The organism is Cupriavidus sp. LA-1 (assembly GCF_055385985.1).
In genome coordinates this window covers 1,007,645-1,064,172 of record NZ_AP031388.1, presented here as the reverse complement: position 1 = coordinate 1,064,172, position 56,528 = coordinate 1,007,645, and the positions used below count along the sequence as shown (strand labels likewise).

Below are 56,528 nucleotides of genomic sequence, written 5' to 3'. Positions count from 1 at the left end.
GCGGGCATCCAAGGCATCGCCCGGTACCCCGCTGTCCTGGGCGCGCTTAGCCCGCTGCATGCCCTCGGTTTCGTTACGCAGCACGGGTTCGCCTCGTTCGCGGTGCTTGGGGCGGTGTTGCTCGCGTTCACCGGTGCCGAAGCGCTCTACGCAGACATGGGGCATTTCGGCAGCGCCCCGATTCGCCTGGCCTGGTTCGGCCTGGTATTCCCGGCGCTGGCGCTCAACTACCTGGGGCAGGGTGCGCTGATCATTGTCAATGCAAAGGCAATCGAAAACCCCTTTTACCTGCTCTTTCCGTCGTGGGCCCTGTATCCGATGGTTGCCCTTGCAACCGCCGCAACCGTGATCGCGTCTCAGGCGACGATTTCGGGTGCCTACTCGCTGACGAAGCAGGGAATCCAGCTGGGTTATCTGCCACGCATGAACGTGGTGCACACCTCAGAGCGAGCGATCGGTCAGATCTACATACCGACGCTCAACGGGATCTTGCTGGTCGCGGTCCTGGCTGCCGTGCTCGGGTTCGGATCTTCGTCCAATCTCGCTTCGGCATACGGTGTCGCGGTCACCGGAACGATGTTGGCTACAACGCTTCTCACCTTCTTTGTGATCCACTACGGTTGGCGCTACAACCTGCTGCTAAGCCTGTTCGCAACCGGCTTCTTTATCGCGGTGGATATGGCTTTCGTCTCCTCCAGCCTGTTGAAGGTTGCCGAAGGTGGCTGGTTCCCGCTCGTTGTCGGGGCCGCGATGTTCGTCGTGATGCTGACATGGGTTCGCGGCCGGAAAGCCCTGCTGGAGCGGCTCCAGAGCACCGACGTACCGCTTAAGTCGTTCCTGGATTCGCTGTTTCTCTCACCACCGCCGCGTGTGCCGGGCACGGCGGTGTTCCTTACCCCGACACCGGATGTGGTGCCGCATGCGTTGATGCATAACCTCAACCACAACAGGGTGCTGCACGAGCGCGTCGTGTTTCTTACCGTGAAGATGAAGGATGTGCCATCGGTGCCGGTAACCGATTGCGCGGCCGTCGAAGCGCTCGGACACGCCTGCTACCGGATCACGCTGCGCTTCGGCTTCATGAACCGGCCCGATGTTGCGCAGGCGCTCGCTGCGCTGCCTCCGGCGGCTGGCCTGGCGTTTGACATCATGGATACCTCGTTCTTCCTGAGCCGCGAGACCATCGTCCCTGTGGCCAGCGTCCCCAGTGGCATGGCGTCATGGCGCGAACGCCTGTTTGCCACGATGACCAGGAACGCTGGCAATGCTGCCGATTACTTCAACATTCCGGCAAATCGCGCGATCGAGATTGGCACGCAGGTCCAGTTATAGATCTTTTCGTAACCAGAGAATTATCGGGCACACGCCTGCACCGGGCGTGGACGCCCGCTTCCGAAAACGGTGAAAGGGGCACTCGCAATTCAACCGCTGCCCTTACAGCGGCGCGGGCGATCGGACCAAAAAAATGGTCTCGTGCTCCGACATGGATTCTCCCGCTTCAGAATAGTTGCCGCCATTCGGGGAATACGATCACCGCTCTGCTCGCCCACGGCTCATGCCGGCACTCACCTGTCGCCAAGCCGCTACAATCGAATCGGCGGATTGATCGATGTCTTGCTGGGTCGTCGCCCAGGAAATGACGGAGAAGCGCATCACGAGGCGGTCGTGCCAGACGGCCTCACCAAGGTAGCAGACACCCGCGGCCTGAATGCTTTCGACGACGGCCTTTGTCAGTTGATCGCGGCGCTCAGGCGATTCCCCGCTACCGAACTGCACAACAAACTGGTTCAGTTCTACTTGATTAAGGATCTCCACGCCAGGCTCGGACGTAAGTCGTTCCGCCATGCGCCGGGCCAAACGACAGTGTTGCTCGATCATCGCCGCGATGCCGCTCCGCCCGAGTGCGCGGATCAGGGCCCAGGTCGCGAACCCACGCGCGCGTCTCGACAGTTCGGGCACATAGTGGAACGGTTCCCGACATGCTTCGCCGCCGGGGGGAAGGTAGCTTGCTTCAAACGCCATGGCCTGCCGATGGGCTTGTGCGTCCCGGACGATTGCGTAACCACAGTCGTGCGGGACTTGCAGCCACTTGTGACCATCGACCGCCCACGAATCCGCATACTCGGCGCCGGCCGTCAAATGGATCAACGCGGGGCTCACTCGTGCCCACAAACCAAAGGCACCATCGATGTGAAGCCATCCGCCGTGGCTATGTACGACGTCCGCGATCTCGTTGATTGGGTCGAACGCGCCGGTGTTGATCTGGCCTGCTTGCGCGATCACGATAAGCGGCCCCTCACAAGACGCCAACGCGCTGGACAGCGCGGCGACCCGCATGCGCCCCGCGTCATCCGTGGGGATACGAATGACACGATTGTGACCAAGCCCAAGGTAGCGCAAAGCGGTAAAGATAGTGGCATGCGCATCGTCGCCGATACATACGTTGATCGCGGGCGCGCCAAACAGACCGTCAGCATCAGCATTCCAACCCTCCTGGCGTAATACCTTACCTCTCGCTGCGGCGAGACACACGAAACTTGCCATGGTCGCGCCGGTGGTGAAGCCAATTGAGCAGTCCGCCGGTAACGACAGGAGGTCAAGCAGCCATCGCGCAGCGACTTGCTCGGTCACTGCGTTGGCGGGAGACCCGAGGTAGCTCCCGCCGTTTTGTCCCCATATGCTCGTCAGCCAGTCGGCTGCAACGCCGACCGGGTGGGAGCCGCCCGTCACCTTGGCGAAGGAGCGTGGTCCCGCCGCCCCCATAAGGCCCGCGTCTGCCCCCTCGGCTAGCTGCCGGATGACTTCGTGGGCAACCATTCCGTCTTCAGGTGTCGCTCCGTCCAGCGCCGCCCACAATTCATCGAAGCTGGCAGTCGCGCCCGGCCTTCGGCTCGCACGTGAGTCGTGGAATGCCAACGCCAAGGCACTTGCCTGCTCGAGCGCCACGCGGTATTCGTCAGACATGACAGCCCCTGTCGGAAAGATTCTTCATTTATAGACGTAGAAGAGGGCCATCCGCGCTTAGGTGTCGTCTCCTGCCGCAAAGATCTCGCGCAGCCATTGCGCAAAGACCCGAACCCGCGACGAGAGCTGGCGATTCTGCGAATACAGGACAGAGACAGGCATCGGCGGGCACGGGAAGTCCGGCAGGACAATTCTCAAGCGACCCGACGCCAGTTCCGCTGCCACCCGGTAGCGGGGCACCTGCACCAGCCCCAGCCCGGCTACCGCCGCTCCGGTGTAGAGATCGGCGCCGGTTACCGAAACGACCGCGGGGAGCTGAACCGGCGTCACCTGGCCGTTCATGGTGAATTCGAGCGGGATTGCGTTGCCGGTCGCGCTGGAGACATAGTTCACCGCCCGATGCGCCGCCAGTGCCAGCAAGTCGGCGGGCTCGCCAAATTTCGCGAGATAGCCGGGGCTGGCGACGGTCACCTGCTCCAGCAGGGCGATCTGCCTGCCTACCATCGATGAGTCCTGCAGCGTGCCTGCGCGCAAGACACAATCGACGCCTTCGCGCACCAGGTCCACCAGGCGGTCGTCTTCGCCGATCTGCAGTTCGATCTGCGGGTACTGGGCCAGGAAATCCGGCAGCGCCGGCACTACGAAATGGCGGGCCAGCGTCCCTTGCAGATTCACACGTAGCAGCCCTTTGGGCGCCGTGTTCCGGAACGACCCCTCGGCTTCTTCCAGATCGGCGATCAGCCGCACGCAGCGGCGGTAGTACGCCTCGCCGTCATGTGTCAGCCGCACCGTGCGGGTGGTGCGCTCCAGCAGCCGCGTGCCGAGCCGCTGTTCCAGCCGTTTGATCAGGTTGGTGACGGTCGCACGAGGTATCTGCAAGTCGTCGGACGCCTGCGTAAAGCTCTGCCGCTCGGCAATACGCACGAAGGCCTGCATTTCCTGGAAGCGATCCATCAGGCACTCTCTTGGGATCTATTGTTAAAGCGAACGGAAATATGTTACCAGCTTGATTGCAATTATCTTTTGAACGGAATGATCCACCATTCGTTTCACCACCAACCCCAAGTGAGGAAACGATCATGAATCAAGCCAACAACGCCGAAGTCGCCATCGTGACCGGTGCATCGCGCGGTATCGGCGCCGCTGTCGCGCAGCGGTTGGCACAGGACGGCTTCGCCGTGGCGGTCAACTACGCTTCAAGCCCCGCCCAGGCGGATGCGCTCGTCGCCAGCCTGCAGGCGGGTGGCGCCAGGGCCATCGCCGTCAAGGCCGATGTCTCGGACGCCGGTGAAGTGCGGCGCATGTTCGAAATCGTCGAACAGCAACTCGGCAAGGTCGATGTGCTGGTGAACAACGCCGGCGTGCTGAAGACGGTGCCCCTGGCCGACACCAGCGACGCGCTCTTTGAACAGACCTTCGGCATCAATGTGCGCGGCACCTTCAACACGCTGCGCGAAGCCGCCGCGCGCCTCAACGACGGCGGGCGCATCGTCAATTTCTCCAGCACCACGCTGGCCCTGAATATGCCCGGCTATGCGGTCTACAACGCGACCAAGGCAGCGGTCGAGTCGTTCACGCACGTGTTCGCCAAGGAATTGCGCGGCCGCAACATCACTGTGAACGCGGTGGCGCCGGGGCCGATCGCAACGTCGCTGTTCCTCGATGGCAAGACTGCAGAACAGATCCAGGCGTTCGCAAAGATGCCGCCGCTGCAGCGCCTGGGCCAGCCCGACGACATTGCCGGCGTGGTGTCGTTCCTCGCCGGCCCGGATGCGGGCTGGGTGAACGGCCAGATCCTGCGTGCCAATGGCGGCGTCGCCTGACCGGGCGCACCCTCCAATCCCTCCATCGTCACTGAACAGGAGTTCGATCATGCAACAAGTTGTCCTGGTAACTGGCGCCGGCAGCGGCATTGGCAAGCTGTCCGCACAAACGCTGGCCCTGGCTGGCCACGTGGTGTACGCATCGATGCGCGACATCGATGGCCGCAACAAAGGCCGCGCGGACGAAGTCCGGCAATGGGCCGCCGAACGCGGCGTGACCCTGCACCCGCTTGAGCTCGATGTGCTGTCGCAGGAATCGGCCGACGCCGCGGCTGCGGCGATTGTCCGCGAGCACGGCCGCATCGACGTGGTGATGCAGAACGCCGGCCATCTGGTGGTGGGGCCCACCGAAGCGTTCACGCCCGAGGAAATGATGCGGGTCTTCGATACCAACCTGTTCGGCGCGCAACGCGTGAACCGCGCGGTGCTGCCGTACATGAGGGAGCGTGAGGCTGGCCTGATGCTGTGGATCAGCAGCACCACAACCAAGGGCGGTTTCCCGCCGTTCATGGGCCCGTATGGCGCGGCCAAGGCGGCAATGGATTCCCTCGCGGTCACGCTGGCCTACGAGATCGCGCGCTTCGGCATCGAGACTTCGATCGTGGTCCCCGGCGCGTTCACCAGGGGCACGTCGCATTTTCCTACCGCGGGCAAGCCGGCCGATGCAGCAAGGGCCGCAACTTACAGCCGCTATGACGGCGTCATGGACCAGATCGGCGAACGCCTGACCGCGTTGACGCCCGACGACGCCGACCCGCAGGCCGTGGCCGACGAGATCGTGCGGATCGTGGGCATGTCGCCGGGGTCCCGCCCCATGCGCGCGTTGATCGATTTCGTCGGTGATGGAGCCCGGGAAGTCCTGGAAGTGTCTGAGCGCGTACGGATCGACTTCGCCAGGCGGATCGGCATGGGCGACCTGCTCGACGCCAGGGTCAGCCGGTAGGCAAATGCAGCGCGGGCCTGTCAGGGCCCGTGCCTGCCTTCTGGAGATGACCATGAAGCGATGGATCTGCCTTGCGTCCGCAGCATTGCTGCCGGCGCTGATCAGCGCATGCGATGCGCAGCCAACGCGGCGCGACGATGCCGCCGCCACACAGGGGAAACCCATGAAAGCCTCGATCACCTACCTGCACCTGTTGCGCAAGACACCGTTCTTCACCAGCTTGTCGACGCCGCAGTTGCGCTTGACGGTCAGCCACTCGCGCGAGTGGGAGGCCGAAGCCGGTACCGTCATCGCGCAATGCCAGGATGACCCTGTCACCTCCCCGGATCTCTGGATTTTGCTTGACGGAGGATGGCGGCTCGAGCATGACGGCCACAGTTACCCGGCAGGCCATGCGGACGCAGGAAAGTGGTTCAGCGCGCGTCAGGTGACCGGAGGTTGCCGCCTGGTCACCACGGAACACAGTTACGTCATGCAGATCACGCGCGCCGATTTCGACGACATGCTTGCGCAGGGCTTTGCTTTTGACCAGCACCTGGCCGAGGGCTATCGCTACTATCGCGAGATCTTTGCCGACGTACCAGCCGCGACAAGGCCTGGCAGCAGCCGGGATCGTGACCAGGCCGGACTGGATGCGCGATAGCCTTGGGAAGGGCGAGGGAACACCGTGGGGCAGATCGGGGGGCGATTTTGCCTGCGCCCCCCGATCCCGCTCCCGGCGTCCCGGTCTCCGGTTACCTGTACCCGAACGGGCCGACGAGGTTGATCGCCTTGGTCTCGATATAGCTGAGCATTTCCTCGATACCTTCCTCACGGCCCACTCCGAAACTCTTGTAGCCGCCATACGGCATGCCCTTGTGCCGCCGCCCTCGCACGGCCGATTCCAAACTTCGCGGCCGGCCGAACCGTTTCGGCCGTTCGATAGCATTGGATTGGGCGGTCGGCCTGGCCTATTGTCGCCAGCCGCGATGTACTGCGGCAGATCCAACGCGCGGTGTGATTGCCAATTTACTTGGCGTCCCGCAAGGCTTTCTCCCAAGTAGGGGCATCCTCGGCGAGTTCGCGATAGCAATCGAGATTCGCCAGTTGTCGGCCACTTGCGATGTCAACTAGCCTGCACGCCATGTTGAAGTGCAACGATCCAGTCTCATAGGCGACCTGTTTTCCGTTTTCCCAAAACATCCATCTCCACACAAATGGATCTCCTTGGATTCGACGGATAACATGCCTCCGCTGGGCGATAACCAAGGTGGCGGGGTAGCTCTGACCGCCCGCCAAGGGATAGCTCACTGTCCAACCTTCAAGGCCCTTCGGCCCCGCCCGATGCGCTGATTCGACGGGATTGTCTGCCCGCGATGCCTGAGCCAATGCAGCGCCCGCCAACAGGAGCATGCCGATCATGGCCAGCCTTCTGCCTGTGCATTGCATGATTGATGAGAGCGGTTTGGGGTAGCTCAGTCTAGCTGACGTTCAGTCGGTGGACGCAACTAGAGGGATTCCGGACCGGCCGCTTCTGGCCGGACTGGGACCTTCGTCGAAGGGAGACCAGCAGTTACCTGCCGGAATGAGCCGCCAAGTATGGCCGGCCTGTTAGATCATGAGCGGCGTCTAAACCATCCCGTGAGCGACATGCGGTCGCGCGTCGCAGGCAATACTTCGTGCAGCATGTCGGCGGATAGAAACACTGCGATCCGGCTGCCGACTGGCAAGATGTCCTGCGTGCCCAAGCCCTCTGGATGTAGCCGTAATGCACCGCCGTGCTCAGGCAGCCAGTCCGCATTCAGATAGACGATGACGGACACCGTGCGGCTATCGTCATCGCGAAATTGATCGCGGTGTCGCAGATACGAAGCGCCCGGGGCGTAGTATGCGAAGTGGCTTTCGTATTCTTCGAGTCCCAGAAAGAGCCCGCGATTCAACGCAATACGTAGCTTTTCCATGATCGCCAGATACCGGTCGCGGGCTTCGGACTGGCCCGCCTCCAACCACTGAATCCGGTCGCCGCGCACATGGCGCTGCAGCGAACGCGCCGCGCCATGGCCGACACGCGCCATCGTGAGCGTCGCGGCCGCCGCAAGCGCTGCACATTCCGACGCCAGCGCGAGCGTCAAATCCGGTGGAAGAAAATTGTCCTGTTCCGACCAGCCATGGTCATGAATGGCATCCACGATACGTCGATGATATTCATCTCCGGGGGCTTCGAAACGCGCGGGGGGGTGTGATCGGGTCACTGCCTGTTCCTTCGAACGAAGGTGCTGGGTGGAAATTCGAACGGGCATCCGAGGCGGGTATCGGCAAGGGGGGGCTGATCTGAACGAAGGATAGTAACACCGACTTCTTACGGGTCCTGTGGCCGGCTCTCCGTGTGGTCGCCGCATGGGTCCGGCAGTTGGGTCTCGCACCGGTTAGCGCTTATGCCCGCCCGGGCCACGCAGCCATTGCGGCGTCGGCTAGAGCGGCCAGCTTCTTGCGGCTGGCTCCGTCACGTGCCTGGGTGGACATGCCCTGAAGGATGGCAAGATAAAAGCTCGCCAGCGCGGCGCCGTCCGTGTGCACAGGGAGTTCGCCGTCACCGATGCCGCGCTCGATTCGCTCGCGCAGGGCATTTTCCACCAAGCCGCGCAAGGCGATCACGGCTTCCTGCACCTCGCCTTCGGCGGGTGAGCCGACCGCCGCGCTCATCAGCATGCAGCCGCGTGGCAGGCCCTTGCGGGTCTGCTCGACCGTCGCGCTGTCGAGCAGGCGTCGAATCGCTTCCCGCGCCGATGGGGCGGCAGGCAGGAACTGCTGCACGTCGAGCCCAGGGCGGGTCAGATAACGCGATACCGCCTCCAGGAACAGCCGCTTCTTGTCGCCGAAGGCGGTGTAGAGGCTCGGCGGGGTGATCCCCATTGCGGCGGTGAGATCGCTGATCGACGCTGCCTCGTAGCCATTGCGCCAGAACAGCAACATCGCGGCCTCCAGGGCAGCATCACGATCGAAGGACAAAGGGCGCCCCGTCTTGGGGCGGCGGCTGGCAGGAGTAACTTTCATAGTGATCGATACTAAAGTATTTGACACCCTGACGGCAATCCCCTACTCTATTTTTCATGGCGATCACTATGAAAGTGGTTGATCATTCTTGAATCTTGAAACGGAGTTTGTCGATGATCGAAGCCGACGTACGGGCGCGCAACAGGGAAATCGTGTCCGAGGTGATGAAGGCTGTTTTCGTGGACCGCGAACCGCTTCGCGTGATGCATCTCTTCTCGGAGCATTACATCCAGCACAATCCCCTCATTCCCAACGGCAGGGAGGCCATACCGGCCATGATCGCGGGTCTGCCCGAGGACTTCAGTTATCAGCCCGGCATGCTGGTTGCCGACGGTGATCTGGTCATGATCCACGGTCGCTACGTCGGCTGGACGGCCAAGCCGGTGGTCGCAGTCGATATCTTCCGGCTAGAGGATGGCAAGCTGGTCGAGCACTGGGACGTACTGCAAGAGGAAGTGCCGGCACAGCAAGCCGCCAACGGTAATGCGATGTTTCCTTAGGGCGTGCTTGAGGTAAGGCGCCATGTCGCTGGAAGGCTACATGGATGGCACACTGCCCAACTACAGCAAGGCGTCGGAAACGTCGATGGCCGCATCCTGGCGATAAAACTGGCCGACAGCGCAGACACTTCGCCCCAGTAAGGCGAACAGAGCCACTTTGCCGCCGTCAAACCCAGGAGTTACTGCGCAGTCAAATCCCGACGTCAAACCCGGCACCACGTCCCTTGCATGGGACACCATTGCGCTCTAAGTTGGAGACGTCCGCCCCTGTGATGGCAGGGCCGGAGTGTGCAACCGGAGACAATAATGACAACCCCGATTTCTGTCGTGAAAACAGCCTATGAGGCCTATGGCCGCGGCGACGTCAATGCCATCCTCGATCTGGTGGCTGACCAGGTCGACTGGAAGATGGTAGGGCCACCCCAGATCCCCTACACCGGGCAGCGCAACAACAAGGCCGAAGTCGCCAGCTTCTTTGCACAGCTCGCACAGGCGGATAACACGGAAATCTTCGAACCACGCGAGTTTATCGAGGCAGGTGAGCATGTGGTTGTACTCGGCTACCTACGGGGGACCACGCGTCCTGAAGGTAAGCCGATTGAAACCGAATGGCTGCACATCTTCACGGTCGTCGACGGCAAGATTCGGCGCTGGAAGGGCTTTGCTGATACGTCGGTCCGCTTTCTATAAGGTAAGACCGGCAGCCGATCAGGCGAGCAGGTCGGCATCCGCAGGGTGCAGGCGCGCACCCGGCAAGCTGTGTCCATTCGCCAACGTCGCCTAATCTTATGTCTTGGCGATCAGCGAGTGGAAAACTCGCCTGAAGTCGCAACGCGTACATTTTTGAGCCGGGGCTGGCGGAAGGAGTCATCATCATGCGACTCTCACTGATAGTCAGCGGCGCCATGCTGGCGCTTTTGGCATGTACATCGGATCCGGCCGGAACAGGCGCCTTTACTGTCATGGGGCCGGCCAGCTTCGATCGCACCTTCACCGCGGCGGCCGGGGCAATGCGCGACCAGGGCCTGGCGATCAGGGTCGAGGACCCGGTCAATGGCGTGGTCGTCGGCAGTCTGGATACCAGGACGGTGATGGCCAGTGTTCACCAGCAGGCAGACGGCCACGTGCGGGTGGAATTCGACAGCATGGCTGCAGACGATCCAGCGTTGATGGCGCGCATTTCGCGCAACTACAATCGCCGCATGGGCCGCTGAATCGCGGCAGAGGTCAAGCGATTGCTTGCACCTTCGATCATGTGCGGCTTGCTTCACGAGCTGAAGCTGCCATTGGTACGTCATGAAACAGGAAGCACCAGCACCTGACAATGGCATGCTGCGGACGGCGCTAAGGCGCCGCCGCTGATGCCTTTCATCAGGTAAGTATTCGCGCAATCACGGTTGCAACGGTTCCGCTTGCCAAACATAAGCCTACCCATCCTGCCAGGACATACACGCTATCTCGCAAGTTCATCTTGCACTCCAATTCAGATTCCTCCAGGCCGAAGAAGAGAGTTAAGGAAAATCCTCTCACCTCGGCTCCGTTCGAAATCATCGTCACGCGTTCTCGTCCTCGATGAAGACTTCGAGCCCTCCCCAAGTCCTCTCATCGCCGCATATCGCTACGCGACCGGGTTCTCGCTGCTGTGTGCCGGCGGTGCCGACGGACCGGTTTGATCCCAGCCGGCAAGTGTGTGGACGGATTCCGCGGACGGGCCAGCCTGCGTGCCGGGAGCCGCCTCGGCGCCAGAGTCCGGCCCGCGATCGGGCGATGCCGATACTCCGCTAAGGTCGCGTCCCGCGACGATCCGCGCGCTGTTGGCAAATGGGTCAGCGTTGGTGCGGCGTGTGCCGTCTTTGGCCTCCGCAGCCTGGGCGAGGCCAGCTGCCAGGGCAGCGGCAAAAGACCCGGCGATCAGCAGCGTCTTCAAAGGGTGCAGTTTGTTCATGATGCTATCCAGCTTTCCAGTGATTGTGGACACGATCGGAAACTGACGATCGTGCGTCCGCCGCACGCGCGTGCGGTTCATGTCGGGCACTCGTTCAGCCTCCGCCATACAGCGTGTTCAAGCGCTCCATCGTGCCATCCTTCTGTGCACGGATCAGCTCCTGGCGAACCTCTTCGCGGGTCTTCCCCATCGGGGCCGGGCGGGCCGTCGTCGGCATCGGGGCCTGTCCCGCGGCCGGGGCCGCCTGCGATACCGTGGTGCCGTTTTCGTCGGGTCCGGCGGCGACGTTCATGTCTGCGGCATATACGTGCGCTGCCGCCATTGCTAGGGTAGCGGCAGCAATCAGACTGGGATATTTCATGACAATCTCCAATGCAGTGCAATCAGGAATCCAAAGTCCGACCTGGCAAGTGTGGCGCTTTGGTACGTCGCGTCGCACGCGTTGCAGGGGTCTCTTCGATCCTTGCCAACCGTCCGGCGTACACCAGTCAAACCACAGCGGCGTCCGGCTTATTCCCGATGCGAACGTATCGCGCTGCGCCGGCGGCGTGCGCTGATCTACGTCTTGACATCGGTGGTTGGTGAGCGTGGCGCGGAGGGCGTAGTCAGGCCCGAGGCATCTGCGCCGCCCTGTACAGCACACGGACGGGCACCGGGTCATCGCGTCCGCGCAGGCGTGCAGCCAGCTGCGGCAGGGCTGCCGCTGAGATGCCGGCTGTCTGGAAGACCTGCTCTGAAACGATCGCCTCGCAGGCGATCTCCTTGGTCAACTGCTCAAGTCTCGAGGCCACGTTCAACGGGTCGCCAATCGCGGTGAACGTGACATGCTCGCGAAAGCCAATCTCACCCATGACCGCCGGGCCGCAATGCAATCCAATGCCAAACCGGATTCTCGTTTGCAATTGCTGCTCGAGCGCGGCGTTGAGTTCCTCGATATTGGCTGCCACCAGCGGCACCGCGCTGAGCGCCTGACGACAGGCGGCGGACGGCTGGCTGCCCAGGCCAAAGATCGCGAGCACTGCGTCCCCCAGAAACTGGTTTGGCAGGCCGCCCGCCTGGACTACCGCGGCGCAGACCGAACTCAGGAAGCGACTGACCACGAACAGGCTGTCGAACGGCAATTGTGCCGCCGCAAGCTTGGTGGAATTGCGCATATCCACGAACATGAATGCCGCGAATCGTTCTTGCGGCATGACGTCGCGCTGGCGCCGTTGCAAGAAGGCCGCGGATGCCGCCGGCGGCACCAGCGGCCACACGGAGAGATCATGGGTCGGCCGCAACTGGCAGGCGAGGCGCACGGTTTGCGAATCAGCGCCCAGCCGCTCCAGGACACGGCGCTCCGCCTCGGCCGGGGCGGGCAGTGGCACATCGCTGAGCACGCGCACGCGGCACAGCGTGCATCGGGCGCGGCCACCGCAGGTGCTGGCATGGGGAACGCCGGCCATGCGGCTAGCCTCGAGCACCGAAAATCCGAGCGGTGCGAATACCTTTCGGCCGTCCGGATACAGGACGCAGAGCCGCCCGACCCGGCGCTCCCGCACCGTGCGCGCCAGCCGCGCTGCGAACACCAGCAGCAGCGCGCCACCATCGAAGAGCAAAAAGTCATTGCGCAGCCCGGCGAGCCAGAGATTCTGCGCATCCGTTCCCATGATCGACGGCCGGGTCGCTGCGGCGCGCCAGACCGGGTCCTGCGCGAGCGCGATCACTTCCCGTCCGCCCTGCAAGAAGCCTAGCAGGGCGAGCACCGGGAGCAGCACGGCGAAGCTCAGCAGCACGCTTCGCCACGCGCCAAACCATGGTTTCAGCCGCAACCAGAACCAGATGCCGTAACACCCATGCAGCCAGGCGACCACCAACAGCAGCAGTTGAATACGGCCGAAGAACGGTGAAGCGATCGAGAACCCATACAGCAACTGCGCGTAACCCTTGTCGAGGCCGAAAGCGGCAAAGGCAACCCGCGTGTTCACCACATGGTTGACCAGCAGCGGGGGGATGCACAAGCCGAGGACGAGTTGCGCCACCTCGCCCGGAGTCCAATGCAACGAGCGCCGTTCGTACAGCGCCCACAGGCCCAGGAAGAAGTGGGTCACCAGCGCGCTGTACAGCACGACCGTTCCGAGCCATCCCTGCCAGATGAACTTCTGCACAAGCAGGTCGCGCTCCAGCCATGCGAGCGAGATATTCCCCAGCGAGTGATTCAGCAGGTGCGTGCCTACGTAGGTGAACAGCACCAGTCCGGCCGCCAGCCGGACCGATCGCACACCGGCCGGCCGCAGCCTTTGAAGATAGGGAAAGAGTGACATGCGCGACTCTCCACGCTCTCGATGCGCCAGCGCTTGCCCACCGGCGTCGGGACGCAGCCGAACTCGTATCTTACCGTCGCCGGCGTGGAAGGGGCTGGTGTGAGAGACCTGGGATGCGCAACGCATCCTGTCGGCCAGGATGGTCTTTGCGTCCGACGTCATTCCCGTGTTGAGGAAGGCGTCGGACGAGGCATCGCTTCAGGCGCCGTCGGTATAAGGATCGCGCCGATCCGTGACTTTCGCACCCTCTGAATAGACATCGAATTTGCTTGCCTTGGCGCCATCGGTGTAGGGATCGCGCGGTCCGTTGATATGGGTTCTGCTGTCGGGGGTCGCGGAATCGGTGGGCATGCCGGATGCATGGGCCAGGGCTGCGAACGATGCCAGAGCCGCGACAGCGGCCGAAATCAGGATTTTCATGACGATCTCCAAGTGCAGTACGGATAGCTTCCAAAGCGCATCGCCGAGAAGGCTGCGCTTGGGCACGCGACTCGCTTCCGGCTGCCGTGATATCGATCAATCCAGAGAACTGGTTCGCCGTGCACCTGTAGAACTGCCCGGCCACCAGGTTTATTCGCACCGGAGTGCCGCAGGGATGAAATACCGCGACTACCAATGCCGGCGAAGCTGACCCGGACGGCTTCATGGCGGACCTGCGTGCGCATCCGGCTTCCCAGCCTGCGCAGCGCGGTGCTCGAGTTGGAATAAAACGGACGGCCCGGCAGTCTTCCTCGTGAATCCAGTCGGGAGGCCCGCCGGATCGTCCGGCGATCTACCTCTCGATCCTTACTCGTGAGGGCACTATGTCATCAGATCTTCCATCCAATCCGTCGCGCCGTGACGCGTTGAAGTGTCTCGCTTTCGGTGGTGCGGGCACGGTCTTTGTCCTGGCCGGCGGTGTTCTCACGCCGGTGGAGCTTGCCCTTTCCGCCTCCGGGAAGGGGCGCGCGGCTGACGCCGGCGTTCCCCTTTTCCTGCAGATCAGCGACACGCATATTGGCTTCAACAAGGAAGCCAATCCCGACGTCGCCGGTACGCTCAGGCAGACGATCGACTTCGTCAATGCCATGCCGGTCAAGCCGGCGCTGACGATTCACACGGGCGATATTACGCATCTTTCCAAGGCGGAAGAGTTCGACCACGCGGCCCAGTTGATGTCGGGGCTGAATATCACCGAGTTGCATACCGTGCCCGGCGAGCATGACGTCACCGATGGGCCAGGGACGGAATACTTCAAGCGCTTCGGTCAAGCCTCCGACAATAAGGGCTACTACAGCTTCGACCACAGCGGCGTCCATTTCATCGGCCTGGTCAACGTGATGCATTTCAAGCCGAACGGCCTGGGGGGGCTGGGCGACGACCAGCTTGCCTGGCTGAAAGCCGATCTGAAGGGCCGCTCGTCCAGCACGCCGGTCGTGGTGTTCGCGCATATGCCAATGTGGACGATCTACCAACCGTGGGGTTGGGGCACCGGCGATGCCGGCGAAGCGATGAGCTATCTGCAGCGCTTCGGTTCGGTCACGGTCCTGAACGGACATATCCACCAGATCGTCTCGAAGGTGGAGGGCAATATCACCTTCCACACGGCGCGCTCGACGGCCTATCCCCAACCGACTGCAGGCAATGGGCCCGGACCCATGCCGCTGACTGTACCGGGCGATCAGCTGCCCAGGATGCTTGGCGTGACCAGCATCAAGATCATGCGCCACCCGCTCCAGGCGACGCTTGCCGACACGACGCTCGCCTGAACGCCCTACACGCCTTACCAACCAGAGCCAAAATCATGCTAACGACTATCCTTCGCCGCGCCTTCGTCATCCCCTTCGGGGTCGCGATGCTCGTGGCCGTATCGGTTTCCGGGTTCTCCGCCGCGCAAGCGCAGGAGAACAATGTCGTCGTGGTGAAGAATTTCATGTTCTCGCCGATGTCGCTCACGATCAAGGCTGGTTCGACCGTGACCTGGAAAAATCTTGATGGCGAACCGCACTCGGTTGTCAACGACGCCGGCCTGTTCCGCTCCAGCGCGCTCGATCAGAATGACACCTTCAATTTCAAGTTCGATAAGCCGGGGGTCTACAAGATCTTCTGCGGCATACACCCTAATATGAAGGCGACAGTCACCGTCCAGTAGGTGCGCGCTACAGGCGTTGGCGCCGCCAGCCGATGTGAGGTATCCGGCCCCCGCAGCGCCTCGCGCGAGGCGTGGCGCTGCAACGCGACGTGCGACGTTCCGCCGCACGTCGGTGGCGGCGCCGATCTGCACCTGGCGGTGGGATAATCCCCGCAAATTCGGGGCATCCGGCCAACTGCAGTGGCGCCAATTCAACATTTTCATGATGTGACTGACTCCTGGCCCGGGTAACCGGGCCTGGATCTGGTCGGCGGAACTGCAAGTGGGCGCTGCCAGCCCATCTACTTCACCATCGCGCATCGCGGGACAGCGCTCATTCATCGCATCAGCATGGCATCCAGCCTCCTTTCACGCCTCCTGCTTGCTTCCACGGCCGCGGCGCCAATCGCCGCGCAAGCATGCGCGACCTGTGGCTGCTCGCTCAGCGCCGATGCCGCCATGGGCTACTCATCGATGCCGGGCTGGCGCATCAGCCTCGACTACAGCTTCATCCCTCAGAACCAGCTGCGCCACGGGACTGGCGCAGTCCCCGCCTCGCGGCTAGCCGCCATCAACGATGCCGGGGGCACCCAGGAGGTGGAGAAACAGACGATCAACCGCTACTACAACCTGGGCCTGAGCTACAGCCCGAACAGTAGCTGGAACTTCAGCACCATCGTCCCCATCATCGACCGCAGCCACACCACCTATGGCAACGCGACCTCTGACCAGCTCACGCCGGACAACGTCAGCGGTGTGACCGCCAGCGGCCTGGGCGATATCAAGCTCATCGGCACCTACCAGGGCTTCCTGCCCACTCGCAACCTCGGTGTGCAACTGGGGGTGAAGTTGCCCACGGGCGCCTACGGCGGCCAGAATGTAGTCACCGGCGCCACCGTGGGCCGCCCGGTGTTCTTCTCGTCAGGCCCGAATGCGGCCGCGGGCCAGGCGCTCGACGCCAGCCTGCAACCCGGCACCGGCAGCACGGACCTGATCCTCGGGGCGTACTACTACCAGCCGGTCAGCCAGAATTTCGACGCCTTCGTCAACGGCCAGTTCCAGGCAGCGGTGATGCAACGGCTGCGCGACGTGAATGCGGACTATCGCCCCGGCAATCTCCTGACCGTGAGCAGCGGCGTGCGCTACGTCGCCGACCCGAAGATCGTCCCTCAGTTGCAGTTCAATTTCACCCGCAAAAGCACGGACCAGGGCGCACTCGCCGATACCATCAGCACGGGAGGCAGCGTGCTTTACCTGAGCCCCGGCGTCACCGTTGCCGTAGGCGAACACGTGCATATGTACGCCTTCGTGCAGCGGGCAATCTATAGCAACCTCAAGGGGTATCAACTTTTCCCGCGCTGGACCGGCAACGTGGGGGTGAGCTATGCATTCTGATGTGTCGTCCCGGCGCGACTGGATACGAACGGCCGCCGCCCTGGCCTGCGCCCCCGCGGTTGGCGGCTGGCACACACCGGCCCGCGCGGAAAGCCTGGCGGTGGGTCGGCCTGCGCCGCCGCTGACACTGCGCACGCTCGACGGACGCACCGTCGATACGCGAGACCTGCGCGGCCAGGTCGTGGTGCTCACGTTCTGGGCAACATGGTGCGGCCCGTGCCACACCGAGCTTCCGGTCCTGTCCGCCTATGCGGCGGCACACGCGGGCGAAGGGCTGAGCGTGCTTGGCTTCAGCCTGGACACGCCGGACTCCATCGCTGACGTGCGCAAGATGGCTGCCGGCCTCGCCTTTCCGGTCGGGCTGCTGGGGAGTGCCTACGCCGGTGGCTACGGCCGGATCTGGCGCCTGCCCGTGAACTTCACCATCGATCGCGCGGGGATGCTCGCCGAAAACGGCTGGGACGATGCCAATCCGGCGTGGACAGCCGAGAGGCTGGAGCAGGTCGTCACGCCGTTGCTCAAGCGGTAACCGGAGGGCTTCACTCGAATCGCCCACCGGCTTGCCTCATCAACGGCGTTGCGACTACGACAGCTTGCGGCCGAGCGTCTCCGGCACCATGGTCAACCCGAGCAGCGAGACCAGGCCACAGCCGATCAGGTAGAAAGCCGGCGCATTGGGGCTGCCCGTCAGGTGGATCAGCAAAGTCGAGAACAGCTGGGCAAAGCCGCCGAATACCGCAATGGCCACATAGTAGGTCACGGACATGCCGGTGGCCCGCAGGCGCTGTGGCAGTACCTCGCTCACCAGCACCAGCGTGGCGGGTGAAGTCATTGCCATGGGAATGGCCAGGCAACCGACCACCACCAGCAGGCAAGTCAGCGACGGAAAGGCATTGAGCAGGAAAAAGGCCGGATAGGCCATCAGCAGCAGCACCACACGCGACCACCACACCATGGTGCGGCGCCCGACGCGGTCGCACATCCAGCCCGCGATCGGACCGAACACCACCATCATGGCCGCGGCCACGAAGCCGGCCCAGACGGCGTCCCCGCGCGGGATATGCAGCTGGAAGGTGGCGTAGTTCGGCAGGTAGTAAGCGATCAGGTGCACGGCCGCGGCGAGGCCCGTCATCAGGAGCACGCTGGCTACCAGCTCACGCCAGTGCTGGCGCATCAGCTGCCATCCGCCGGCAGCCGCCTTCTTGCGCGGCGGCGGCACCAGCGTTTCCTCGAGGCGCCGGCGGATCAGCTGGCCGATGGGGATCACCAGGATGCCGAGCAGGAAGGCCGCGCGCCAGCCCCAATGCTCGAGGGCATCGGCGCTGAGCGTATGGCTGAGCGCAAGCGCCACCAGCGCGGCGAAGACGGCGGCAATGCCCTGGCTGGCCGTCTGCCAGCTGGTGTAGAAGCCGCGTGAGCGTTCGTCCGCATACTCCAGCAGCATGGCGCTGGCCGAGCCCATTTCACCGCCGATGGCAAAGCCCTGGATCAGGCGTGCCAGGATCATCAGGACCGGGGCAGCGTAGCCGATCTGCGCATGGGTCGGCGTCACCACGAGGATCAGGGCGCTGAAAGCCATCAGCCACATCGACAGCAGCACCGCGGGCTTGCGGCCGCGGCGGTCGGCGTAGGCGCCGATCACCAATCCACCCAGGGGGCGCATCAGGTAGCCCGCGCCGAAGGTGCCGAAGGACAGCAGCAACTGGCCGAGCGGATTGCCAATGGGAAAGTAGAGGGGAATGATCAGGGTGGCGAAGAAGTTGTACACCCCCGAGTCATACAGCTCCAGGGCGCCGCCGATGGTGATGGCGGTGATGGCGGACACCCTGGACATGGCTCTGGGGTTGTCCTCGGCCGGAGTGGGCGTGGCTACTGGGGAAGCCATGGTGGTGGGATCGAGGGGCAAGGCTGTCTCCTGGTGCCGCGGCATGATGCCGCCGCGCGCTGTTGTTGGTCGGAAGCGCTGGCTGGCGTGGGGCGGCCCGGCTGGCTGGCTTAGCCAGGGCGGTGCTGCCTTGATCCAGCCGGAATCCGGTCTGCTTGATGGCTGCAGTCTCTGGTTTATGCCGCTTCAGTAGCCCTGCCTTGTCCCGGCACGACGTCCCCCTGCTGCCATTGCGCCATCAGCCGCTCCCAGCGCGTGCGGGCGGCCGCCAGGTTGCGCGCCTTGACGTGGCCGTAGCCGCGGATCTCCTGCGGCAGCCGGGCAATCTCCAGCGCCAGGTCGAGGTTGTGCGCGGCAAGTGCCGGCAGCATGGCTTCCACGCTGCGCCGGTATGCACCGATCAGGGCCCGCTCCTCCTTGCGCTCCTGGGTGTAGCCGAAGGGATCGAATGCCGTGCCGCGCAGGCCCTTGAAACGGGCCAGTACGCCGAACGCAGTGCGCATCCACGGGCCATAGGTGCCCTTGACCAGTTCGCCGGCCTGGTTCTTCCGCGCAAACAGGGGCGGGGCCAGGTGATGGACCAGCCGGACCTTGCCTTCGAACATCGATGCGATCTGCTGGCGGAATGCGGCCCCGGTATGCAGGCGAGCCACCTCATACTCATCTTTATAGGCCATCAGCCTGAACAGCGAGCGGGCCACGGCTTCGGTCAGCCGGGTCCCGCCGAGGACCGATTCCGCTGCCTTCACGCGACCGACAAAGGCCTCGTATTGCGCCGCGTAGGCCCGGTTCTGGTAACCGGTCAGGAACTCGGCATGCTTTGCCACCAGTTCCTCGACCGGCACCTTGCGCACGAACTGGATCACCTGCGAGCCAGCCGGCTGCGCGGGCAGCTTCGACATATCGTGCGCGCACAGCCGGCCCCATTCGAAGGCCGCCTTGTTGCTGTCGACCTGCACGCCGTTGAGCTCGATGGCGCGCATCAGGGCCGCATGCGACAGCGGCACCTTGCCTTTCTGCCAGGCATAGCCGAGCAGCAGCAGATTGGCGTAGATTGACTGGCCGAGCACCTGCTTCGCCACCTGTTCGGCGTCGAAGCTGGCGAGCTGGCCTTCGCCGACGGACTGCGCGATCCGCGCCACGGCCTCGCCGGCCTGCGGATCCCAGTCCGGGTTGCGGACAAAGGCCGCGGTCGGGGTGAGATGGCTGTTCAGCACCACATAGGTCCGCGCCGGCGACATCGCGGCCAGCGAGGCCTTGCTGGCCGCGACCACGGTATCGCAGGCGATCACCAGGTCGGCCATGGCCATGTCGACGCGGCTCGCATGCAGGGCGTCCGGGCTGGCGGCGATCTGGATATGGCTCCAGGTAGCCCCGCCCATCTGCGCCATGCCAGTCGCGTCCTGGGTGATCACGCCCTTGCCTTCAAGGTGGGCGGCCATGCCCAGCACGCCGCCGATGGTGACGATGCCGGTGCCGCCGATGCCCGCCACCACGATGCGTTGCGGCTTGCCGGCGTCCGGCAGCCTGGGCATCGGAATGGCCGGCGGCGCGGCGCGGCCGCCCGTCGTGGGGGCGGGGGTCTTCAGCTTGCCGCCTTCGACCGTGACAAAGCTCGGGCAGAAGCCCTTGGTGCAGGAGAAGTCCTTGTTGCAGGTGTCCTGGTTGATCTTGCGCTTGCGCCCGAAGTCGGTTTCCACCGGCTGCACCGCCAGGCAGTTGCTCTGCACGGAGCAGTCGCCGCAGCCTTCGCACACCAGCTCGTTGATGACCACGCGCTTCGCCGGATCGACCATGGTGCCGCGCTTGCGCTCGCGGCGCTTCTTGGTGGCGCAGGCCTGGTCGTAGATGATCACGGTCACCCCGGACACTTCGCGCAGCTCGCGCTGCACGGTATCGAGCTCGTCGCGGTGGCGCACGGTGACACCGGCGGCGAGATTGCCGGCGCCCTTGTACTTCCCGGGTTCGTCGGTCACCACCACGATCTGCCGCGCGCCCTCGGCGGCCAGTTCGCGCGTCATCGCCGGGACGTCGAGCTGGCCGTCCACCGGCTGCCCGCCGGTCATGGCCACGGCGCTGTTGAACAGGATCTTGTAGGTCAGGTTGACGCCCGCATGGATCGACTGGCGCACCGCCAGCAGCCCGGAGTGGTTGTAGGTGCCGTCGCCCAGGTTGGCGAACATGTGGGTGCGCTTGCTGAACGGTGCCTGGCCCATCCAGTGCACGCCTTCTCCGCCCATCTGCGACCATGAAGTGGTCGAACGGTCCATCCACACCACCATGCCGTGGCAGCCGATGCCGGCGGTTGCGACCGAGCCTTCCGGCACGCGCGTGCTGGTGTTGTGCGGGCAGCCCGGGCAGAACCAGGGCAGGCGGTCGGTGGCGCGCGCGTCGCCCTGGCAGGTGGCGCGTTCCCTGGCATCGATCTCCCGCAGGCGCACATCCATGCGCGCCGCCACGTCGGCCGGCACGCCCAGCGCCCGGAGCCGCTGCGCGATGGCCTTGGCCACCAGCGCGGGCGACAGGTCGGCCTTGGCGCGCAGCAGCCAGTCCTCGGCGGGCTTGCGGTGACTCCATTCGCCGCCGGCGCCGTCGGCGTGGTGGTACTTGCCGAAGACGGCCGGGCGGGTATCGGGCGGGTAGTGGTACAGCTCGTCCTTGAGCTGCTGCTCGATCACGGGACGCTTTTCCTCGACCACCAGGATCTCGCGCAGCCCGCGCGCAAAGTCGCGCACGCTGTCGGGCTCCAGCGGCCATACCACGCTGACCTTGTGCAGCCGGATGCCGAGCGCGCGGCAGGTGGCGTCATCCAGCCCGAGGTCGAGCAGGGCCTGGCGCGTGTCGCTGTAGGCCTTGCCGCTGGCGATGATGCCGAAGCGGTCGCCGGATCCCTCGATCACGTTGCGGTTCAGGCGGTTGGCGCGCACGTAGGCGAGCGCGGCCGGCCACTTGAACTCCATCATGCGCGCTTCGGCCCCGAGCGGATCGTCGGGCCAGCGGATATGCAGGCCCCCGTCGGGCATGGCGAAGTCGTCCGGCAGCACGATCCGCACGCGATCCGAGTCGGTGATCACCGAAGCGCCCGATTCCACCACCTCCTGCACGGTCTTCATGCCGGCCCACAGCCCGCTGAAGCGGCTCATGGCCAGGGCATGCACGCCGAGGTCGAGGATGTCCTGCACGTTGGCCGGAAAGAACACCGGCAGCCCGCAAGCCATGAAGGTGTGGTCGCTCTGGTGGGCCAGCGTGCTGCTCTTGGAGACGTGGTCATCGCCGGCAAGCGCGATCACGCCGCCCAGCGGCGAGGTGCCCGCGAGGTTGGCATGCTTGAGCGCGTCGCCGCTGCGGTCGACGCCCGGGCCCTTGCCGTACCAGATGCCGAACACGCCGTCGTAGCGCCTGCTGGCGGCATCGAACTCCAGTTGCTGCGAGCCCCAGACCGCGGTGACGCCGAGTTCCTCATTGACGCCGGGTTTGAAGACCACGTGGTTCTCGGCAAGATGCTTCTTTGCCTGCCACAGTGCCTGGTCATAGCTGCCAAGCGGCGAGCCGCGGTAGCCGGAAATAAAGGCGGCGGTGTTGTGGCCGGCAGCGGCGTCGCGCCTGCGCTGCAGCAGCGGCAGGCGCACCAGCGCCTGCACACCGCTCATGTAGGCACGGCCGGAGTCCAGCGCGTACTTGTCGTCGATCGACACGGCTTGCAAGGCCTGCCGGGCCGCTTCGGGGAGTGTGGGAGCGTTCATCGTGGCGGTTTTCAGGCAAACAGGGTTGAACGGGGCCTGCCGGCGTGCGTCTGCACCCGGATCTCTGGCAATACTGGTGACGAAAGCGGCGCTAGCCGGGGAGGGGGATGCCGAGTTCCCGGCCTAGCGTATCCAGCGCCCGCACGACGGCGTCGGGCAGGGTGATGCCTTGCGTGCGGCCTTCGCGCTCGAGCGTATCGCCGCGGTGTCCCGGAAGCCGGGCGTTGGCGCCGCCGGCAGCAAGATAGTTGCCGGTCCACTGCGCCATGTATTCGGCGAACAGCTCCTTGCCGGCAAAGGCGTCCGGCTTGACCAGCCAGACAAAACCGCCCTGGCGGCCGACCGCGCCGCTGCCGGCGACGGTGTTGCGCGCGGGAGCGAGCGAGTCGGCGGTGGCGGCCATGGCGCCGGCCAGGCACTCCACCATCATGGCGATGCCAATGCCCTTGTGCCCGCCGGTGGGCAGCAGCGAGCCTTCCAGCGCGCGTTGCGCATCGGTGGTCGGGTGGCCGTCGGCGTCGAGCGCCCAGCCTTCGGGAATCGGCTTGCCTTCACGGGCGGCCAGCAGGATATGGCCGCGCGCGGCGACACTGCAGGCCACGTCGAAGACGATGGGCGCCGCGCCCGGCAGCGGGCAGCCGAAGGCGATGGGGTTGTGCCCGATGGCGGCGCGGGCAAAGCCTTCCATGCCGAGTACGGGTGGCGTGCGCTGGCCGACCATGCAGAAGGCGCCGGCCTCGGCGGCCAGCAACGCCGGGATGCCGAGCGCGCCGAGATGGCCGCACGATTGCACGGCAACCAGCACGGATGCGCTCGACCGCAGCGCCTCCAGCCCGAGTTGCACGGCGCGCGGGGCCGCGATCTGGCCCATGGCGCCGTCGGCATCCAGCACGATGCCGCCCGGGAAGGCCTTGTGCGACATCTCGGGGCGCGGGTTGAAATCGCCCGCACGCAGGCGTTCGACGTAGGACGGAACCCGCGTCAGGCCATGCGTCTTGTAGCCGCGCAGTTCGCTGCGCACCAGCGCGGCGGCGGCTTCGGTCGCCTGGTCCGGCGCCACGCCGCACGACTCGAACACGGCGGCGGCCCAGCGCGCGAGCTGGTCGGTGTTCCAGCGGTTACTCATGTCGATTTCTCCCGCACGATCATCAGGCGCTCCGCGAACGGGGCGGCATAGACCGACTGGTAGTAGAGCGGCTGGTCGCGCAGCGTGTAGCCACGCAACTCCATGATGAATGCCGGCGCTTCGGGATCCAGGCCAAGTTCCTGCGCGGCCGCGGCCGGGGCCTGGCCGAAGCGGATCCACTGGTCCACGCGCAACGTCGGCAGCGACAGGCGCTGGCCGATCAGCTCGCGCAGGTTCTTCTCCAGCGCATCACGGTCCAGCCCGCCGAGCTGCGCGAAGTCTTCCTCGCGCAGCCAGAACTCGCTGTACAGGTCGAAGCGGCCGCCGACGCTGATCACGCGCTCGATGCGTACATAGCCTTCACCGGCAAGGAACTCCGACCACGGTCCCTTGCGCTTGATCCGCTTCACCGAGCGCGCGTGGACGTAGGATGGCAGCTCGTTGCCCTGTTCGTCGCGGAAACGCAGATAGCGGACGTCGGCCGGCGCCACGCGTGTCCCGGAGACAAAGGTGCCCCGTCCCTGTTCGCGTGTGATCAGTCCGGAGTGCGTGAGCCGTGCCAATGCCTTCTGGACCGTGCCGACGCTGACCCCATGGAAGCTGGCGAGCTCGCCTTCGGAGGGCAGGCGGTCGCCCTCGCGCAGTGCGCCGGATTCGATGGAGCGGATGATCGCGTCGGAGACGCTGCTAAGTTTGGTCATGGTTGTTCAGAGGCTCAGTGCGAATCGACTGACCGCGGTCTCCCGGATATCGAGCACCTCGCTGGTCAGCCGCGTGCCGGATGCGACGTCCATCGCATAGCCAAACAGCTGCTCGCCGAGGTCGGAGATCTTGTCCCCGTTCTGCAGGACTCCGCTGACGTCGAAGTCAATGTTGTCGGCCATGGTGTGCAGGGTATTGACGTTGCCACACACCTTGACGGTCGGTGCGACCATGCTGCCGATCGGATTGCCCACCCCCGTGCCGAAAAAGGTGAGCTGGCATCCGCCGGCAGCCAGCGCAGTGAGATTTTCCACTGCCGCGGCCGGCGCGTCCATGAAATGCAGCCCCTTCTTCTGCGGCGCCTCGCCGTAGCGCAACACGCCCACCAGCGGGCTGGTGCCGGCCTTGGCCATGGCGCCCAGCGCCTTTTCCTCGACCGTGGTCAGGCCGCCGCGCTTGTTGTCGGGCGAAGGCTGGTCATCGCGCATGTCGACGCCGCGCGAGATCGCCAGGTTTTCCATATTGCGTACCGCCGTGACGAAGGCCTCGCGCACCCGCCCATCGACCGCGCGCTCGGCGAACAGGTGCTCGGCGCCGATGAATTCCGAGGTCTCGGAAATGATCACGGTGCCGCCACCGGCGACCACCATGTCCGCCATGCGGCCGATCACCGGGTTGCAGCTGAGCCCGGAGGTGGTGTCCGAACCGCCGCACTCGACGCCGATCACCAGCGATGACACCGGGCACGGCACGCGGCGCGCCTTCGACGCGGCCAGCGACAGCCGGCTGGCCTTGCGCGTGCCTTCGGCAATGCACGCGACCGTGCCGTCGGGCTGCAGGTGCACGCGTTCAACCGGCTTGCCGGTGGCGCGGATGCGGCGTGCGACCTCTTCTGTCGACGACTCTTCCAGGCCTACCAGCAGCACCGCGGCGATATTGGGATTGCGGCCCAGGCCGGCCAGCGACTCGAACGCGAAATCCAGGTCGGCGCCGAATTGTCCGCGCACGAACAGCGTCGTGACCGGAATGCAGCCGCCCACGGTGCGGGCAATGGTGCGGGTGACCGGATTGCAGTTGTCCATCACGGAAACCACCGCGACCCAGTTGCGTACACCGACCGCGCCGTTCTCGCGCGGGTATCCGAGGAAGGTTGTTGTCATCTGCATTACCCCTTTTTCAGGTCGCCGCGGGCACGCGCCGACTCGATGTTGTGAACGTGCATGTGTTCGCCGGCCCGGACCGCGCGGCTGGCGCGGCCGATGACCTGGCCGTACTTCAGGATGGTTTCTCCCTCGATCGTGTCGGCGATGCAGATCTTGTGGCCGAACGGCACGTCTTGCAGCAGCACCAGGCGGCCTTGTCGCTCGCCTTCCAGCGCGCAGGCGTCGCCAGCCTGGCCGGCGTCCAGCAGGGTGGCCACGTTGTCGGCCGGGTTCAGTACGATGGCTCGGGGCATTGACAAACTCCTGTATAGGTATTGGGATCCAATGTAGAGAGTCGGCCGCCATATAGTCAAGGATAAATGGGTTGACTCAGCGAAAACCACTACTCCTGCGGTAGAAGTCCTATATAGAAGTTTATTGACATCGGCCCGGCCGCTGTCTATCGTCATGACAACGGCGATGTTGTCTGCGCCGGAGCATCGACGCAGTGAATCAACGGAGAAGGCAGACATGAACGTCATGTCACACAAGGAAAAAATCACGAAGCTGCAGGCCCTGCGCGCACGCCTCGATCCGCTCGAGGATTTCGGCCTGTGGTTCTGGGCAGGCATGACCGCCGGCACCCATGCCGTCAATGCAGCACTGCACATGGCGGGCGTCACGCTGGACGACGACCGGTTCCCGACGCAGCCAGGCGTCTACCTGGTGCCGCAGCCCGATGGCGGCCTGAGGCCGGCGTTCCGGCCGCTGGGCGACGTATTGCATGTGGGCCGCCCGAAAGTGGAGGGGCCGGTGCCTGCCGATATCGCCGAGATGATGGAAGCGATGGAGCACATCGAGCATTACCGCGATCCCTGCCTGCGCGAGGGGCTGGCACCAACGGCCGAGATTGCGCGGGGGTGCGACGCCGCGCTGCGTCGCTGCCTGGACTTGCTGGAAGCCCGCCTGGAGGGAGACCGGCATGGACATTGAACAGCACATGGCGATGGCGCGCAGCATCGAGGCCTCGGTGCGCAAGTGCACCGGGGCTGACTATGAGATGACCATCGAAGGCGCGATGCTGGCAGGCACGCACTGGCTGAACGCGCTGCTGCACAAGCACGGCGCGACGTCGCCGCAGGCTGACGTGTTCCACACCTACCTGCTGACGGTCAATGAATTCCGGCGGCTGGCGGTGGCGGCGGAGCAGCCACTGCACGCGCTGGCCGCCATCGAGGACACGCGGGCGCCATTTGTACGCGGCAACCATCCGGGTGGGGAAGCTGCCGCCGAACGGGCGCTGGAGCTGCTGTCGCTGATCCGTGCGACGGCGCTGGGCAGCGCGTAGACCAGGTATTTGCAACAGACACGGCAAGAGACACGTCGAGAGACAGGAAAAGGAGACAGCAGTGAAGGCAGTCCGCGTAGTGCCGGGCCCCGAGGGCGGCAAGGTCGAAGTGCAGGATATTCCCGTGCCGGCGGCGGCAGCGGGGCAGGTGCTGGTGAGGGTGCGCGCTGCCGGCCTGAACCGTGGCGAGATCAACCAGGCCGCCGAACTGCGCTCGGGCAACACGATTACCACCGGCGTTGAATTTGCCGGTGAGATCGCGGAAGTCGGCGAGGGCGTAAGCGGCTGGCGCAAGGGCGACCGCGTGATGGGCCATGGCCGCGGCTGCCAGGCCGAGTACGTGGTGGCCGACCCGATGGCGCTGATCCCGGTGCCGGACGGCCTGTCGTGGATCGATGCCGCGGCGTTCCCCAATGTCTTTATCACCGCGCATGACGCACTGGTCACCAACGGCCGGCTGGTGGCGGGCGAGTCGGTGCTGGTCAATGGCGCTTCGGGCGGCGTGGCGATGGCGGCGATCCAGATCGCCTCGCTGATGGGCGCCCGGCCCGTGATCGCGTCGTCGCGCTCGGCGGCCAAGCTGGACAAGATCAGCCAGTTCGGCGTGGATGTCGGCATCGACGCCTCGCGGGACGACCAGGTCGAGGCGGTCATGCGTGCCACCGACAACAAGGGTGTCGACATCATCATCGATACCGTCGGTGGCCCGGTGTTCGAGGCCAATATGAAAAGCCTGGCAATCAAGGGCCGCCTGGTGAACATCGCGCGGCTGGGTTCGGCGACCGCCCAGATCGACCTGGCGCAGCTCTGGCTCAAGCGCCTGCAGCTCATCGGCGTGACCTTCCGCACCCGCACGGAACAGGAGCGGCTGGAGTGCATCCAGGCCTGCGCGCGCGACATGCTGCCGTTCTTGCGCGCGGGTCGCGTGCGCCTGCCGATCGACCGGACCTTTGCCATGACCGACATCGGCGCCGCGCATGCGTACATGAAGCAAGACCAGCACGTCGGCAAGATCGTGTTGCTGGTCGACTGAATGCATGGATAAGGCATAGAAAAGAGGAGACATGATGACAATCCAGATCAAGCCGCTGACCGGCTCCGTGGCTGCAGCCGTGACCGGTGTCGACCTGAACCAGCCGCTCGACGACGCCAGCTTCGAGATCCTGCACCGGGCCTTCCTGGCGCATGGCGTGCTGGTGTTCCGCGGCCAGCATCTGCAGCCGGCCGCGCAGGTTGCGTTTGCCCGGCGCTGGGGCAAGCCGGTGCAGGGCAACCCGCTGCTCAAGGGCCTGACCGAGTTCCCGGAACTGGCGCAGGTCACCAGGATCCCCAAGGAAACCGCCTCGACCGAGGCCTGGCATTCGGACTCGATCTATACCGAGGTGCCACCGAAGATATCGATCCTCTCGGCGGTCACCATCCCCATTGGCGGCGACACCATGTGGTGCAACCAGTACGTCTCCTACGACCGCCTGTCGCCGGCGATGCAGCGCATGATCGAGGGGCTGCGGGCGCGTTTCTCGGGCGCGCGGCTGGCCAGGATGACCGGTTCGGACAAAGTGCCGACGGCCGTGCATCCGATCGTGCGCACGCACCCTGAGACCGGACGCAAGGCGCTTTATGTCGGCCACCCCGACACCGCGCAGTGCATCGAAGGCATGACCGAAGCTGAGAGCCGCCCGCTGCTCGACTTCCTGTATGCGCACTCGGTGTCGCCGGACAACGTCTACCGCCATATGTGGCAGGAGGGCGATGTGGTGATGTGGGATAACCGCTGCACCATGCACTACGCCGTGCACGATTACGGCAATGCCGAGCGGGTACTGAACCGCGTCACGCTGGAAGGGGAAGTACCCCGCTGAGTGGTACCGCCACTACCGGTGCCCCTTGCCGTTGATCCGGCATGGGGCGCCCGGCACCAAGGATGCCCGTCCGGATTGCGCACGGGACCAAACGGAGATTGCAATGCAGATAGGGATCCCGACTGAGACGCGGGCGGGGGAGGCGCGCGTCGCCGCAACGCCGGAGACCGTGAAGAAATACGTGGCCCAAGGCCACCAGGTCATATTGCAGAGTGGCGCCGGCCTGCGTGCCAGCCAGACCGACAGCGCGTATGAGGCGGTCGGCGCCACCATCGCCAGCGCCGCCGAGGCATTCGGTGCGCAACTGGTGCTCAAGGTGCGCGCACCGGACGCCACCGAACTCGCGCAGATGAAGCCAGGCACCGTACTGGTCGGCATGCTCAATCCCTTCGATGCCGAGAACAACGCGCGCATGTCCGCAGCGAACATTACCGCCTTCGCGCTCGAAGCCGCGCCGCGCACCACGCGCGCGCAGAGCATGGACGTGCTGTCGTCGCAGGCCAACATCGCCGGCTACAAGGCCGTGCTGGTGGCCGCGCACCACTACCAGCGCTTCATGCCGATGCTGATGACCGCCGCCGGCACCGTCAAGGCTGCGCGCGTGCTGATCCTGGGCGCGGGCGTGGCGGGCCTGCAGGCCATTGCCACGGCCAAGCGGCTGGGCGCGGTGATCGAAGCCTCCGACGTGCGCCCCGCGGTCAAGGAGCAGATCGAATCGCTGGGCGGCAAGTTCCTCGACGTGCCGTTCCTCACCGACGAAGAGCGCGAGATCGCCCAGGGCGTGGGCGGCTATGCCCGCCCGATGCCGCCGGACTGGATGAAGCGCCAGGCCGAGCTGGTGCACCAGCGCGCGACCCAGGCCGACATCGTCATCACGACCGCGCTGATCCCGGGCCGCAAGGCGCCGGTGCTGCTGCAGGAAGCGACCGTGGCGCAGATGAAGCCGGGCTCGGTGGTGGTGGACCTGGCCGCAGCGCAGGGCGGCAACTGCCCGCTGACGGTGGCCGACGAGGTGGTCAACCACAACGGCGTCATCATCATCGGGCACACCAACCTGGCCAGCATGGTCGCGGCCGACGCCTCGGCACTCTACGCCCGCAACGTGCTGGATTTCCTCAAGCTGGTCGTCGACAAGGACGGCCAGTTCGCGCTGAACCTTGAAGACGACATCGTCGCGGCCTGCCTGATGACGCGGCGCGAGGAACTGGCGTTGGCGAGCTGAGCGGGCAATCAAGGAGATATCGATGGAAATGGTTAACCACACGGTGATCAACCTGATCATCTTCGTACTGGCGATCTACGTGGGCTACCACGTGGTCTGGACGGTCACCCCCGCGCTGCATACGCCGCTGATGGCGGTGACCAATGCGATCTCGGCCATCATCATCGTCGGCGCCATGCTCGCCGCTGGCCTGACCGAAGGTAGCGTCGGGCGCGTGATGGGCACGCTGGCGGTGGCGCTGGCCGCGGTCAATGTGTTCGGCGGCTTCCTGGTCACCCAGCGCATGCTGGAGATGTTCAGGAAGAAGGCGCCCAAGGCGCAGCCCGAAGCCAAGGGGCAGCCCGGCGGCAAACTGGCGGAGGTGGCGTAATGAACGGCCTGTCCATGAATATGGTGACGCTGTCCTACCTGGGCGCGTCGGTGTGCTTTATCCAGGCGCTCAAGGGGCTGTCACACCCGACTACGGCGCGGCGCGGCAACACCTTCGGCATGGCCGGCATGCTGGTGGCGACGCTTACGACGGTGGCGCTGATCTTCAAGCTGAAGAACGAACTGCTTTCCGGCGGCGCGGACTCGTCCGCGCCAGGCACCGGCGTGGCACTGATCCTGGCCGCACTGGTGGTGGGTGGCGGTATCGGCGCCTATGTGGCGAAAAAGGTCGAGATGACCAAGATGCCGGAACTGGTGGCGGCGATGCACTCGCTGATCGGCCTCGCGGCGGTGTTCATCGCAGTGGCCGCGGTGGCCGAGCCGGCTGCCTTCGGCATCACGCCGGCAGGCTCGCACCTGATCCCGCTGGGCAACCGCATCGAGCTCTTTATCGGCTGCTTTGTCGGCGCCATCACCTTCTCGGGCTCGGTGATCGCCTTCGGCAAGCTGGCCGGGCGCTACAAGTTCCGCCTGTTCCAGGGCGCACCGGTGGTGTTCGCCGGCCAGCACTGGCTGAACCTGCTGCTGGCGGTGGCGATGGTGGGTTTCGGCGTCATCTTCTTCCTGTCGCAGGACTGGCTGCCGTTCCTGATCATGCTGGCGATCGCCTTCGTGCTGGGCGTGCTGATCATCGTCCCGATCGGCGGCGCCGACATGCCGGTGGTGGTGTCGATGCTGAACTCGTACTCGGGCTGGGCGGCGGCGGGCATCGGCTTCTCGCTGAACAACCCGATGCTGATCATCGCGGGCTCGCTGGTGGGTTCGTCCGGTGCCATCCTCTCGTACATCATGTGCCGCGCGATGAACCGCTCGTTCTTCAACGTGATCCTGGGCGGCTTCGGCAGCGACGCCGCGGCCGCGGCCGGGCCGGCAGGGCAGGCGCAGCGCAACGTGAAAGCGGGTTCGGCCGATGACGCCGCCTTCCTGATGGGCAATGCCGAGACCGTGATCATCGTCCCGGGCTACGGCCTGGCGGTGGCGCGCGCCCAACACGCACTCAAGGAACTGACCGAAGCGCTCACGGAAAAGGGCGTGACCGTGAAATACGCGATCCACCCGGTGGCGGGCCGCATGCCCGGCCATATGAACGTGCTGCTGGCCGAGGCCGAGGTGCCATACGACCAGGTCTTCGAGATGGAAGACATCAACAGCGAGTTCGGCCAGGCGGACGTGGTGCTGGTGCTGGGCGCCAACGATGTGGTCAACCCGGCGGCCAAGACCGACCCCAAGTCGCCGATCGCCGGCATGCCGATCCTGGAGGCCTACAAGGCCAAGACCATCATCGTCAACAAGCGTTCGATGGCCGCCGGCTACGCCGGGCTGGACAACGAGCTGTTCTACCTGGACAAGACCATGATGGTGTTCGGCGACGCCAAGAAAGTGGTCGAAGACATGCTCAAGGCCGCCTGAGCCGCACCGTCCGCAGCACGACAGAGGAGACAAGCAATGAAGCAGCAAGAACGCCACCCCGGCCTGTTTGCGGATCTGGAGGGCAAGGTAGCGCTGGTGACCGGGGCTTTTGGCGGCCTGGGCCTGCATTTTGCGCAAACGCTGGCGCGCGCCGGCTGCAAGGTGGCACTGGCGGGGCGGCGCGTGGCTGAAGGTGAGGCCGTGCTGGCGGCACTGCGCACACAGGGTAGGCAAGGCTGCGTCGTTGCGCTCGACGTGAGGGACCCCGCGTCGGTCGGTGCCGCGTTCGAGGCAGTGCGGCGGCAACTCGGGCCGGTCCAGGTCGTCGTCAACAGCGCCGGCATCGCCACCACCGGGCCAGCCATGGAGGTAGAGGAAGCCGCCTGGCAAGGCGTGATCGACACCAACCTGAACGGCGCCTGGCGCGTGGCGCAGTGCGCGGCGCGGATGATGCGCGAGGCCGGCAGCGGCGGCAGCATCGTCAATATCGCATCGATTCTCGGCCTGCGCGTGGCGCAGCAGGTTCCTGCCTACACCGCGGCGAAGGCGGGCCTGATCCACCTGACACGCTCGCTGGCGCTGGAATGGGCGCGGCACGGGATCCGCGTCAACGCGCTGGCGCCGGGCTACTTCGAGACCGACATCAACCGCAGCTTTTTCGAGACCGAGAGCGGCCGGGCCATGATCGGGCGCATTCCGCAGCGCCGGCTTGGCAAGCCTGGACAGCTCGATGGCGCGCTGCTGCTGCTGGCCTCGGATGCGTCCGACTACATGACCGGTACGGTACTGCCCGTGGACGGCGGCCACGCGGTCAGCTCGCTCTGAGCCGGCCCACAACCGAGGAGAGCGATCCGATGCCATCAGACCTTGCAGTCCCCACCGCTTCGGCCTTCGACAGCGCCGCCCTTGCAGCGCTGCTGCACGCGGAAGGCCTGATCGATCGGCCAGAACTGACTCTGGAGCGCCTGGCCGGCGGCCAGTCCAATCCCACTTACCGCCTGGCCTGCGGCGCGCAGCAATACGTGCTGCGCACCAAGCCGCCGGGGCAATTGCTGTCGTCTGCCCATGCCATCGACCGCGAGTACCACGTCATGCACGCACTGCGCGACAGCGAGGTGCCAGTGCCCCCGGTCTACCTGTACAGCGAGGACACCGCGATCCTTGGCACCCCCTTCTATCTGATGGGGTTCCTGCAGGGCCGCGTCATCTATGACCAGGCCCTGCCGGACCAGTCCCCGCAGCAGCGCACCGCGATCTACCGCGAGATGAACCGGGTGATCGGCGCCTTGCACTGCGTGGACTACCGCGCCGCCGGCCTGGCGGACTATGGCAGGAGCGGCGGCTACGTGGCGCGCCAGGTAGCCCGCTGGACTGGCCAGTGCCGCGACGCCGGCATGGACGACAACCGGGCGCTGGCGGCGCTGGCCGAATGGCTGCCGCAGCACGTCCCGGACTCGGAGCAGACCAGCGTGGTGCATGGCGACTACCGCATGGACAACCTTGTCTTTCATCCCACCGAACCGCGCGTGATCGGCGTGCTCGACTGGGAACTGTCCACGCTTGGCCACCCGCTCGCGGACCTGGCCTACCACTGCATGAGCTGGCATATTCCGGCCAGCCTGTGGCGCGGCATCGGCGGGCTCGACCTGCAGGCGCTGGGCATTCCGGACGAGGCGACCTATCTGCGCTGGTACGGCGAGACCAGGCGCGGGCATGCGCTCGATCACTGGGACTTTTATCTCGCTTACAACTTCTTCCGGCTGGCTGCGATCATGCATGGCATTGGGCAGCGTGCCAGGAGCGGCAACGCTGCCGCGGCGGATGCCATGGAAACCGGCAGGAAGGCGCTGCCCCTGGCCGAGATAGGGTGGCGTTTTGCCATGCGCTACCGTGCGGCAGCGCGCTAGCGCCGGCGCGCGATCCGGCATCAGCCGGACCTGCGGACGGCAACACTCATGCGCGCGGCCGGGCAGCTGACTTACTCCGTCGTGCTCGGGCTCCAGAAGGCCTGGCCGATTGCGTCGGATTCGGCCAGTTGCGCCACGATGGTGTCGAGCTGATCGCCATCGACGGACGTCGACATCAGCACCGCCTCGATTTCAACGTCCTGATCGCCGAAGGCATGGACGACCAGATCGCGGGTCGGATGGTTGCCCGCCTCCAGGGCATCCTCCAGCAACCGCAACGCTTCTTTCTGGCGTAGCCGCGGTGCAATGACGTACACGGTATTGGTGACTTCCACCGCGGGCGTATCGATGGGCTGCTGGTTGATGCGGTTGACCAGCGGACGCAGCAGCGTGTTGGACGCCAGCACGAACAGGCAGCCGAGCGTAGCCTCCAGGATCAGGTCTGCGCCGGCGCTGGCGCCTACCGCGGCCGAGCCCCACAGCGTGGCCGCGGTGTTGAGCCCCCGCACGTTGCCTTCTTCCCGCATGATCACACCGGCGCCGAGAAAGCCGATCCCCGAAACCACATACGCCACCACGCGCACGGCGCCATCGTGGCCCGCCAGCCGGTTGGCCATGTCCACGAAGATGGCCGCGCCCACCGCCACCAGGACGTTGGTCCGCAGGCCAGCGGTGCGCTGCCGGTATTGCCGCTCGTAACCGATCACCGCACCCAGCACGAATGCCGTGGTCAGGCTGATGCCGGTATCGAGCAACGAAACGAGATTGATGTTCTGGAAGGCTTGAAGGGTCATAGCTGATATGGGGCGGGACCAGAACGGCCCCTTTTACCTGCCAACAATGGCACGATTGTGTCACGCAGCGGTCATGACGCCCGGCCGCGCGACCGAGTGCCGATCCGACCGCAGGTACGGCTTACTGCCAGCCGAAACGGCGGATGTAGACCCGCTTCATCGCCGTGGTCAGCAACGCATAGCCCAGCACGATGCCGGCCATCCAGGGGAAGTACGTGAGCGGCAGGGCCTGCAGCTTGAAGTACCCGGCCAGCGCTCCCATCGGCAGGAACACCCCGATGGCCATGACCAGGCCGGTCATCACGAGCAGCGGCGCGGCCGCGCGGCTTTCGACAAAGGGCAGCTTGGGGGTGCGGATCATATGCACGATCAGCGTCTGCGTCAGCAAGCCCACCACGAACCAGCCGGACTGGAACAAGGACTGCTTGCCCACGGTATCGGCGCCAAATGCGAACCACATGACCAGAAAGGTGGTGATATCGAAGATCGAGCTGATCGGGCCGAAGAAGACCATGAAGCGCCCGATATCGCCGGGATTCCACTTGAGCGGCTTCGCCACCAGTTCATCGTCGACGCTGTCGAAAGGAATCGCGATCTGCGAGATGTCATACAGCAGGTTCTGCACCAGCAGTTGCAGCGGCAGCATCGGCAGGAACGGCAGGAAGGCGCTCGCCACCAGCACGGAGAAGACGTTGCCGAAGTTGGAGCTGGCCGTCATGCGGATGTACTTGAGCATGTTGCAGAAGGTGCGCCGCCCTTCGATCACGCCTTGCTCCAGCACCATCAGGCTCTTTTCCAGCAGGATGATGTCGGCCGCTTCCTTGGCGATGTCCACCGCACTGTCCACCGAGATGCCGATGTCGGCCGCGCGCAGCGCGGGGGCGTCGTTGATGCCGTCGCCCATGAAGCCGACAATGTGGCCGTTGGCGCGCAGGGCGTGCACCAGGCGCTCCTTGTGCAGCGGCGACAGGCGCGCGAACACGTTGTGCGTCTCGACCGCCTGCGCGAGCGCGGCGGCATCCAACTTCTCGACCTCAGGCCCCAGCAGCACGCCGTCGATGGCCAGCCCGACCTCCCGGCAGATCTTCGCGGTCACCAGTTCATTGTCCCCGGTGAGGACCTTGACCGTGACGCCGTGCGTCGCCAGCGCCTGCAAGGCGGGGGCGGTGGATTCCTTGGGCGGATCGAGAAAGGCGATGTAGCCGACCAGGGTCAGGTCGCTCTCGTCGGCCACGCCGTAAGTGGCCAGCCCTGGCGGCGTTTCCTTCATGGCCACAGCCACCACGCGCAGGCCCTCCTCATTGAGGTCGTGCGTCACCTGCCGCACCTGCGCCAGCAGCGCATCGTCGAGCGGCAAGACCTCGCCCTTGACCTGCACGCGCGTGCAGGCACTCAGGATTTCCTCGACGGCGCCCTTGCAGATCAGCTCGTTGTGGTCTTCCCGTTCGGACACCACCACCGACATGCGGCGGCGCTGGAAGTCGAACGGGATCTCGTCCACCTTGCGGTAGTCCCGCACCGGCATCAGCTCTTTCTGCAGCTCGGCATGCTCCAGCACCGCGCGGTCCAGCAGGTTCTTGAGGCCGGTCTGGAAATAGCTGTTCAGGTAGGCATGCTTGAGCACGTCGTCGGAGCCATGGCCAAGTACATCGGTGTGGCGCTCCAGCACGATCTTGTCCTGCGTCAGCGTGCCGGTCTTGTCAGTGCACAGCACGTTCATGGCGCCGAAGTTCTGGATCGCGTCCAGCCGCTTGACGATGACCTTGCGGCGCGACAGCAGCACCGCGCCCTTGGCCAGCGTCGAGGTAACGATCATCGGCAGCATTTCCGGGGTCAGGCCCACGGCCACGGACAAGGCAAAGAGGAAGGCCTCCATCCAGTCGTGCTTGGTGAAGCCGTTGACCAGCAGTACGATCGGGACCATCACCAGGGCGAAGCGGATCAGCAGCCAGCTCACCTGGTTCACGCCCGCCTGAAACGCGGTGACCGCGGGCCCGGCGGCCGTCACCCGGGCCGCCAGCGTGCCGAAATACGTCCGGTTGCCGGTCTCCAGCACCACCGCGGTGGCTGCGCCGGACACCACGTTGGTGCCCATGAAGGCGATATTGGTGAGATCCAGCGGGCTTTCGGTATGGCCGCGCCGCTCGGCGAACTTCTCCACCGGCAGCGATTCACCCGTCATGGCCGCCTGGCTGACGAACAGATCCTTGGCGGAGAGGATGCGGCAATCGGCGGGGATCATGTCGCCAGCCGACAGCGCCACGATTTCGCCTGGCACCAGGTCGCGCAGCGGTACTTCCATCTTGGCCGGTGGCCTGGAGTGCAATTGCACATTGAAGTATTGCGCGCTGGTTTCCGCAACCGCGGCCGCCAGGTCGCGCCGCACCACGGTGGCCGTGGTGCTGACCATGGCCTTCAGGGCGTCGGCGGCCTGGTTCGAGCGGCGCTCCTGCACGAAGCGGATCAGGGTCGACAGGATCACCATCGTGCCGATGACGAGGGTAGCCTTGATGTCTTCCGTGAGGTAGGAAATCACGGCCAGAACCGTCAGCAGCAGATTGAAGGGGTTCCGGTACGAATGCCACAGGTGCAGCCACGCCGGCAGCGGCTTTTCGTGATCGACCTCGTTGGGGCCAAAGCGCTTCAGGCGCTCTTCCGCCTCGGGGCTGGTCAGGCCGTCTTCGTGCGAATGCAGGCGCACCAGCACGGCGGCCACGTCGTCCCTGGCCGCCCGCTTCAGGTCGTGCGTCAGGTGCTCGGGCATGGCCCGCGACGGGCCGGGCTCGCCCAGCGATTCGAACAGCGCCAGGCGGCGGAAATGGTGGGCGACCCGGCGCGAGCGCAGGAAGCCCCCAAAAAAGGTCGTCAGGAATTGAAAGTTCATGACCAATCTCCGAGATCGGTTCAGGTGTTGCCGCTGCGCACGAGTGTACGGCAGCGAGAGAGTGCATTCATTGGGGCGCCTTGAAAGGCGGGGCAGGCTTCTGGTGCCGCGGTCTAGAATTCCGCGTGAAAACGTATGCCGTAGAATTTCACCGGTCCGCGATCGCGGTTGTAGCCTGGGTTCTGTATGTATTGGAAGTCGGGGCTGATCCACAGGTGCTTGACCGGCTGAAAGCTGTAAAACACTTCCAGGATGCGCTCCTGCCCGTAGTTCAGCGCGCCGTCGCCCAGGAAGGCGCCGAGGCCGCCGGCGGCGAGATAATCCCGGTGCGCGCTGCCCAGCATGTTGACCGCCAGACCGACGCCCAGTGCATCCTGGGGACGGCCCCAGCACTGACCGCTCAGGATGCCGCCGAACGAAAAGCTGCGGCCGACCTCCGTGAAGGCATAGGTCTCGGTCTTGTCGTCCGCCCAGTCCGCGCGGGCGAACAGGCCAAGATCCTCGCCAACCTTCTGCTCAAAGCTCAGGCCGACGCCGACCTTGGCGTGCTCGCGGCGTACATCGGCGACGTCCGGTGTGGTGCCGTTGACGTTACCAAACGCGATGGCATCGCGGAAGGCGCCCATCCTGGCCTTGTTGCGCCAGAATAGCAGCCGGGCCTTGCCCTCCTGCCCGGCCAGCTTATAGCGCCTTTCCAGTTCGATCATGTCACCGTAGTGCTCCAGGAAGCGGGTGTCGAGCGCCAGGCCGTTCGATTCGATCGGCTGCAGGAACCGGCCGGCGCGCACTGCCCAGTCGTCGTAGTAGTACTCCAGCGCGATCCCCCAGTTGTAGCCGCGGGCGTCGGCCGGGTAGTCGAATGAGCCGTGCGTCATGAACGACCAGTTGAGGAATTGCGTGCGCGGATCGTGCGCGTATTCGACTGCGTTGAAGATGTCGAGCACCGGCACGTTACCTGCGGTCAGCACCACCCGGCGCTTGTTGGCGGTGGTGGCGAACTGGTTGAAGTCCGCCTCCACCTGCTCCTCGCCACCGCCCAGGCCCCAGGTCTGGCGCAGGAAGGCGCGGGCGCGGAACACGGTAGGATTGGGCCCCGACACTTTGGCCAGTTCGCCGTTGGACAGGCCGCCAAGGCCGTGCAGGCCGGAAAACGGAACGCCCTGGACCACTTCCGGATTGAAATGGAACTCGGCCCCTTGCCACAGCCGCACCCCCAGGTCCAGCGTGGCCGTCCACGAATAGCTCTTGTCGCGCCGTGGGCCCAGGCTGTTGTCGCCCGAGTAGGCGGCGCCAAATGCCGGCTTGCGCTGCCAGACGTAGGTGGTCTGGCCATGGATCGCGAAGCGGTCCGGTTCGCCCGCCAGGGCTTGGCCGGCATCAGCGGCTGGCGCGGTGGCGGGGAGATTTCTGCTGGCGTCCTGCGCACGTGCCGGCCCGAAGCCGAGGGTGAGGAACAGGGCAAGCAGCGATGCCAAGGCGCGGCGCGACCCCAGGATGCCCTTCAGGAGGGGCAGCATCGAAACAAAAAACGAAAAGCACGAAACGAACGTCATGGGACCTCCCTCGCGCGCTTCTATGGCGCGCGTAGGCACGGGCGACCGGCGGTAAAGGGTCTGAGCGCGGACGAAAGCCGCCCACCGCTACCCTCGCGGCGCAGGTCGCAAACACAAAATCGGGAGATGGCACGCGGAGAACCCGCGTGGATGCCACTACCCGCCGTTATCGGCTAGGCAGTGGCGAGACGTCGCCTTGACTGACTAGCCGTTCAGAGTTCGGCCCGGGGCCGATCAGAACAACTGTCCATGGGAAAAACCCGTAGTGATGACGGGGCGAAGCATAGCAAAAGGCCGGCGCAGCGAGCAAATGATTTTCGCGGCGAACGGGGCTAGCGCGGGGCCTTTTTTCCACACCTCACTACTTCCGGCACTTCCCGCCGTGCAATTGCGCTAGGGTCCAGTCGTTTTGCCCTCCTGTGGCCCAGTCTCCGGGTGCTCCTGTCCCTGCTTGCGCTGCTCGGCCCGCTCTTTTCTCCGCTCCCGCTTCCGGCCTTCATACGGTTCGGCGGGCTTGGGACTTTGCGCGCGGGGTGCCTCGGCGTCGGAAGCCGCGGCGCTCACAGTGGCTGGCCAGATGAGTGTGGCGAGTGCCACCAGGGCAAGGCCTCTTGAGAAATAGTGCATTTCAGGGCATCTCGCAAAGGAAGGCGCCTGCCGAGGTGGACGCCCGCCGGCCGGAAAATGGGGTCATGCCTGATGGGTTGCCGAGGCCTGCGCCGCTGCCATATCTGTTACGTCCGACTCGCTTCGACGGGCCTGATGTGGCGTTGGCTTGCTGTCGCGGTGACGCCGGTGATAGGTGCCGACGCGGGCGTACAAGGTTGCATTGGGGTCGCCATTACCTCGCAAACCCTGGACGACACGGTCGGACCGGATGGCCGAACGGTCCGGCCCGATCAATGGAGCCTGCATGAGCCCGACAACGCCGACGGTGGTCAGCAACACGGCAAGGAGGGGTTGGCGCAGATTCATGGTACCTCCACAGCAAAGCGGGCAGACACCGCCGATGGCGCGCCGGGGCGAGGCCGCCAGCGCGGCCACGAGCGGCCCTTTCTCAATGCACATTAGCAGGTCTGCGCCGTGCTGCGTAGTGGAACGCCTGGCGCGCCTGCCGCCAGTCGGAGGGCGGCGGCAGACGCTAAATCGCCCCGAGCGCAGAAAGATCGTCACCGCTCCCCATGCGGCGTTTCAGGTCTGAATCAATCTTCTTTTTGGGTCATCCGCGCTGCATTCCGTCATCTGGTCGGTACCTATTCTGCTGCGGCGTGTACAGAATCCAGGTACGACGCCAACGCTCAGGTCAGCCCCATCCTCGAATTACCAGGGGCGAACCAGGACCGACCCTGCACTGGCTTGATGGTTGAAGTCCGGTCGTGGCCGACCAGCGTATTCCCGGGCCGCCAGCGCATGGCCCGGAGGTCCTGAACGCTTACCTGTCTCGGAGCCTTCCATGCAACTAGTCATGAAATTCCTGCACCGCGAAACCGACGCCGAACCGCGCCGCCTGAGCCAGGTTGCCCCGCGCCAGCAGGGGCAGATCGCCCACGCCCTCGACGGCCGCTCGGTGCCCTTCGCGTTATTCCTCGGCGTGCTTTGCGCGGTGCCGGCTGTATTGGCTGGCGTTCTGCTGATCGTGATCCGAGCGTAGACCCACCGCCCACACAGCATTTCATGTGTTGCATCGCGGGTTGATGCCGCAGCCGATCCCGGCCGGCCAGCGGCAGGTCTCGGAACGTCAAATCTCGTTTTTTCGCCTACGCTAACAGTAACCAGGCTTACAGGCGGCCGCTCGGGCGGTTCTCGGGAAGCCGGTGCCGCGCATCCCCCGAAACCGCTCGCGTGCCAGGACCTCACGCCATGTCCGGTAGTTGTCGCAGGTCGAAATCCCAGTCTTCCCGTTAAGCCACGAAAATGCTGGCCGCTCCTGGTCGTCATGGTTCCGAGGGCAGTGACCGAACCCTGCTGTATTTCGGCTTGCTGACCCTGTTCATCGCTCTGGCAACGCCGGCCGGCTACCTGGTTGATATCCAGACGTCGTACATACTCAAGAACCAGTTGCATGCGACGGCGACGCAGATCTCGACATTCCGCCTGCTCACGGGCATACCCGTGTATGTCGCGTTCGCTTTTGGCCTGGCGCGCGACCAATGGAACCCGCTGGGATTGCGCGACCGCGGCTTCTTCCTGATTTTCGCTCCGGCGACCGCGGTGGCAATCATCTGGATGGCGTTCTCGGGCTTCTCATACGCGGGACTGCTCATCGGGATGCTGCTGGCAATGCTGTCGTCCCGATTTATCGCCGCAGCCTATCAGGGGTTGATCGCCCTGGTGGGCCAGGAGAAGTTCATGTCAGGGCGCCTGAGCGCTCTGCTGAATGTGGTCGGCTCCGTCCCCGTCGTTGCGGGAGCGTTCGCCTCCGGGTACATCTCCGATCATCTTGCCGCGAAGGAAGCCTTCCTCCTGGTGGCGATGGCCGCTTTATCGATTGCCGTGCTGGCGCTCTGGAAGCCCGTTTCCGTGTTCGGCCAAATCTACGAGAAGCCGCAGGCCCGGGGCGCGGATCTCGTGGGCAATGTCAGGCGGCTGGTGAAGCACAAGGCCGTTTATCCAGCGGTTCTCATCTGCTTTCTTTGGAACTTTGCGCCAGGATCGGCCACGCCGCTGCAGTTCTACCTGACCAATGAGCTGCATGCATCGGATGCCGTTTATTCGTACTACAACGGAATCTTTGCCGCCGCGTTCATCCCGACATTCTTGCTGTATGGCTTTCTGTGCAAGAAAGTCGCGCTGAACAAGTTGCTGTGGTGGGGAACGATCATCGCCGTGCCGCAGATGATTCCGCTGGCATTCATTCACTCGGCCAATCTCGCGCTTGTCCTGGCGGTACCCATCGGGCTGATGGGCGGTGTCGCCACGGCAGCATACTTCGATCTCGCGATGCGGGCCTGTCCGCCCGGTCTGCAAGGAACCCTGATGATGCTGGTGGATGGCGTTCTCGCGCTCTCGGCGCGTGCCGGCGATCTCCTGGGGTCATGGATCTATAACAGCAGCCCGACGTACGGCTTCACATACTGTGTGATCGCGACGACCGCGGTGTACGCACTGATCCTGCCCTTGATCCCGCTGACGCCGAAGGCATTGATTGCCACCACGGACGGCGAACCCAATCCTGAGGTCCAGGCCGAGGTGCCGGACCAGATCCGGGGAGCTGAGCGTACATAGTCTCCCCTGACCTGGGCGCAAGCCAGCGCGGCTTACGCGAGCACGTGGAACGGACGCCGGAAGGCTGCGGGCCCGGTGTATTGTTCGGGCGGGGTTTCCGCAGGGGGCGGAAGGCCCAGCAGCGCGCGCACGTCCCGTTCGATCGTTGCGAGCGATGCGGACCTGGACAGGGAGCGCGCAAAGCGGCCGTCGAGGCCTGGCGGCAGGCGCTGCCACATATTGTCCGAGACCAGCAGCAGGCGTCTTGGCTTCAGCACCAGGCTGGCCAGGCGCAGCAAATGCCAGCCGTCGGCAAGATCCGGCGGCATGCCGAATACGAGCAACGCCGGCGCCGGCAGGCTCGCATTGCGTGCCGCCAGCGCGTCCGGCTCCACCAGCTCCACCCGGCCAATGCCCGGCATTTTGCCTAGGAGTTCGTCGGAGTTGAGGTGAAGCGTGATTCAAAACATCAGGTCGTGACGGGGTTCGCTTCGGTTGGCGGGCTCATCGCAGTCGTGATACGCGATGAAGGTATTTGAGAGTGGATGAGGAAGGCAATCGGGTGCTTTTTGACCGCACAAGAAGCCCGCTGATCGGCCCTATGCACCCCGTAATACGTTCATCCGCTTGATGTTCCACGCGAGCGCCACCAGCGACCATTCCGCCGCGACGTTGGACAGTCCGCGCAGCGAGAACTGCCGGAATCCCATCACTCGCTTGATGATGCCGAACACCGGCTCGACCGTGCTCTTGCGCAGCCCGTACAGTGCTCGCCCCGCCTTCGTTTTGTGTCGGTGTGTCATCCTGACGATTGGATCGGTGCTCTCAGGCGGCGCCGGATCGTCGGCGAAGCGTTCCATCAGCGGCAGATGATGGGCGTCGCGCTGGATCGCAATCAGCGGGGTGATGTCCGCCGCCTCGCAGGTGACGACGTTGGCCGCACTGAAGTAGCCCGCATCCGCCAGCAAAATCTCAGGCTGGCCCAATGGCTCGGGCAGCGCCCCCAGCACGTCGATCATCGGTGCGACCTGGCGCTTGTCGTTGCTTTGCTGGGTCACTGAGGTGCCCACGATCAACATCGTCTCGACATCCACCGCTGCCTGCGCGTTGTAGCCTTGCTCGAAGCCGCCGCTGGACACCGGCATGATGCGCGACTCTTCGTCCGTCAGGTTGATCTGGTCGCGTTCCTTGGCACCGCCTTGCGGCGGCTCCGGGTCCTTGCCCCGCGGCTTCTTGCCGTCTTTGCGCTGCGCCTCGCGACGCGCCACCTTGGCTTCATACTCCTGCTGCTCTTGCTCGAACCGTTCCTGCGCCCGTGCCTCGATCTTCGCCTTCGCTTCGGCCAACGCCTTCAGTCGCGCTTCGCGCCGTGCGATCTCCGCCGGTACATCCATCCCATCTGGCAGACTCTCTCGATCGGCGGTCTCGGCCATCGCCATCAACTGCTGCACTTCTTCATGCAACTGCGCTTCGATCCGGCCGATATACCCGTGCGACAGCGCGCGGTGCCTGCTCGCATTCGCCTTCACCTTGGTGCCATCCAGCGCAATCCGGCCCAGCTTGACCAGCTTCATCTCCTTCGCGATCAGCAGCACCTGCACGAACAGCTTCTCTAACTGGCTCGCAAACCGCTTGCGAAAGGTGGCCAGCGTGTCATGGTCCGGATGCGTGTTCGCCGCAATGTAGCGGAACGCCACCGAGTCATAGGTCGCTCTCTCAATCTTGCGGCTCGAAGACACTCCGGTCGCATACCCGTACACCAGCAAGCCAAGCAGCACCTCGGGGTGATGCGCCGCCATGCCGCGACCCGCGTACGCCCCACTCAGCTCCGACAGGTCCATCTGCTCGATGACTTCCACTACGAACCGCGCCAGATGACCTTCCGGCAACCAGTCCTCCACTGACGGTGGCAACAGATAGTCGGTCTGACGATCAACGGGCACGAAACGACTCATCTATGGGCTCACTCAGCGAACTGTGAATTTATCAACGCCCAACCCGTCCCGCCGGACGACTGGAGATCCCGAAAATCCGACAAACTCCTAGCAGGTGCATGACTCCGTGCCGGTAAACTGGCATGTCATCGATCACCACGGCATGCGCCTCGCGGCTGCGCCCCAGGACCTGCTCCCAGGCGGCCGCTCCACGGTTCGTCCAGTTCATCCTTGTTTCCCCCGGTTTGCCGGCGCTGGCTTCGTGGCCCGCGCCTTGCACCAGAACCAGCAAGGGGAATGCCAGCGCCGGCAAGGCCGTCCCGTGCCCTCGCGCGCAAGCGCGGGAGCCAGGCCTGCCGCGGGTTTCCGGGAGGTTGACGCGAACCAGTCCGGCCTTTGCGGGCGACTGCCAGCTGCGGGGAGGTGTTACGTGTAACGTAACGTGTTCCGCGACCGACCCGGGCCGGAAGTTCGAAGGCTATCGCGCAACATGGCCTGTCCGATCGAGGTGGGTGCTTCATGCGGCTCATTTTGTCAGTGACACCGCTATCCGGACGCCGCCCGGTGGAGGGTGACGCTGGCATCTTCGAGCGACACGGCCAGCGCCGCGCGGACATCCGGCCCGACGACAAGGTCGAGACATGTCCAGCCGGAAATCGCCTTGCCATGATGCGAAGCACACCAGTGGCCCGCGCCGGGCAGCAAATCGCCTTCGGTCGTATAGGTGCTCGGCTCGCCGGAGAGTCCCATGCCGAGCGCCTTCAGCAACGCTTCCTTTCGGGTCCAGATGCTGAGCAGGGTTGCTGCCGCATCGGGTCGCGCCTGGTCAAGCGCCTCCTGTTCGACCAGAGAGAAGATCCCGCGTCCAACGCCCCCAAGGTCCAGGCCGTCAACGCGCCGCTCCACGTCCACGCCGATGCGGCAATTCCAGGCGAAGGCGATCAGCGTCATCCCGTCAGTGTGGGAAACATTGAAAGCGATCCTTGCCGCGTGCGGCCACTGCACGACTGGCTTGCCGAACGGCGTAACACTAAAGCGCAGGGATTCGGGTTTGCAGTTCAGATAGCAGCCGATCAGCCAGCGGAGCAGGCTCCGCCGGGCAATGAAGCCGTTGCGGTGCCTTTCGAGCCGGTAGGCTTGGGCACGCTGCCGCTCATCCGGGGAAAGCGTGCGGGCGAGCGTCGAACAGACTGGTTCGACCAGGGCGTCATCCAGTACCCACACATGCACGGCGCCTTGCGGCAGCGAGCAGCGGCTCGGTTCAGGCAGAAAAAGCGACAGGGTACGACGCGCGTTCCGTGCGGTGACAAAATCCTGCTGCATGGCGTCCGACCCCCCGCTCACGCCTTGCGGCGCCTCTTGAAACACGCCAGCCGGGTCACGCGTTTGCCAGGCCGTCGTCCAGCACCGCCGCGACAACCTGCAGATTCGGCTCGAGGAGCATATCGATATGGCTGCTGGGCACTTCGGCGATCATCAAGCCGCCGCGTGCGACACGCCGCCACAGCGGTATCGGGTCGCCGCGATGCTCCTGCCGGATCGCCGCGCGCACATAGGCAATCGGGCCGGCGTGATACGGCCGCGGCCGATAGGCCGTCATGGCGAGTCCCATCGTCTCACGCACGCGCCGAAGCGCAGGCGGCAACGATTCGGTGAAGGCGTCTGGCCGGGACGTCATGCGCGCGGATCGTATCCCCACGCGACCGGCCGCCTTCCCGAGCATGTGCCTCTGGTAAGCGAAGAGCTGCGACGCAGGCACCGCGCGCAGCTTGCGCCACTGCCATCCCAGATAGCTGCAGCAGTACCGCATCCAGGCACCCCATGGCAGGAAATGCTCGCCCACATAGGTATCGAGCAGGCACAGGAATTCGACGTGCTCGCCGGCGCGCGTCAGCTGTTGCGCCATTTCGAATGCGACCAGTCCGCCGAACGAGTAGCCGGCCAGCGCGTACGGTCCGCACGGCTGCACGGTGCGCGCCTGTTCGATGTAGCTGGCCGCCATATCTTCGACGCGCAGCTGTGTCGGCTCGCCATCAAGGCCCTGTGCCTGCAGTCCATAGACCGGGCGCGAACTGCGCAGCGCGTACACCATCCCCCAGCATTCCATCACCGAGCCGCTCGCGCCATGCACGATGAACAGCGGTGTCCCGGCGCCGGCGCGCACGGGCACGAGGCTCGGCGACTGCGGCGTCGCGGCCTCGTCGATCGCCGCGGCAAGGCGCGCGATCGTTGGCGCGACCAGCAGCGTCGCGAGTGGAATCGTGCGCCCGGTCGACTGATGCACGTCGGCGAGCAACCGCGCGGCGAGCAACGAATGACCACCCAGCTCGAAGAAGTTGTCGTCGCGGCCGATCGGTGCGAAATCGAACAGTTTCTCCCACAGCCCTTGCAAATGACGTTCCAGTTGTTCGCGGGACTCGCCGGCGAATGGCAATTCGCGCGCCGCCAGGTTCAGTGCCGGATGGTTCCGGATCAAGTCTAGGCACCCGGGATTGCGCAACGCCGCGGCGTTGCCGACCGGCAGGCCGTTGACCGCATCGCGCGCGGCCGCTTCGGACAGCTTGCCGTTATGCGTGACGGGCAACTCATCGACGGCGATGATCCGGTCGGGCACGTGGGTTGGCGACGCGCGACGGGCGAGCTCGCGGCGCACCCGGGCGGCCAGCGCACCAGTCAGCGCGACGCCATCCTGCAAGACCAATAGCAGCACGATACGCTGGTCGTACCTTTGCGCGTGCGCGCGGTCAGGCGGCCCGGTGCGTGAGCGCTGCTCGACCACCAGTGCCTCGCGAATGTCCGGGATATCGCGCAGCACACGATAGATTTCGCCGGGACCAACGTTGACGCCGCGAATATTGAGCACGCCATCGGAACGGCCATGCAGCCGCGCAGTGCCTTCCGGCGAAAATTCGATGCGGTCGCCATGCGTCCAGACCCCCGGGTTGCTGCTGAAATAGGCAGCGTGAAATCCCTTGCCGTCCGTGTCGCCAAAAAAGCCCAGCGGACGTGACGGAAACGGGTTCGCGCAGACCAGCTCGCCGATTCCGCTGGTGCGGGCACCCTGTTCCCACGCCTGAACATCGAGCGCAAGGCTTTTGCATTGGGCTTCCCCGGCATAGACCGGCAGGTTCGGATTTCCCAGCACAAAGCAGCCGAGAATGTCCGTGCCGCCGGAGATCGACTGCAGGGGCAGCGGCTTCACGTGATCTCGCACCCATTCGAACTGCGCGTCGAACAGCACCGCACCGGTCGACATCATCGCGCGCAGTGCGCCGAGATCGAACCGCTGCCCCGGCACCAGGCCCGCGTCCTCGCACATCTTCAGGTAAGCGGGGCTTGTGCCGAACACGGTGACGCGCTCGTCGGCAACGAGGCGCCACAACCCATCGACCGTCGGGATCGGGCCGTCATACGTTACGATCTCGACCCCGGATGCAAGCGCCGACAACTGCCAGTTCCACATCATCCACGCGCAGGTGGTGTGAAAGTACAAGCGATCGCCGGGGCGCAGGTCGCAGTGCAGCCGATGCTCCTTCAGATGCTCAAGCAGGCTGCCGCCGGCGCCGTGCACGATGCACTTCGGCTTGCCGGTAGTGCCCGACGAGAACATGACGAAAAGCGGATGGTTGAACGGGAAGTGCCGCCACACGAAGCGCCCGGCATCGCCACTGTCGATCAGCTCGCCAAGCGCATAGACCGGCGGCCTGACAGTGTCCGGCAAGGTTCCGTCGTCGAGCCGGACGACGCCCTGCAGCGACGGCAACGCAGCAACCAGATCGGCGACGTTGTCCGCCAGCGCCATGCCCTTGTCGAACGCCCGCTGCGCAGTGTGCGCGAACAGCAGCCGCGGCGCCAGCGGCGCGAAGCGATCGAGTATCGTCTCGACGCTCATCTCGGCCGCGGCGGTCGAGAGCGTTGCACCGAGCGCGGTGACGGCCAGCGCGGCAACGACTGCATCGGCGTCGTTGCGCATCACACCAGCCACGTGGTCCCCTGCGCGCAGCCCCAACGCCGACAGCGCATGCGCGAGACGCGCTACCCGATTGCGCAGTTCGCCGCGGGTCAGGCGTACACGCCGGCCATCTGCGTAACAGGCGGTCAGCGCGGGCGTGTCAGGCGTGGCTACCGCGAGGCCAAGCAGGTTGTCCGCGTAGTTCAGCCGGACCTGCGGGAAGAAGCATGCATGCTCGCACTCGTCGCCGACGCAGACCGGCTCGGTGCTGCCGGTCCACGCGAGTCCCTGCGACCACTGCAGGAAGCATTGCCAGAACGTCCGGTACTCCCGTACCGAGAATTCGTGCAGCGCAGCGTAATTGTGGAAGAACTGGCCGGTGTGTGCCTGCAGGACCGCGGTAAATGCGGTCATTTGCGATGCTGCGGCGCGCTCGGGCGTGCGGCTATAAATGGGAGCGCGTCCCGTGATCCCGCTTGGGCAGAACGACGCGTCTAACAGATAAAAACGATCCATCCGATCCTCCACGGAGACCGGTACGCCCGCTCGAGGAAGCGGCGAGTTTTGATGACCCAGACTAATGGCCGGCGATGGTTTGCTCTGTGCGTGATCGAACGCATTATTACAAATCATTAGCAAGGACTGGCCAGCTGGCATAGATATGGCTGGGGCTTCTGGTATTCCGCTTATCCTGTTCTGTGCCATGGCTGACGGCGAATTGCGGGCCGGGGCAAGCTGACCCCAGTCCGGCACTGCCGCCAAAGCATCGAATTGATTTGCGCAGCAAGAATCGGAGTGTTGGACGACGCACGGATGCCTATTCTGGTGCTCAGGTCATCGAATGGTTTCGATGATCCTTCCGAAACCAACTGTGAGGACGTTTCAAATGAGCAAGGAAGAGAGCAACAAGGCCGTCGTCGGCCGCTGGTTCACGGAGTTTTGGGGCAAGCATGTCAATCTCGCAGTCATCGACGAGATTGCCGCGCCGAACATGCTGCTCAAGTATTCGCTGCACGAGCCCCGCCGCGGCCGCGAGGACATCAAGGCGTTCATGACCGACTTCCGTGCCGCGTTCCCCGATCTCAACTTCTGGGGCACGGCTGACCTGATCGCCGACGGCGACTACGTCGTCGGTCAGTGGGAAGGTGGCGGCACGCATACGGGTCCGGCTCACGATGACTTCCTGATCGGCGGTCTGCCCGCCGCGACTGGTCGCAAGATGCATTTCACCGGCACCACGGTGCTGAAGGTGATCGACGGCAAGATCGTGGAAGAAATCGGCCTGGACGACGGTGTGACTGCGCTGACCCAACTCGGCATGATCAAGGCGACTGCAGTCGATGGCGACGCCTGATTCTCCTGAATCAATGAAGAAGGCCCGCATTTCCGATGTGGGCCTTCACGATGATGCGCCACATCAACGGTGTTGCAATGGCGCCGCGGGGGCTTGAAGCACGTCAGTGAATTCAGCATTATGGGCGCCTGGCATGCGCAATCAGGAGCCCCGCTTATGCAACATCGTCTTGTGCCGGGCCTGGCCCATCGGCATGGCCTGCGTCAGCTGATGTACGCTGCGGTCTGCGCGGCGTTGCTGACGGGCGTCCACCCTGAAGCCCACGCCCAGGAGTTCTATGTGCTTGGCGGCCTGCAGCAAACACCGTCGCTGGGAGAGAAGACCTATGGCTACACTTACGAGTACGCCCATAACCTGACCGACAACGTCTACGCCTCCTTCTCTTATCTGAACGAGGGGCACGTCACCAACCACCATCGCGACGGCCACAGCGCGCAGTTGTGGGGGCGGTTGCTGTCGGCGGACCGGCGCTTTGCCTTTTCGCTTGGCGTCGGTCCGTACCGCTATTTCGATACCACCGTGAGGACAGCCGAAGGCGGCGCGAATGACCAGCACGGGTGGGGCATCCTGATCAGCGCGGCAGGTACCTGGTATATCAATGGCGGTCCGTGGATCCTGCAGGCGCGATACAACCGCGCGCAGGCATTCGGCAGCATCGACACCAACACCTTCCTGATCGGCGTGGGCTACCAGCTTGACCGGGGGGGCAGGGATGGCCCGGTCGTGCCTGCGACTTCGTACAACAGCCTGACGACCCGCAATGAGCTCACCGTGTTCGGCGGCACGACTATTGTCAATAACTTTGACTCACCCAGCGGCGTCGCCTACGCGGCCGAGTACCGGCGCGGCATCCTGCCGTACGTAGACCTCACGGCCACCTATCTGAACGAGGGCGATGCCCGGGTCGTGCGCCGGCAGGGTCTGGCAGCGCAAGCCTGGCTGGTGCGGCCATTCTTCAATGACCATCTGACGCTTGGCATCGGCTTTGGTCCCTATTTCGCTCGGGACCATGACGATGGTGGCGGCGTCACGCGTACGCTTGGCCTGTTTACCATGTCGGCGAGCTATCGCCTCAGTCCGTCCTGGACTACGCGCTTTTCGTGGCATCGCACGGTCACGACCAATAGCCGGGATACCGATGTGATGGTGCTGGGCCTGGGGTATCGGTTTTAGCCTGCCGCAGACACCGATCGAGTCCGGCCGGAAATGCTCTGTGCGGCGAAATGAGCGTCATCCATGGCGGAGCGCATGTGCATCATGACCTGATGTCTTGCCGTGCCATCTGGCGTTGGGGCCATATCGGGACATACCCCTAAGCCATGACCGTTGAAAGCCAGCTGAAAGATTGGCTTTCTAACGTTCGATCCATCGCTTCGGGTATGCGCCTGCATGTCCGGAACACTCTGCGCCTGAGGCTGCGCGCAGTGCGGCGTCGCATTTCCTGGATTGTGAGGAGAATCGCTTTGCGCATACGCAGCCAACAGGACTTTGCCTCCGGCCTGATGTTCATTCTGGTCGGTCTGGGCTTTTCCTGGGTCGCACGCGGCTATTCCATGGGAACCGCCGCCAAGATGGGCCCGGGGTATTTCCCCTTTCTGCTCGGCCTGGTACTCGCCGTCCTCGGTGCGCTGGTGCTGATCGGCTCGCTGTCGAGCAAGGGCGAGGAAGACCACCTGTCCCGCTGGGACCTGAAAACCCTGTTGTGGATCCTGGGATCGGTGGTGCTGTTCGGCCTGCTGCTCAAGCCGCTCGGCATGGTGCTGTCGGTCTTCGTGCTGGTACTGGTCTCCTCAATGGCCAGCCACGAATTCAGCTGGAAGGGTGCGCTGCTCAACAGCGTGGTGCTGGTGCTGATCAGCATGGGCGCCTTCGTGTACGGCATCAATCTGCAGATGCCGGTATGGCCGGCATTCATTACGGGTTAAGGAGACGGCCAAAAAATGGAACTGTTCGAACACCTGGCCCTTGGATTCTCCACGGCGCTGACGCTGCAGAACCTTGCCTACTGCTTCCTCGGCTGCGTGCTCGGTACGCTGATCGGCGTGCTGCCGGGCATCGGGCCGCTCGCCACCATCGCGATGCTGCTGCCGGTGACCTACACGCTGCCGCCGGTGGCCGCGCTGATCATGCTGGCCGGTATTTACTACGGCGCACAGTACGGCGGCTCCACCACCGCCATCCTGGTCAACCTGCCGGGTGAATCGTCATCGGTGGTCACCACTATCGACGGCTATCAGATGGCGCGGCGAGGACGAGCGGGGGTGGCGCTGGCCACGGCCGGCATCGGCTCCTTCTTTGCTGGCTGCGTGTCCACGCTGATCCTGGCCGCGTTCGCCACGCCGCTGTCGGAACTGGCGTTCAAGTTCGGTCCCGCCGAATACTTCTCGCTGATGTGCCTGGGCCTGATCGGCGCTGTGGTGCTGGCCTCGGGCTCGCTGCCCAAGGCGGTCGCGATGATCGTGCTGGGGCTGCTGCTGGGGCTGGTCGGTACCGACGTGAACTCGGGGGCCGCGCGCTTCAACTTCGATGTGCCGGAGTTGACCGATGGCGTCGATTTCGTCGCGCTGGCCATGGGCATGTTCGGGTTCGCGGAAATCATCGCCAACCTCGAACAGAAAGAAAATCGCGAAACCTTCACCGATCACGTCACCAACCTATGGCCCTCCAGGGCGGACTTCAGGCGCATGGCGCCAGCCGTGCTGCGCGGTACCGCGCTAGGCTCCATTCTGGGCATCCTGCCCGGCGGTGGCGCGGCGCTCGCTTCATTCGCAGCGTACTCGCTGGAAAAGAAGACCTCCAAGTACTCGCATGAGTTCGGCAAGGGTGCGATCGAAGGCGTGGCGGGTCCGGAATCGGCCAACAACGCCGCGGCGCAGACCTCTTTCATCCCGTTGCTGACGCTTGGCATCCCGCCCAACGCGGTGATGGCGCTGATGGTGGGTGCGATGACCATCCACAACATCCAGCCCGGCCCGCAGGTGATGACCAGCAACCCGGCGCTGTTCTGGGGCCTGATCGCCTCAATGTGGATTGGCAACCTGATGCTGATCATCCTGAACCTGCCGCTGATCGGGATCTGGGTCAAGCTGCTGCAGGTACCTTACCGCTTCCTGTATCCGGCCATCCTGGTGTTCTGCTGCATCGGCGTCTTCTCCGTCAACAACCAGACCTTCGATGTCTTTACCGCCGCTGGCTTCGGTGTGATCGGCTACCTGTTCATCAAGCTTAAGTGCGAGCCGGCACCGCTGCTGCTGGGCTTCGTGCTCGGGCCGATGATGGAGGAGAACTTCCGCCGGGCGCTGTTGCTGTCGAGGGGTAACTTCACCGTGTTCGTGACCCGTCCGCTGTCGCTCGGCCTGCTGATCGCCGCGGCTGTGCTGGTGGCCGTGGTGGCGCTGCCGTCGATCAAGGCCAAGCGCGAGGAAGCGTTCCAGGAAGAGTAGTGCCCAAGCACTAAGGACGTATCTGTCCGGCCTGTTTCAGGTCTGAAATTCAATTTCCTTTATATCTGATATAAAAGAAATATTAAGTCGATCAATGGACAGGCCATTGAATCGCAAAGGATTGCCGATCCCACGGATCGCGCGATGTGCCTGCACTCAAGGTGGTGGGACAATGCGGTGAGACACCCCACCGAAGCGGGGAGTGATCAACTCTCCCTGGCCCCTATAACTAAAAGTCAAACAAAAGCAAAGCCCAGGCACGGGGAAAGCCAACATTGCTGGCTAGCTGGAAATGGAAGACCCACGTACTGCACCTTAAAGCGGATCCTGGCTGTTCGCGGACCTGCTACTAAGAACAAGTCGATTTGATCGCGATAAAAGGGGGCACGATGCGTTTGACCCGGCGAAAGGGGCTTATTGGAGTTTTTGCCTGTTGCGCGCTGACTACTGGCGCTTTCGTGCAACCCATGTCTGTAGGCCGCGGCCAGTTGCTGGATCAGACAATTACGCTACGCATCAGCGCGGGCGCGTTGGAAAACCTGCTGACTTCCACCGATACGGGCCGGCAACTTATGCAGGTGGCCGGAACTCCGGCTTGCGACCTGGAGGTGATGTACTTCCGTTATGGCACGATTGGCGGCGCCAACGAGCGCACCAACGCCAGCGCCGCCTTAATGATTCCTGGCGGCGGCCCGGGCTGCAGCGGGCCACGCCCGACCATGCTGTATGCGCATGGGACTACCACCTATCGCAATTTCAATATTGCCGATCTGACGCAAGCGGACAAGAACAACGGCGACGGTGCCGCAGAGGGCCTGGCCATCGCAGCCATGTACGCGGCGCAGGGCTATATCGTGGTGGCGAGCAACTACGCGGGATATTCCGGCTCGGGTCTTCCTTATCACCCTTACCTGAATGCTGCGCAGCAGTCGGCTGACATGATCGACTCGCTCACGGCAGGGCGGGTCGCCATGGGGGGAACGAACGCAGGAAAACTGACTTGGCCGAATGGCAAGCTCTTTGTGACTGGCTATTCGCAGGGCGGCTACGTTGCCATGGCCACGCAACGCGCGCTGCAAGCGGCGGGCGTCAACGTGACGGCTGCCTCGATGGGGTCTGGCCCCTATGCCCTGGGGGCCATGGGCGATGCACTGATTGCGGGCGAAGTGGATATCGGCTCGACCGTGTTCACGACGCTGGCGGCGACGAGCTACCAGCATGCCTACGGGAATCTCTACGGGAGTCCAGGCGATCTCTATGAGCCGGCCTACGCGCCTGGCATCGAACAGTTGCTGCCGAGCGTGACGTCGATTGACGTCTTGATTGGCAAGGGAAAACTCCCCGCTACCGCGCTCTTCAGTCTTGCCCCTCCCGCCCCGCAGTTTGCGTCACTGACACCGCCGGCCTCGCCGCCGCTTGTACCCGCGGCGCTGACGCCGGTATTTGCCGCTGGGTTCGGCAATGGGCACCTCTTGCGCAATGCATATCGACTCAGCATGCTGCAAGATGCACTGGTGAATCCAGATGGCGCGTTCCCGAATACAACGGCCGCGATGGCACCGGCGGCCAACCCGGCCACCCCCCTGCGTCAGGCATTCAAACGAAACGACATGCGCAACTGGACGCCCGGCTCCCCGGTCCAGCTCTGCGGCGGATATGCGGACCCCACTGTCTTTTTCTTCAACGCGACCATCCAGCAGGCCTATTGGAAAAATGCCAGAGTGCCGGCAAAGCTGACCACGGTGCTGGATGTCGATGCCGCCATCGCCGGGGCTAAAGATCCTTATGCCGCCATCAAGCAAGGCTTTGCCGACGCAAAGGCCGCGCTGGCCGCGCAGGCAGTTGCCGGAGGTGCCACGGATGGCGGGGCCTCCGCTGTTATCGAGGCTTACCATAGTGAACTGGTAGCGCCGTTTTGCATGGCTGCAGCGCGCACGTTCTTCGGGAACTTCTGAGCATCGTGGGACCGCCGCGCCAGATCCTCCGGCGGATCGATCTGGCGGCGGCAGCGGAAAATAATCAGCCGGGCCCCATGCACGCGCCAAGTTCGCTCAGCAGATGAGCAAGCCTGGCCTGGGTACCGGTAGCGGTCTTGTTGAAGATCGCCTTGAGCTGGCTGCGGGCGGTCTCATGGCGGATGCCGAGCCGGGCGCAGGCTTCGGGCAGCCCGATGCCCGCGGTGAGCACGGTCGCGAGCCGGATCTCGGATGCGGTCAGGCCATATAGTTGGCGCAGCACGCCCGCCAGCATGGCCGGCGCAGCGCCGGCCTCGCGGATTGCGACCAGGGCGGCAGGGCGCTGCCATTGCCTGGCCAGGCGATGGGCCGGCGGCAGCGGCAGCACGATGACGCTTGCGCTGTGCCCGCTGCTGTCGCAGGCATGCGCGGCCTGGGCCGGCGTGGCTCCTTCAGGGCTGCAGGCCGCAGCCAGCATCTCCCGGAACGGCCGGCTCAGGCACCAGTCGTCCGGGCGCGCCCGGCCTGCGGGCTCGCCTTGCTTGCCCGGCAACAGCCGCCTTACCCAGGGTTCGCCACGGGCATTGCTGAGCAGCACCTTGCTGTCAGGCGCGACGACGATCAGGCCAAAGGGGAGTCGCTCCAGCACCTGCGCGGACAGTTCGCCGAGCATGGCGACGTCCAGCGTGCGCTCGCGCAGGCTCAGTGCCTGTCGCAGGTGGGGCATCGCCCAGCCCAGCCGGCGCGCGTCATCGGCGTGGTAGGGCTGTTGTCCGAGGGGCTTTTGCAGCGAAAAATAGATCTCGCGGTGCGGCTTGCGCTCGACCAGGCAGCCCATCACGGAGCTCAGCCTGAACCCGTGCATGAACTCGCGGTAAAAGGGCAGCCGGCTCATATCCGCCTGACCTAGGTCGCGCGAATCGACATACCAGTCTCCCTCCGCCATCTGGCGTGTGTAGGTCCGCGCCGGGTCCTCGGCCTGGTAGTGGTCGTTGTAGGCGTCGACCAGTTCCTGGTTCAGGTCATGGATCTCGCTGACCCGAAACCGCTGGCTGGGAGCGTCGAACTCGACCAGCGCGGCGTGCATGCTTTCGCTGGCATCGCGCAGCAGGGCCAGGCTGGACTGCCAGGCGGCTTCGTCAAGGATGCCCTCGTACAGACCTCGTATGGTCTGATGCATGATTTCTTCTTTCATTGCCTTTCCCCCCCGGACGCCTCTGCCGCGCACCTGCCGGGGGCTTGCCCCCGCGCGGCCGGATTGCCCGCCTTGCCCTGTCTGGTTTATCCCCCATTCAGGGGAATGCAAAGACAATAGGGGATCCGCCACGCCCGCAGTTGCGGTTTCTTGCGAATAATTTGCGGGGGCAGGCTTGTGCGTCGGCAGTCAGCTCAGGCTTGCCTGGCCTGCACATGCGCGTTGCGGCGGAAATCGCTTGGCGATGCCCGGTTGAACTTGCGGAAGGCAGCGAAGAATTGTGTGTAGGAATCGAACCCGCTGGCGGCCGCCACATCGGACAGGGGCATATCGGGGTGTCGCCGTATCAGCTTGCGCGCATATTCGACGCGGCACATCAGCACGTATTGCCAAAGACTGACCTGGCGCGTCTTGCGGAACATCCGGCACAGGTGGAAGGGGCTGATATGGACCGCGGCGGCGATCGCG

At 64.6% G+C, this 56,528-nt stretch carries 53 protein-coding genes (2 of these 53 running past the window's edge); 27 read left to right on the top strand and 26 right to left on the bottom strand.

Annotation, left to right across the window (positions count from 1 at the left end; genetic code table 11):
- On the top strand, positions 1–1,332 hold the 3' portion of the coding sequence (locus ACZ5MJ_RS24020; RefSeq protein WP_464226589.1) for a potassium transporter Kup. It extends 570 nt beyond the left edge of the window; only the last 1,332 of its 1,902 coding nucleotides appear in the window; its start codon lies beyond the left edge, outside the window; the stop codon is at positions 1,330–1,332.
- Between the two features lie 198 nt (positions 1,333–1,530).
- On the opposite strand, the gene ACZ5MJ_RS24015 is transcribed toward ACZ5MJ_RS24020, so the two are convergent.
- Together ACZ5MJ_RS24015 and ACZ5MJ_RS24010 are read right to left on the bottom strand one after the other, a co-directional pair.
- On the bottom strand, positions 1,531–2,964 hold the full coding sequence (locus ACZ5MJ_RS24015) for a pyridoxal phosphate-dependent decarboxylase family protein (protein ID WP_464226162.1): 1,434 nt from the start codon (positions 2,962–2,964) through the stop codon (positions 1,531–1,533).
- A 57-nt stretch (positions 2,965–3,021) separates the two neighbouring features.
- Positions 3,022–3,918, bottom strand: a complete 897-nt coding sequence (locus ACZ5MJ_RS24010) for a LysR family transcriptional regulator (protein WP_464226161.1) — start codon at positions 3,916–3,918, stop codon at positions 3,022–3,024.
- A gap of 125 nt (positions 3,919–4,043) precedes the next feature.
- Here ACZ5MJ_RS24010 and ACZ5MJ_RS24005 point away from each other — a divergent pair, with 125 nt between their 5' ends.
- From ACZ5MJ_RS24005 to ACZ5MJ_RS23995, 3 genes are read left to right on the top strand one after another with little or no spacing between them, the layout of a single operon-like run.
- Positions 4,044–4,787 (top strand): SDR family oxidoreductase, encoded by a 744-nt coding sequence (locus tag ACZ5MJ_RS24005; protein ID WP_464226160.1) that lies wholly within the window; start codon positions 4,044–4,046, stop codon positions 4,785–4,787.
- Positions 4,788–4,836: 49 nt separating this feature from the next.
- Complete coding sequence (locus ACZ5MJ_RS24000) at positions 4,837–5,730, top strand: SDR family oxidoreductase (protein ID WP_464226159.1); 894 nt, start codon at positions 4,837–4,839, stop codon at positions 5,728–5,730.
- Positions 5,731–5,782: 52 nt separating this feature from the next.
- Positions 5,783–6,373: a cyclic nucleotide-binding domain-containing protein gene (locus ACZ5MJ_RS23995; RefSeq protein WP_464226158.1), complete on the top strand. Its 591-nt coding sequence runs from the start codon at positions 5,783–5,785 to the stop codon at positions 6,371–6,373.
- Between the two features lie 91 nt (positions 6,374–6,464).
- Here ACZ5MJ_RS23995 and ACZ5MJ_RS23990 read toward each other — a convergent pair whose 3' ends face one another.
- From ACZ5MJ_RS23990 to ACZ5MJ_RS23975, 4 genes are all read right to left on the bottom strand, one after another.
- A complete protein-coding gene (locus ACZ5MJ_RS23990) occupies positions 6,465–6,605 on the bottom strand; it encodes a hypothetical protein (RefSeq protein WP_464226157.1) in 141 nt (46 codons plus the stop codon).
- Between the two features lie 133 nt (positions 6,606–6,738).
- On the bottom strand, positions 6,739–7,131 hold the full coding sequence (locus ACZ5MJ_RS23985; RefSeq protein ID WP_464226156.1) for a hypothetical protein: 393 nt from the start codon (positions 7,129–7,131) through the stop codon (positions 6,739–6,741).
- A gap of 194 nt (positions 7,132–7,325) precedes the next feature.
- Positions 7,326–7,961: a 2OG-Fe(II) oxygenase gene (locus ACZ5MJ_RS23980; protein ID WP_464226155.1), complete on the bottom strand. Its 636-nt coding sequence runs from the start codon at positions 7,959–7,961 to the stop codon at positions 7,326–7,328.
- 181 nt (positions 7,962–8,142) lie between these two features.
- The gene (locus tag ACZ5MJ_RS23975) at positions 8,143–8,718 is read right to left on the bottom strand and encodes a TetR/AcrR family transcriptional regulator (RefSeq protein ID WP_464226153.1); all 576 of its coding nucleotides are present in this window, start codon (positions 8,716–8,718) and stop codon (positions 8,143–8,145) included.
- Between the two features lie 158 nt (positions 8,719–8,876).
- Between ACZ5MJ_RS23975 and ACZ5MJ_RS23970 the strand changes: the two genes are divergently transcribed.
- The 3 genes from ACZ5MJ_RS23970 (at position 8,877) to ACZ5MJ_RS23960 (ending at position 10,477) form a co-directional block, all read left to right on the top strand.
- Positions 8,877–9,263: a nuclear transport factor 2 family protein gene (locus tag ACZ5MJ_RS23970; protein ID WP_464226152.1), complete on the top strand. Its 387-nt coding sequence runs from the start codon at positions 8,877–8,879 to the stop codon at positions 9,261–9,263.
- A gap of 306 nt (positions 9,264–9,569) precedes the next feature.
- Positions 9,570–9,953: a nuclear transport factor 2 family protein gene (locus tag ACZ5MJ_RS23965; RefSeq protein WP_464226150.1), complete on the top strand. Its 384-nt coding sequence runs from the start codon at positions 9,570–9,572 to the stop codon at positions 9,951–9,953.
- Between the two features lie 185 nt (positions 9,954–10,138).
- A complete protein-coding gene (locus ACZ5MJ_RS23960) occupies positions 10,139–10,477 on the top strand; it encodes a penicillin-binding protein (protein WP_464226149.1) in 339 nt (112 codons plus the stop codon).
- Between the two features lie 404 nt (positions 10,478–10,881).
- Here the strand turns inward: ACZ5MJ_RS23960 and ACZ5MJ_RS23955 are convergent, their stop codons facing one another.
- The 4 genes from ACZ5MJ_RS23955 to ACZ5MJ_RS23940 form a co-directional block, all read right to left on the bottom strand.
- Positions 10,882–11,289, bottom strand: a complete 408-nt coding sequence (locus ACZ5MJ_RS23955; protein WP_464226148.1) for a hypothetical protein — start codon at positions 11,287–11,289, stop codon at positions 10,882–10,884.
- Between the two features lie 13 nt (positions 11,290–11,302).
- Positions 11,303–11,569 (bottom strand): DUF4148 domain-containing protein, encoded by a 267-nt coding sequence (locus ACZ5MJ_RS23950; protein ID WP_464226147.1) that lies wholly within the window; start codon positions 11,567–11,569, stop codon positions 11,303–11,305.
- A 244-nt stretch (positions 11,570–11,813) separates the two neighbouring features.
- Positions 11,814–13,511, bottom strand: coding sequence for an adenylate/guanylate cyclase domain-containing protein (locus tag ACZ5MJ_RS23945; RefSeq protein WP_464226146.1), 1,698 nt, complete (start codon positions 13,509–13,511; stop codon positions 11,814–11,816).
- Positions 13,512–13,709: 198 nt separating this feature from the next.
- Positions 13,710–13,931 (bottom strand): hypothetical protein, encoded by a 222-nt coding sequence (locus tag ACZ5MJ_RS23940; protein WP_464226145.1) that lies wholly within the window; start codon positions 13,929–13,931, stop codon positions 13,710–13,712.
- Between the two features lie 383 nt (positions 13,932–14,314).
- On the opposite strand from ACZ5MJ_RS23940, the gene ACZ5MJ_RS23935 reads away from it, so the two are divergent.
- The 4 genes from ACZ5MJ_RS23935 to ACZ5MJ_RS23920 all read left to right on the top strand — a co-directional run bounded on the left by ACZ5MJ_RS23935 (position 14,315) and on the right by ACZ5MJ_RS23920 (position 17,545).
- Positions 14,315–15,259, top strand: a complete 945-nt coding sequence (locus ACZ5MJ_RS23935; protein WP_464226144.1) for a metallophosphoesterase family protein — start codon at positions 14,315–14,317, stop codon at positions 15,257–15,259.
- Between the two features lie 35 nt (positions 15,260–15,294).
- Positions 15,295–15,642 carry a cupredoxin domain-containing protein gene (locus ACZ5MJ_RS23930; protein ID WP_464226142.1) on the top strand — a complete coding sequence of 116 codons (348 nt, stop codon included), beginning with the start codon at positions 15,295–15,297 and terminating at the stop codon, positions 15,640–15,642.
- A 330-nt stretch (positions 15,643–15,972) separates the two neighbouring features.
- Positions 15,973–17,016 carry a transporter gene (locus tag ACZ5MJ_RS23925; RefSeq protein WP_464226141.1) on the top strand — a complete coding sequence of 348 codons (1,044 nt, stop codon included), beginning with the start codon at positions 15,973–15,975 and terminating at the stop codon, positions 17,014–17,016.
- Positions 17,006–17,545 carry a TlpA disulfide reductase family protein gene (locus tag ACZ5MJ_RS23920; protein ID WP_464226140.1) on the top strand — a complete coding sequence of 180 codons (540 nt, stop codon included), beginning with the start codon at positions 17,006–17,008 and terminating at the stop codon, positions 17,543–17,545. The genes ACZ5MJ_RS23925 and ACZ5MJ_RS23920 overlap by 11 nt, the downstream gene beginning before the upstream one ends.
- 54 nt (positions 17,546–17,599) lie before the next feature.
- Here ACZ5MJ_RS23920 and ACZ5MJ_RS23915 read toward each other — a convergent pair whose 3' ends face one another.
- The 6 genes from ACZ5MJ_RS23915 to ACZ5MJ_RS23890 form a co-directional block, all read right to left on the bottom strand.
- Positions 17,600–18,922, bottom strand: coding sequence for an MFS transporter (locus tag ACZ5MJ_RS23915; RefSeq protein ID WP_464226139.1), 1,323 nt, complete (start codon positions 18,920–18,922; stop codon positions 17,600–17,602).
- Between the two features lie 155 nt (positions 18,923–19,077).
- Positions 19,078–22,644, bottom strand: coding sequence for an indolepyruvate ferredoxin oxidoreductase family protein (locus tag ACZ5MJ_RS23910; RefSeq protein ID WP_464226138.1), 3,567 nt, complete (start codon positions 22,642–22,644; stop codon positions 19,078–19,080).
- A gap of 91 nt (positions 22,645–22,735) precedes the next feature.
- On the bottom strand, positions 22,736–23,770 hold the full coding sequence (locus ACZ5MJ_RS23905; protein ID WP_432261863.1) for an Ldh family oxidoreductase: 1,035 nt from the start codon (positions 23,768–23,770) through the stop codon (positions 22,736–22,738).
- Entirely contained in the window at positions 23,767–24,471 is a 705-nt protein-coding gene (locus ACZ5MJ_RS23900; RefSeq protein ID WP_432261864.1) for a GntR family transcriptional regulator, read from the bottom strand. The genes ACZ5MJ_RS23905 and ACZ5MJ_RS23900 overlap by 4 nt, the downstream gene beginning before the upstream one ends.
- A 6-nt stretch (positions 24,472–24,477) precedes the next feature.
- Entirely contained in the window at positions 24,478–25,632 is a 1,155-nt protein-coding gene (locus ACZ5MJ_RS23895; RefSeq protein ID WP_432261865.1) for a UxaA family hydrolase, read from the bottom strand.
- Positions 25,633–25,637: 5 nt separating this feature from the next.
- Positions 25,638–25,928, bottom strand: coding sequence for a UxaA family hydrolase (locus ACZ5MJ_RS23890; protein WP_432261866.1), 291 nt, complete (start codon positions 25,926–25,928; stop codon positions 25,638–25,640).
- Between the two features lie 217 nt (positions 25,929–26,145).
- Here ACZ5MJ_RS23890 and ACZ5MJ_RS23885 point away from each other — a divergent pair, with 217 nt between their 5' ends.
- The 9 genes from ACZ5MJ_RS23885 to ACZ5MJ_RS23845 all read left to right on the top strand — a co-directional run bounded on the left by ACZ5MJ_RS23885 (position 26,146) and on the right by ACZ5MJ_RS23845 (position 33,792).
- Positions 26,146–26,607: a hypothetical protein gene (locus tag ACZ5MJ_RS23885; protein ID WP_432262605.1), complete on the top strand. Its 462-nt coding sequence runs from the start codon at positions 26,146–26,148 to the stop codon at positions 26,605–26,607.
- Entirely contained in the window at positions 26,597–26,962 is a 366-nt protein-coding gene (locus ACZ5MJ_RS23880; RefSeq protein WP_432261867.1) for a hypothetical protein, read from the top strand. The genes ACZ5MJ_RS23885 and ACZ5MJ_RS23880 overlap by 11 nt, the downstream gene beginning before the upstream one ends.
- A 61-nt stretch (positions 26,963–27,023) precedes the next feature.
- A complete protein-coding gene (locus tag ACZ5MJ_RS23875; RefSeq protein ID WP_464226137.1) occupies positions 27,024–27,995 on the top strand; it encodes a zinc-binding dehydrogenase in 972 nt (323 codons plus the stop codon).
- A 34-nt stretch (positions 27,996–28,029) separates the two neighbouring features.
- A complete protein-coding gene (locus tag ACZ5MJ_RS23870) occupies positions 28,030–28,824 on the top strand; it encodes a TauD/TfdA dioxygenase family protein (protein ID WP_464226588.1) in 795 nt (264 codons plus the stop codon).
- Between the two features lie 103 nt (positions 28,825–28,927).
- The gene (locus ACZ5MJ_RS23865) at positions 28,928–30,046 is read left to right on the top strand and encodes a Re/Si-specific NAD(P)(+) transhydrogenase subunit alpha (RefSeq protein ID WP_464226135.1); all 1,119 of its coding nucleotides are present in this window, start codon (positions 28,928–28,930) and stop codon (positions 30,044–30,046) included.
- A gap of 22 nt (positions 30,047–30,068) precedes the next feature.
- Positions 30,069–30,416: an NAD(P) transhydrogenase subunit alpha part 2 gene (locus ACZ5MJ_RS23860; RefSeq protein WP_464226134.1), complete on the top strand. Its 348-nt coding sequence runs from the start codon at positions 30,069–30,071 to the stop codon at positions 30,414–30,416.
- Entirely contained in the window at positions 30,416–31,885 is a 1,470-nt protein-coding gene (locus ACZ5MJ_RS23855) for an NAD(P)(+) transhydrogenase (Re/Si-specific) subunit beta (protein ID WP_464226133.1), read from the top strand. The genes ACZ5MJ_RS23860 and ACZ5MJ_RS23855 overlap by 1 nt, the downstream gene beginning before the upstream one ends.
- A gap of 36 nt (positions 31,886–31,921) precedes the next feature.
- The gene (locus ACZ5MJ_RS23850) at positions 31,922–32,710 is read left to right on the top strand and encodes an SDR family NAD(P)-dependent oxidoreductase (protein ID WP_464226132.1); all 789 of its coding nucleotides are present in this window, start codon (positions 31,922–31,924) and stop codon (positions 32,708–32,710) included.
- Between the two features lie 29 nt (positions 32,711–32,739).
- Entirely contained in the window at positions 32,740–33,792 is a 1,053-nt protein-coding gene (locus ACZ5MJ_RS23845; protein WP_464226131.1) for a phosphotransferase family protein, read from the top strand.
- 71 nt (positions 33,793–33,863) lie between these two features.
- Here ACZ5MJ_RS23845 and ACZ5MJ_RS23840 read toward each other — a convergent pair whose 3' ends face one another.
- The 4 genes from ACZ5MJ_RS23840 to ACZ5MJ_RS23825 form a co-directional block, all read right to left on the bottom strand.
- Entirely contained in the window at positions 33,864–34,586 is a 723-nt protein-coding gene (locus ACZ5MJ_RS23840; RefSeq protein ID WP_464226130.1) for an MgtC/SapB family protein, read from the bottom strand.
- Positions 34,587–34,707: 121 nt separating this feature from the next.
- Positions 34,708–37,470, bottom strand: a complete 2,763-nt coding sequence (gene mgtA, locus ACZ5MJ_RS23835) for a magnesium-translocating P-type ATPase (RefSeq protein WP_464226128.1) — start codon at positions 37,468–37,470, stop codon at positions 34,708–34,710.
- Positions 37,471–37,583: 113 nt separating this feature from the next.
- A complete protein-coding gene (locus ACZ5MJ_RS23830; protein WP_464226127.1) occupies positions 37,584–39,023 on the bottom strand; it encodes a carbohydrate porin in 1,440 nt (479 codons plus the stop codon).
- A gap of 690 nt (positions 39,024–39,713) precedes the next feature.
- The gene (locus ACZ5MJ_RS23825) at positions 39,714–39,998 is read right to left on the bottom strand and encodes a hypothetical protein (protein WP_464226125.1); all 285 of its coding nucleotides are present in this window, start codon (positions 39,996–39,998) and stop codon (positions 39,714–39,716) included.
- Positions 39,999–40,476: 478 nt separating this feature from the next.
- Between ACZ5MJ_RS23825 and ACZ5MJ_RS23820 the strand changes: the two genes are divergently transcribed.
- Positions 40,477–40,674 (top strand): hypothetical protein, encoded by a 198-nt coding sequence (locus tag ACZ5MJ_RS23820; protein WP_464226124.1) that lies wholly within the window; start codon positions 40,477–40,479, stop codon positions 40,672–40,674.
- A 263-nt stretch (positions 40,675–40,937) separates the two neighbouring features.
- Positions 40,938–42,248 (top strand): MFS transporter, encoded by a 1,311-nt coding sequence (locus ACZ5MJ_RS23815; RefSeq protein WP_464226123.1) that lies wholly within the window; start codon positions 40,938–40,940, stop codon positions 42,246–42,248.
- A gap of 32 nt (positions 42,249–42,280) precedes the next feature.
- On the opposite strand, the gene ACZ5MJ_RS23810 is transcribed toward ACZ5MJ_RS23815, so the two are convergent.
- The 4 genes from ACZ5MJ_RS23810 to ACZ5MJ_RS23795 form a co-directional block, all read right to left on the bottom strand.
- Positions 42,281–42,649, bottom strand: coding sequence for a DNA-binding response regulator (locus tag ACZ5MJ_RS23810; RefSeq protein WP_464226122.1), 369 nt, complete (start codon positions 42,647–42,649; stop codon positions 42,281–42,283).
- Positions 42,650–42,826: 177 nt separating this feature from the next.
- A complete protein-coding gene (locus ACZ5MJ_RS23805; protein ID WP_464219218.1) occupies positions 42,827–44,182 on the bottom strand; it encodes an IS1182 family transposase in 1,356 nt (451 codons plus the stop codon).
- Positions 44,183–44,707: 525 nt separating this feature from the next.
- Positions 44,708–45,484: a 4'-phosphopantetheinyl transferase family protein gene (locus ACZ5MJ_RS23800; RefSeq protein WP_464226121.1), complete on the bottom strand. Its 777-nt coding sequence runs from the start codon at positions 45,482–45,484 to the stop codon at positions 44,708–44,710.
- A gap of 55 nt (positions 45,485–45,539) precedes the next feature.
- The gene (locus tag ACZ5MJ_RS23795) at positions 45,540–48,629 is read right to left on the bottom strand and encodes an acetoacetate--CoA ligase (protein WP_464226120.1); all 3,090 of its coding nucleotides are present in this window, start codon (positions 48,627–48,629) and stop codon (positions 45,540–45,542) included.
- A 370-nt stretch (positions 48,630–48,999) separates the two neighbouring features.
- Here ACZ5MJ_RS23795 and ACZ5MJ_RS23790 point away from each other — a divergent pair, with 370 nt between their 5' ends.
- The 5 genes from ACZ5MJ_RS23790 (at position 49,000) to ACZ5MJ_RS23770 (ending at position 54,865) form a co-directional block, all read left to right on the top strand.
- Positions 49,000–49,467 (top strand): ester cyclase, encoded by a 468-nt coding sequence (locus ACZ5MJ_RS23790; protein WP_464226587.1) that lies wholly within the window; start codon positions 49,000–49,002, stop codon positions 49,465–49,467.
- 156 nt (positions 49,468–49,623) lie between these two features.
- Positions 49,624–50,640 (top strand): TonB-dependent receptor, encoded by a 1,017-nt coding sequence (locus ACZ5MJ_RS23785; RefSeq protein ID WP_464226119.1) that lies wholly within the window; start codon positions 49,624–49,626, stop codon positions 50,638–50,640.
- Positions 50,641–50,930: 290 nt separating this feature from the next.
- Entirely contained in the window at positions 50,931–51,392 is a 462-nt protein-coding gene (locus ACZ5MJ_RS23780; RefSeq protein ID WP_464226118.1) for a tripartite tricarboxylate transporter TctB family protein, read from the top strand.
- A gap of 15 nt (positions 51,393–51,407) precedes the next feature.
- The gene (locus tag ACZ5MJ_RS23775; RefSeq protein WP_464226117.1) at positions 51,408–52,910 is read left to right on the top strand and encodes a tripartite tricarboxylate transporter permease; all 1,503 of its coding nucleotides are present in this window, start codon (positions 51,408–51,410) and stop codon (positions 52,908–52,910) included.
- 389 nt (positions 52,911–53,299) lie between these two features.
- Positions 53,300–54,865, top strand: a complete 1,566-nt coding sequence (locus ACZ5MJ_RS23770; protein WP_464226116.1) for an alpha/beta hydrolase — start codon at positions 53,300–53,302, stop codon at positions 54,863–54,865.
- Between the two features lie 64 nt (positions 54,866–54,929).
- On the opposite strand, the gene ACZ5MJ_RS23765 is transcribed toward ACZ5MJ_RS23770, so the two are convergent.
- Together ACZ5MJ_RS23765 and ACZ5MJ_RS23760 are read right to left on the bottom strand one after the other, a co-directional pair.
- Positions 54,930–56,060 (bottom strand): helix-turn-helix transcriptional regulator, encoded by a 1,131-nt coding sequence (locus ACZ5MJ_RS23765; RefSeq protein WP_464226115.1) that lies wholly within the window; start codon positions 56,058–56,060, stop codon positions 54,930–54,932.
- Positions 56,061–56,254: 194 nt separating this feature from the next.
- On the bottom strand, positions 56,255–56,528 hold the 3' portion of the coding sequence (locus ACZ5MJ_RS23760; RefSeq protein ID WP_464226114.1) for a helix-turn-helix transcriptional regulator. 614 nt of this gene lie beyond the right edge of the window; 274 of the gene's 888 nt are visible here — the last part of the coding sequence; its start codon lies beyond the right edge, outside the window — the gene reads right to left on this strand; its stop codon occupies positions 56,255–56,257.

Coding starts and splice junctions, on each gene's coding strand:
- ACZ5MJ_RS23985 (WP_464226156.1), bottom strand. CDS start 7,131: ATGATCGGCATGCTCCTGTTGGCGGGCGCTGCATTGGCTCAGGCATCG.
- ACZ5MJ_RS23850 (WP_464226132.1), top strand. CDS start 31,922: ATGAAGCAGCAAGAACGCCACCCCGGCCTGTTTGCGGATCTGGAGGGC.
- ACZ5MJ_RS23795 (WP_464226120.1), bottom strand. CDS start 48,629: ATGGATCGTTTTTATCTGTTAGACGCGTCGTTCTGCCCAAGCGGGATC.
- ACZ5MJ_RS23960 (WP_464226149.1), top strand. CDS start 10,139: ATGCGACTCTCACTGATAGTCAGCGGCGCCATGCTGGCGCTTTTGGCA.
- ACZ5MJ_RS23860 (WP_464226134.1), top strand. CDS start 30,069: ATGGAAATGGTTAACCACACGGTGATCAACCTGATCATCTTCGTACTG.
- ACZ5MJ_RS23925 (WP_464226141.1), top strand. CDS start 15,973: ATGGCATCCAGCCTCCTTTCACGCCTCCTGCTTGCTTCCACGGCCGCG.
- ACZ5MJ_RS23885 (WP_432262605.1), top strand. CDS start 26,146: ATGAACGTCATGTCACACAAGGAAAAAATCACGAAGCTGCAGGCCCTG.
- ACZ5MJ_RS23920 (WP_464226140.1), top strand. CDS start 17,006: ATGCATTCTGATGTGTCGTCCCGGCGCGACTGGATACGAACGGCCGCC.
- ACZ5MJ_RS23770 (WP_464226116.1), top strand. CDS start 53,300: ATGCGTTTGACCCGGCGAAAGGGGCTTATTGGAGTTTTTGCCTGTTGC.
- ACZ5MJ_RS23815 (WP_464226123.1), top strand. CDS start 40,938: ATGCTGGCCGCTCCTGGTCGTCATGGTTCCGAGGGCAGTGACCGAACC.
- ACZ5MJ_RS23820 (WP_464226124.1), top strand. CDS start 40,477: ATGCAACTAGTCATGAAATTCCTGCACCGCGAAACCGACGCCGAACCG.
- ACZ5MJ_RS23890 (WP_432261866.1), bottom strand. CDS start 25,928: ATGCCCCGAGCCATCGTACTGAACCCGGCCGACAACGTGGCCACCCTG.
- ACZ5MJ_RS23805 (WP_464219218.1), bottom strand. CDS start 44,182: ATGAGTCGTTTCGTGCCCGTTGATCGTCAGACCGACTATCTGTTGCCA.
- ACZ5MJ_RS23845 (WP_464226131.1), top strand. CDS start 32,740: ATGCCATCAGACCTTGCAGTCCCCACCGCTTCGGCCTTCGACAGCGCC.
- ACZ5MJ_RS23900 (WP_432261864.1), bottom strand. CDS start 24,471: ATGACCAAACTTAGCAGCGTCTCCGACGCGATCATCCGCTCCATCGAA.
- ACZ5MJ_RS23950 (WP_464226147.1), bottom strand. CDS start 11,569: ATGAAATATCCCAGTCTGATTGCTGCCGCTACCCTAGCAATGGCGGCA.
- ACZ5MJ_RS23970 (WP_464226152.1), top strand. CDS start 8,877: ATGATCGAAGCCGACGTACGGGCGCGCAACAGGGAAATCGTGTCCGAG.
- ACZ5MJ_RS23840 (WP_464226130.1), bottom strand. CDS start 34,586: ATGACCCTTCAAGCCTTCCAGAACATCAATCTCGTTTCGTTGCTCGAT.
- ACZ5MJ_RS24000 (WP_464226159.1), top strand. CDS start 4,837: ATGCAACAAGTTGTCCTGGTAACTGGCGCCGGCAGCGGCATTGGCAAG.
- ACZ5MJ_RS23830 (WP_464226127.1), bottom strand. CDS start 39,023: ATGACGTTCGTTTCGTGCTTTTCGTTTTTTGTTTCGATGCTGCCCCTC.
- ACZ5MJ_RS23825 (WP_464226125.1), bottom strand. CDS start 39,998: ATGAATCTGCGCCAACCCCTCCTTGCCGTGTTGCTGACCACCGTCGGC.
- ACZ5MJ_RS23935 (WP_464226144.1), top strand. CDS start 14,315: ATGTCATCAGATCTTCCATCCAATCCGTCGCGCCGTGACGCGTTGAAG.
- ACZ5MJ_RS23965 (WP_464226150.1), top strand. CDS start 9,570: ATGACAACCCCGATTTCTGTCGTGAAAACAGCCTATGAGGCCTATGGC.
- ACZ5MJ_RS23905 (WP_432261863.1), bottom strand. CDS start 23,770: ATGAGTAACCGCTGGAACACCGACCAGCTCGCGCGCTGGGCCGCCGCC.
- ACZ5MJ_RS23910 (WP_464226138.1), bottom strand. CDS start 22,644: ATGAACGCTCCCACACTCCCCGAAGCGGCCCGGCAGGCCTTGCAAGCC.
- ACZ5MJ_RS23930 (WP_464226142.1), top strand. CDS start 15,295: ATGCTAACGACTATCCTTCGCCGCGCCTTCGTCATCCCCTTCGGGGTC.
- ACZ5MJ_RS24015 (WP_464226162.1), bottom strand. CDS start 2,964: ATGTCTGACGAATACCGCGTGGCGCTCGAGCAGGCAAGTGCCTTGGCG.
- ACZ5MJ_RS23880 (WP_432261867.1), top strand. CDS start 26,597: ATGGACATTGAACAGCACATGGCGATGGCGCGCAGCATCGAGGCCTCG.
- ACZ5MJ_RS23870 (WP_464226588.1), top strand. CDS start 28,030: ATGACAATCCAGATCAAGCCGCTGACCGGCTCCGTGGCTGCAGCCGTG.
- ACZ5MJ_RS24010 (WP_464226161.1), bottom strand. CDS start 3,918: ATGGATCGCTTCCAGGAAATGCAGGCCTTCGTGCGTATTGCCGAGCGG.
- ACZ5MJ_RS23775 (WP_464226117.1), top strand. CDS start 51,408: ATGGAACTGTTCGAACACCTGGCCCTTGGATTCTCCACGGCGCTGACG.
- ACZ5MJ_RS23790 (WP_464226587.1), top strand. CDS start 49,000: ATGAGCAAGGAAGAGAGCAACAAGGCCGTCGTCGGCCGCTGGTTCACG.
- ACZ5MJ_RS23800 (WP_464226121.1), bottom strand. CDS start 45,484: ATGCAGCAGGATTTTGTCACCGCACGGAACGCGCGTCGTACCCTGTCG.
- ACZ5MJ_RS23895 (WP_432261865.1), bottom strand. CDS start 25,632: ATGACAACAACCTTCCTCGGATACCCGCGCGAGAACGGCGCGGTCGGT.
- ACZ5MJ_RS23955 (WP_464226148.1), bottom strand. CDS start 11,289: ATGAACCGCACGCGCGTGCGGCGGACGCACGATCGTCAGTTTCCGATC.
- ACZ5MJ_RS23865 (WP_464226135.1), top strand. CDS start 28,928: ATGCAGATAGGGATCCCGACTGAGACGCGGGCGGGGGAGGCGCGCGTC.
- ACZ5MJ_RS23785 (WP_464226119.1), top strand. CDS start 49,624: ATGCAACATCGTCTTGTGCCGGGCCTGGCCCATCGGCATGGCCTGCGT.
- mgtA (WP_464226128.1), bottom strand. CDS start 37,470: ATGAACTTTCAATTCCTGACGACCTTTTTTGGGGGCTTCCTGCGCTCG.
- ACZ5MJ_RS23855 (WP_464226133.1), top strand. CDS start 30,416: ATGAACGGCCTGTCCATGAATATGGTGACGCTGTCCTACCTGGGCGCG.
- ACZ5MJ_RS24005 (WP_464226160.1), top strand. CDS start 4,044: ATGAATCAAGCCAACAACGCCGAAGTCGCCATCGTGACCGGTGCATCG.
- ACZ5MJ_RS23940 (WP_464226145.1), bottom strand. CDS start 13,931: ATGAAAATCCTGATTTCGGCCGCTGTCGCGGCTCTGGCATCGTTCGCA.
- ACZ5MJ_RS23995 (WP_464226158.1), top strand. CDS start 5,783: ATGAAGCGATGGATCTGCCTTGCGTCCGCAGCATTGCTGCCGGCGCTG.
- ACZ5MJ_RS23810 (WP_464226122.1), bottom strand. CDS start 42,649: ATGCCGGGCATTGGCCGGGTGGAGCTGGTGGAGCCGGACGCGCTGGCG.
- ACZ5MJ_RS23945 (WP_464226146.1), bottom strand. CDS start 13,511: ATGTCACTCTTTCCCTATCTTCAAAGGCTGCGGCCGGCCGGTGTGCGA.
- ACZ5MJ_RS23765 (WP_464226115.1), bottom strand. CDS start 56,060: ATGAAAGAAGAAATCATGCATCAGACCATACGAGGTCTGTACGAGGGC.